Source organism: Pseudoalteromonas umbrosa, assembly GCF_030125375.1.
Lineage (GTDB): Bacteria > Pseudomonadota > Gammaproteobacteria > Enterobacterales > Alteromonadaceae > Pseudoalteromonas > Pseudoalteromonas umbrosa.
In genome coordinates this window covers 115029-172699 of sequence record NZ_JASJUU010000006.1, presented here as the reverse complement: position 1 = coordinate 172699, position 57671 = coordinate 115029, and the positions used below count along the sequence as shown (strand labels likewise).

The 57671-nt window shown below is 41.2% G+C and carries 52 protein-coding genes, 1 tRNA gene and 1 pseudogene (1 of these 54 only partly in view); 21 read left to right on the top strand and 33 right to left on the bottom strand.

The window, feature by feature from the left end; genetic code table 11:
- Positions 1–16: 16 nt before the first annotated feature.
- Positions 17–673 (top strand): 7-cyano-7-deazaguanine synthase QueC, encoded by a 657-nt coding sequence (gene queC / locus QNM16_RS19175; protein ID WP_284021947.1) that lies wholly within the window; start codon positions 17–19, stop codon positions 671–673.
- A 166-nt stretch (positions 674–839) separates the two neighbouring features.
- The gene (locus tag QNM16_RS19170) at positions 840–1070 is read left to right on the top strand and encodes a hypothetical protein (protein WP_063360638.1); all 231 of its coding nucleotides are present in this window, start codon (positions 840–842) and stop codon (positions 1068–1070) included.
- A 40-nt stretch (positions 1071–1110) separates the two neighbouring features.
- On the opposite strand, the gene QNM16_RS19165 is transcribed toward QNM16_RS19170, so the two are convergent.
- On the bottom strand, positions 1111–2280 hold the full coding sequence (locus tag QNM16_RS19165) for an acyltransferase family protein (protein WP_284021946.1): 1170 nt from the start codon (positions 2278–2280) through the stop codon (positions 1111–1113).
- A gap of 117 nt (positions 2281–2397) precedes the next feature.
- Between QNM16_RS19165 and QNM16_RS19160 the strand changes: the two genes are divergently transcribed.
- The 3 genes from QNM16_RS19160 to QNM16_RS19150 all read left to right on the top strand — a co-directional run bounded on the left by QNM16_RS19160 (position 2398) and on the right by QNM16_RS19150 (position 6438).
- On the top strand, positions 2398–3237 hold the full coding sequence (locus QNM16_RS19160; protein ID WP_284021945.1) for a LytR/AlgR family response regulator transcription factor: 840 nt from the start codon (positions 2398–2400) through the stop codon (positions 3235–3237).
- 271 nt (positions 3238–3508) lie between these two features.
- Positions 3509–6028 carry a TonB-dependent receptor plug domain-containing protein gene (locus tag QNM16_RS19155; protein ID WP_284021944.1) on the top strand — a complete coding sequence of 840 codons (2520 nt, stop codon included), beginning with the start codon at positions 3509–3511 and terminating at the stop codon, positions 6026–6028.
- Positions 6029–6252: 224 nt separating this feature from the next.
- Positions 6253–6438 carry a hypothetical protein gene (locus QNM16_RS19150; RefSeq protein WP_284021943.1) on the top strand — a complete coding sequence of 62 codons (186 nt, stop codon included), beginning with the start codon at positions 6253–6255 and terminating at the stop codon, positions 6436–6438.
- Between the two features lie 231 nt (positions 6439–6669).
- On the opposite strand, the gene QNM16_RS19145 is transcribed toward QNM16_RS19150, so the two are convergent.
- The 9 genes from QNM16_RS19145 to rlmE form a co-directional block, all read right to left on the bottom strand.
- Complete coding sequence (locus QNM16_RS19145) at positions 6670–8649, bottom strand: UvrD-helicase domain-containing protein (protein WP_284021942.1); 1980 nt, start codon at positions 8647–8649, stop codon at positions 6670–6672.
- A 154-nt stretch (positions 8650–8803) separates the two neighbouring features.
- Complete coding sequence (locus QNM16_RS19140; protein ID WP_284021941.1) at positions 8804–10990, bottom strand: TonB-dependent receptor; 2187 nt, start codon at positions 10988–10990, stop codon at positions 8804–8806.
- Between the two features lie 355 nt (positions 10991–11345).
- Positions 11346–11431: transfer RNA gene (locus QNM16_RS19135), tRNA-Leu, on the bottom strand.
- 8 nt (positions 11432–11439) lie between these two features.
- Positions 11440–11778, bottom strand: a complete 339-nt coding sequence (gene secG, locus QNM16_RS19130; protein WP_284021940.1) for a preprotein translocase subunit SecG — start codon at positions 11776–11778, stop codon at positions 11440–11442.
- A gap of 4 nt (positions 11779–11782) precedes the next feature.
- On the bottom strand, positions 11783–12526 hold the full coding sequence (tpiA, locus tag QNM16_RS19125; RefSeq protein ID WP_284021939.1) for a triose-phosphate isomerase: 744 nt from the start codon (positions 12524–12526) through the stop codon (positions 11783–11785).
- A 79-nt stretch (positions 12527–12605) separates the two neighbouring features.
- Positions 12606–13946 (bottom strand): phosphoglucosamine mutase, encoded by a 1341-nt coding sequence (gene glmM, locus QNM16_RS19120; RefSeq protein WP_284021938.1) that lies wholly within the window; start codon positions 13944–13946, stop codon positions 12606–12608.
- On the bottom strand, positions 13943–14788 hold the full coding sequence (folP, locus tag QNM16_RS19115) for a dihydropteroate synthase (protein WP_284021937.1): 846 nt from the start codon (positions 14786–14788) through the stop codon (positions 13943–13945). The genes glmM and folP overlap by 4 nt, the downstream gene beginning before the upstream one ends.
- A 178-nt stretch (positions 14789–14966) precedes the next feature.
- Entirely contained in the window at positions 14967–16904 is a 1938-nt protein-coding gene (gene ftsH / locus QNM16_RS19110; RefSeq protein WP_284021936.1) for an ATP-dependent zinc metalloprotease FtsH, read from the bottom strand.
- Positions 16905–16971: 67 nt separating this feature from the next.
- Positions 16972–17601 (bottom strand): 23S rRNA (uridine(2552)-2'-O)-methyltransferase RlmE, encoded by a 630-nt coding sequence (gene rlmE, locus QNM16_RS19105; RefSeq protein ID WP_063360652.1) that lies wholly within the window; start codon positions 17599–17601, stop codon positions 16972–16974.
- Positions 17602–17685: 84 nt separating this feature from the next.
- Here rlmE and yhbY point away from each other — a divergent pair, with 84 nt between their 5' ends.
- Positions 17686–17982: a ribosome assembly RNA-binding protein YhbY gene (gene yhbY / locus QNM16_RS19100; RefSeq protein WP_284021935.1), complete on the top strand. Its 297-nt coding sequence runs from the start codon at positions 17686–17688 to the stop codon at positions 17980–17982.
- A gap of 19 nt (positions 17983–18001) precedes the next feature.
- Here yhbY and QNM16_RS19095 read toward each other — a convergent pair whose 3' ends face one another.
- Positions 18002–19156, bottom strand: coding sequence for a serine hydrolase domain-containing protein (locus QNM16_RS19095; protein WP_417710265.1), 1155 nt, complete (start codon positions 19154–19156; stop codon positions 18002–18004).
- 225 nt (positions 19157–19381) lie between these two features.
- On the opposite strand from QNM16_RS19095, the gene QNM16_RS19090 reads away from it, so the two are divergent.
- The 4 genes from QNM16_RS19090 (at position 19382) to QNM16_RS19075 (ending at position 23996) form a co-directional block, all read left to right on the top strand.
- On the top strand, positions 19382–20185 hold the full coding sequence (locus QNM16_RS19090) for a hypothetical protein (protein ID WP_284021934.1): 804 nt from the start codon (positions 19382–19384) through the stop codon (positions 20183–20185).
- Between the two features lie 143 nt (positions 20186–20328).
- Positions 20329–21036, top strand: coding sequence for a response regulator transcription factor (locus QNM16_RS19085; RefSeq protein WP_284021933.1), 708 nt, complete (start codon positions 20329–20331; stop codon positions 21034–21036).
- Between the two features lie 98 nt (positions 21037–21134).
- The gene (locus tag QNM16_RS19080) at positions 21135–22448 is read left to right on the top strand and encodes a sensor histidine kinase (RefSeq protein WP_284021932.1); all 1314 of its coding nucleotides are present in this window, start codon (positions 21135–21137) and stop codon (positions 22446–22448) included.
- Between the two features lie 201 nt (positions 22449–22649).
- Positions 22650–23996 carry a sodium-dependent transporter gene (locus QNM16_RS19075; protein WP_284021931.1) on the top strand — a complete coding sequence of 449 codons (1347 nt, stop codon included), beginning with the start codon at positions 22650–22652 and terminating at the stop codon, positions 23994–23996.
- 46 nt (positions 23997–24042) lie between these two features.
- Here the strand turns inward: QNM16_RS19075 and QNM16_RS19070 are convergent, their stop codons facing one another.
- Together QNM16_RS19070 and QNM16_RS19065 are read right to left on the bottom strand one after the other, a co-directional pair.
- On the bottom strand, positions 24043–24489 hold the full coding sequence (locus tag QNM16_RS19070; RefSeq protein WP_284021930.1) for a GNAT family N-acetyltransferase: 447 nt from the start codon (positions 24487–24489) through the stop codon (positions 24043–24045).
- 20 nt (positions 24490–24509) lie between these two features.
- On the bottom strand, positions 24510–25253 hold the full coding sequence (locus QNM16_RS19065; protein ID WP_284021999.1) for a sporulation protein: 744 nt from the start codon (positions 25251–25253) through the stop codon (positions 24510–24512).
- 201 nt (positions 25254–25454) lie between these two features.
- Between QNM16_RS19065 and QNM16_RS19060 the strand changes: the two genes are divergently transcribed.
- Positions 25455–27023 (top strand): cation:proton antiporter domain-containing protein, encoded by a 1569-nt coding sequence (locus QNM16_RS19060; RefSeq protein WP_284021929.1) that lies wholly within the window; start codon positions 25455–25457, stop codon positions 27021–27023.
- Between the two features lie 289 nt (positions 27024–27312).
- Complete coding sequence (locus QNM16_RS19055) at positions 27313–27597, top strand: hypothetical protein (RefSeq protein ID WP_284021928.1); 285 nt, start codon at positions 27313–27315, stop codon at positions 27595–27597.
- 73 nt (positions 27598–27670) lie between these two features.
- Here QNM16_RS19055 and QNM16_RS19050 read toward each other — a convergent pair whose 3' ends face one another.
- From QNM16_RS19050 to ilvY, 6 genes are all read right to left on the bottom strand, one after another.
- Positions 27671–28648, bottom strand: coding sequence for a sterol desaturase family protein (locus QNM16_RS19050; protein ID WP_284021927.1), 978 nt, complete (start codon positions 28646–28648; stop codon positions 27671–27673).
- A gap of 83 nt (positions 28649–28731) precedes the next feature.
- Positions 28732–30951 (bottom strand): TonB-dependent receptor family protein, encoded by a 2220-nt coding sequence (locus tag QNM16_RS19045; RefSeq protein WP_284021926.1) that lies wholly within the window; start codon positions 30949–30951, stop codon positions 28732–28734.
- Positions 30944–32242, bottom strand: a complete 1299-nt coding sequence (locus QNM16_RS19040; RefSeq protein WP_284021925.1) for an imelysin family protein — start codon at positions 32240–32242, stop codon at positions 30944–30946. The genes QNM16_RS19045 and QNM16_RS19040 overlap by 8 nt, the downstream gene beginning before the upstream one ends.
- An 87-nt stretch (positions 32243–32329) precedes the next feature.
- A complete protein-coding gene (locus QNM16_RS19035) occupies positions 32330–34138 on the bottom strand; it encodes a DUF4856 domain-containing protein (protein WP_284021924.1) in 1809 nt (602 codons plus the stop codon).
- 297 nt (positions 34139–34435) lie between these two features.
- Positions 34436–35143, bottom strand: a complete 708-nt coding sequence (locus QNM16_RS19030; protein ID WP_284021923.1) for a winged helix-turn-helix domain-containing protein — start codon at positions 35141–35143, stop codon at positions 34436–34438.
- Between the two features lie 64 nt (positions 35144–35207).
- Entirely contained in the window at positions 35208–36101 is an 894-nt protein-coding gene (gene ilvY / locus QNM16_RS19025) for an HTH-type transcriptional activator IlvY (RefSeq protein WP_284021922.1), read from the bottom strand.
- Positions 36102–36229: 128 nt separating this feature from the next.
- Here ilvY and ilvC point away from each other — a divergent pair, with 128 nt between their 5' ends.
- The 4 genes from ilvC (at position 36230) to QNM16_RS19005 (ending at position 41958) form a co-directional block, all read left to right on the top strand.
- Positions 36230–37702 carry a ketol-acid reductoisomerase gene (gene ilvC, locus QNM16_RS19020; RefSeq protein ID WP_284021921.1) on the top strand — a complete coding sequence of 491 codons (1473 nt, stop codon included), beginning with the start codon at positions 36230–36232 and terminating at the stop codon, positions 37700–37702.
- Positions 37703–37884: 182 nt separating this feature from the next.
- Positions 37885–39789 carry a methyl-accepting chemotaxis protein gene (locus QNM16_RS19015; RefSeq protein ID WP_284021920.1) on the top strand — a complete coding sequence of 635 codons (1905 nt, stop codon included), beginning with the start codon at positions 37885–37887 and terminating at the stop codon, positions 39787–39789.
- Positions 39790–39890: 101 nt separating this feature from the next.
- Positions 39891–41078: a tetratricopeptide repeat protein gene (locus QNM16_RS19010; protein WP_284021919.1), complete on the top strand. Its 1188-nt coding sequence runs from the start codon at positions 39891–39893 to the stop codon at positions 41076–41078.
- Entirely contained in the window at positions 41059–41958 is a 900-nt protein-coding gene (locus QNM16_RS19005) for a M20/M25/M40 family metallo-hydrolase (RefSeq protein WP_284021918.1), read from the top strand. The genes QNM16_RS19010 and QNM16_RS19005 overlap by 20 nt, the downstream gene beginning before the upstream one ends.
- A gap of 11 nt (positions 41959–41969) precedes the next feature.
- Here the strand turns inward: QNM16_RS19005 and QNM16_RS19000 are convergent.
- Positions 41970–42170 (bottom strand): annotated as a pseudogene (locus QNM16_RS19000) (GIY-YIG nuclease family protein); the annotation flags it as partial.
- A gap of 155 nt (positions 42171–42325) precedes the next feature.
- Here QNM16_RS19000 and QNM16_RS18995 point away from each other — a divergent pair.
- On the top strand, positions 42326–42685 hold the full coding sequence (locus QNM16_RS18995; protein ID WP_284021917.1) for an outer membrane protein assembly factor BamE: 360 nt from the start codon (positions 42326–42328) through the stop codon (positions 42683–42685).
- 59 nt (positions 42686–42744) lie between these two features.
- On the opposite strand, the gene QNM16_RS18990 is transcribed toward QNM16_RS18995, so the two are convergent.
- On the bottom strand, positions 42745–44079 hold the full coding sequence (locus QNM16_RS18990; RefSeq protein WP_284021916.1) for an ankyrin repeat domain-containing protein: 1335 nt from the start codon (positions 44077–44079) through the stop codon (positions 42745–42747).
- 272 nt (positions 44080–44351) lie between these two features.
- On the opposite strand from QNM16_RS18990, the gene QNM16_RS18985 reads away from it, so the two are divergent.
- Entirely contained in the window at positions 44352–44543 is a 192-nt protein-coding gene (locus QNM16_RS18985) for a DUF2897 family protein (RefSeq protein ID WP_284021915.1), read from the top strand.
- A 39-nt stretch (positions 44544–44582) separates the two neighbouring features.
- On the opposite strand, the gene QNM16_RS18980 is transcribed toward QNM16_RS18985, so the two are convergent.
- Complete coding sequence (locus tag QNM16_RS18980; protein ID WP_284021998.1) at positions 44583–45953, bottom strand: YjiH family protein; 1371 nt, start codon at positions 45951–45953, stop codon at positions 44583–44585.
- A gap of 66 nt (positions 45954–46019) precedes the next feature.
- Complete coding sequence (bamC, locus tag QNM16_RS18975; RefSeq protein WP_284021914.1) at positions 46020–47081, bottom strand: outer membrane protein assembly factor BamC; 1062 nt, start codon at positions 47079–47081, stop codon at positions 46020–46022.
- A 310-nt stretch (positions 47082–47391) separates the two neighbouring features.
- Between bamC and QNM16_RS18970 the strand changes: the two genes are divergently transcribed.
- Together QNM16_RS18970 and bcp are read left to right on the top strand one after the other, a co-directional pair.
- Positions 47392–47925, top strand: a complete 534-nt coding sequence (locus QNM16_RS18970; protein ID WP_284021913.1) for a glycine cleavage system transcriptional repressor — start codon at positions 47392–47394, stop codon at positions 47923–47925.
- Between the two features lie 9 nt (positions 47926–47934).
- Positions 47935–48405, top strand: coding sequence for a thioredoxin-dependent thiol peroxidase (bcp, locus tag QNM16_RS18965; protein ID WP_284021912.1), 471 nt, complete (start codon positions 47935–47937; stop codon positions 48403–48405).
- A gap of 54 nt (positions 48406–48459) precedes the next feature.
- Here the strand turns inward: bcp and pdxJ are convergent, their stop codons facing one another.
- The 10 genes from pdxJ to rpoE all read right to left on the bottom strand — a co-directional run bounded on the left by pdxJ (position 48460) and on the right by rpoE (position 56911).
- Positions 48460–49194 carry a pyridoxine 5'-phosphate synthase gene (gene pdxJ, locus QNM16_RS18960; RefSeq protein WP_284021911.1) on the bottom strand — a complete coding sequence of 245 codons (735 nt, stop codon included), beginning with the start codon at positions 49192–49194 and terminating at the stop codon, positions 48460–48462.
- A 4-nt stretch (positions 49195–49198) separates the two neighbouring features.
- The gene (gene recO, locus QNM16_RS18955) at positions 49199–49945 is read right to left on the bottom strand and encodes a DNA repair protein RecO (protein ID WP_284021910.1); all 747 of its coding nucleotides are present in this window, start codon (positions 49943–49945) and stop codon (positions 49199–49201) included.
- The gene (era, locus tag QNM16_RS18950; protein ID WP_284021909.1) at positions 49946–50845 is read right to left on the bottom strand and encodes a GTPase Era; all 900 of its coding nucleotides are present in this window, start codon (positions 50843–50845) and stop codon (positions 49946–49948) included.
- Positions 50835–51512, bottom strand: coding sequence for a ribonuclease III (gene rnc, locus QNM16_RS18945; RefSeq protein ID WP_063360680.1), 678 nt, complete (start codon positions 51510–51512; stop codon positions 50835–50837). Before rnc ends, era begins: the two co-directional genes overlap by 11 nt.
- 2 nt (positions 51513–51514) lie before the next feature.
- On the bottom strand, positions 51515–52450 hold the full coding sequence (lepB, locus tag QNM16_RS18940) for a signal peptidase I (protein WP_063360681.1): 936 nt from the start codon (positions 52448–52450) through the stop codon (positions 51515–51517).
- Between the two features lie 15 nt (positions 52451–52465).
- Positions 52466–54253 carry a translation elongation factor 4 gene (gene lepA, locus QNM16_RS18935; protein WP_039608712.1) on the bottom strand — a complete coding sequence of 596 codons (1788 nt, stop codon included), beginning with the start codon at positions 54251–54253 and terminating at the stop codon, positions 52466–52468.
- A gap of 67 nt (positions 54254–54320) precedes the next feature.
- Positions 54321–54770, bottom strand: a complete 450-nt coding sequence (locus QNM16_RS18930) for a SoxR reducing system RseC family protein (RefSeq protein WP_284021908.1) — start codon at positions 54768–54770, stop codon at positions 54321–54323.
- The gene (locus QNM16_RS18925; RefSeq protein WP_417710288.1) at positions 54767–55690 is read right to left on the bottom strand and encodes a MucB/RseB C-terminal domain-containing protein; all 924 of its coding nucleotides are present in this window, start codon (positions 55688–55690) and stop codon (positions 54767–54769) included. Before QNM16_RS18925 ends, QNM16_RS18930 begins: the two co-directional genes overlap by 4 nt.
- Positions 55691–55723: 33 nt before the next feature.
- Positions 55724–56329, bottom strand: coding sequence for a sigma-E factor negative regulatory protein (locus QNM16_RS18920; protein WP_284021907.1), 606 nt, complete (start codon positions 56327–56329; stop codon positions 55724–55726).
- Entirely contained in the window at positions 56330–56911 is a 582-nt protein-coding gene (gene rpoE / locus QNM16_RS18915) for an RNA polymerase sigma factor RpoE (protein ID WP_284021906.1), read from the bottom strand.
- A gap of 247 nt (positions 56912–57158) precedes the next feature.
- Here rpoE and nadB point away from each other — a divergent pair, with 247 nt between their 5' ends.
- Positions 57159–57671, top strand: the 5' end (the start) of a protein-coding gene (gene nadB / locus QNM16_RS18910; protein WP_284021905.1) for an L-aspartate oxidase. 1083 nt of this gene lie beyond the right edge of the window; the window shows 513 of its 1596 coding nt (coding positions 1–513); the start codon lies at positions 57159–57161; the stop codon falls past the right edge of the window.

Below are 57671 nucleotides of genomic sequence, written 5' to 3'. Positions count from 1 at the left end.
ATCCGAGGTATCTCTTATGAGCGAAAAAGTCGTTGTTATCTATTCTGGTGGTATGGATTCTTACACCGTGCTAAACAAAGCCCTACAAGAGGGTCATGAAGTCTATGCGCTGTCTTTTAATTATGGACAACGACATGTCAAAGAGCTTGAAGTCGCTAAAAATGTCTGTGACAGTTTAAACGTAGCACATAAAATTGTTGATATATCTGCAATCAACCAACTTCTTGCAGGGTCATCGCTAACCGATGACATCGAAGTGCCAGAAGGTCACTACGAAGAAGAAAGTATGAAAAGCACAATAGTGCCTAATCGCAATATGATCTTACTGTCTTTGGCAGTGGGCTATGCGGTATCTTTAAAAGCTAATAAAGTTTTTTATGGTGCTCATTCAGGCGACCACGCCATCTATCCAGACTGTAGACCGGAATTTGTGAAAAAGATGGATGATGTGTGCCGTATTGCAAACTACGATGAAGTGGAAATCGTTTGCCCATATTTAAACAACACTAAAATTGATATCTTAACTGATGGCTTAAACATGGGATTAGACTATAGCAATACATGGACCTGTTACAATGGCCGTGAAAAAGCTTGTGGTAAATGCGGTGCATGCCAAGAACGCTTAGAAGCATTTGAGCTCAATAATGCCACAGATCCGCTCTCTTACGAGTAAAGCATACTGATTTTGCTATGCCCTAAATACGCAGGGTATAGCAAAGCCTCCCATTTCCCTCGCTTCAACCTTTCATTTTCTCTTACATTTAATCTGACACTTGTCACTATACTCAACACAAATATCGGCTATGATTAAGACAATTCAAGTTAAGGAGATTGGGCTTATGTCTGGTACAACTATGGTGTTTTTAATCGTGCTTGTTAGTGTCGGATTTGGCGTGATAAGCGACCTATACGGCAAGTACTTACAAGCTAAAAAACAAAGCGGGATTAACAAACAAGAGAGCGATCAGCTCAAAACTGAACTCGCACATTTAAAAGATCGTGTTGCTGTCCTTGAAAGGATCGTAACGGACGAAGGCTACCAAGTAGACAAAAAAATCAAAAGCTTATGAATTTGCATATCGCCAGCAATGTCACTGGCGATATGAAAATCTATTTAGATAAACTCGGTAGACCAAAAAGTAGTTTAACTGGACCTGAGCGCTTAATTATCTCATATCCCACATAGCACCCCGTCACAGTGAACAAAACAACCAATATTCCTTCCCAAAGGATTGATATACCATAGGGCTTAAGCCAAGCAGCAACAACCATAATCAGCGTTTGATGTAATATATACCAAGGTAAAATAGCCCCAGTTGCATACTCCAGCTTATTGCTAGACTTATCCAAATGCTTGGCCCCATAGCCAATCAACATCAATATCCAAGCCCAGTCATTGATACTGAATATCACGCCATACAAGCTCTTTACCCATATGCTCGTATCGAAGTGTTGCGCGAGTCCATATAAAACCCCGTGCTTATCCATAATAATAAAGCTATATCCCACTATGGCGAGTATCAATAAAGTATGGCGCTGCGCAATCACGCTCGCTTTAAATCGTGGCAATAACGCAAAGCAATACCCAGAAAAGAAGGCGAAAAAGTACTTGCTATGGTTATACCAGTCATCAACCAATGCATGTGTTGAAGGGTAATTAGCTCGCAAACTGAACCAGACATAAAAAATAAAGCTGACTGCAAGCACAAATGCAAACGCTGGCGATAATCGTTTCAGACATGAATGAAATACATGGTGAACGGGAAGCAGTTTAAAGATCAGCAACAAACAGACACAATATGTCCACAAATAAGCTAAAAACCACAGGTGATTCCATGTTAATAATCCGATGATAGATTGATATTCAGGTAACAGCATCGTATTGGGATTGATATAAGCGAACCAAAATTCAATGAATGTCATGTCTATCAGGCCCTTGCCAGACGCTTCTAGATACAGTTGCGGCGCAACCACGATATACATGGAAAATACCAGCGGTATAAACAAGCGGAAAAATTTCGCCTTAAAAAGAGCCCATGCCGACATCTTCCGTTCGCAGTAAGCAAATACAACCCCCGAAATAAAAAACAATAAAGACATACGCCAAGGGTTAGTTAACAACATCAAATCTTGTAACAACACTGAAGTGTCCGCGCTTTTAATATGAAACGCCCACCCTTCTACATAGTACATCCCGACGTGATATAAAATGAGTATTGCAAACGCCCATACTCTTACCCAATCTAGATACCACTGCCGAGAAAAATTCGACTCAATCACACATCCTCCGATTACATTAAGGTGTTTATATGTTTAAATAATGCCCCAAGTAAATCACCTAGCTTATTGAAATACATGAATATAGTGATGAGCGGTGGAAATTAGGGATAAGTTGAGATGTGGATAACAAAAATCATAAAGCAACATACAACTTGGTGTGGCTATGCAGCCATTGTGCTCTACGTTTTGATTAATAACACCATCAATGCATTTTCAACTTGGACAGAACACAATAGAAGTGGAACACCAGTCATCCAACTTTGGGAGCCCTTTGTATGGCAATATTCAAGCGCCCTATCTTTATTCTTGTTACTGCCTGCTCTATTTATTGTTTTTAAGCGATTTCCGCCTCGTGCGACTGGGATTTTGAAGCAGATCACTATTCACATCAGTGCCTCTTTTTTGTTTTCTATCTGTCATGTGCTGCTTATGGTCTTATGCCGACACGGCGTATACACCTTGATTGGAAGAAGCTATGACTTTGGAAATTACTCCACTGAATTTATTTATGAGTGGCGTAAGGATGTACTTACTTACATTAGTATCCTTGCCTGCTACCACTGCGCAAAGTGGATAATTAGCACACAACTCAAAGCGCTTGAACACCAAGAATCCCCTGCCCCAATCACGCAATTTATTGTTAAAAAACAAGGTAGCGAATACCAAGTCAAAGTAGCCGACATCCAGTGGTATGAAGCATGTGGTAACTACGTTAATTTACATAGCCGAGGCCGAGTTTACCCATTGAGACACACACTAAACCGACTATGCTCTGAATTAGAACATAGTCATGTGACGCGTGTTCATCGCAGTTTCGCCATCAATGACCAAGCCATAAGGTCAGTGCGCTATACATCGAGTGGCGATGGCGTGATCACCTTAACTTCAGGGGATGAAATTAATTTATCAAGGCGATATAAAGAAGACTTTAGAAAAATATACAAAGCATCTCTGTAGAGAAAATAATATGGTATTCCAAATATAAACAAGATTGTAAATGTTAAAATTAACCACAAAACACGCCAAACCATTTAATTTTATTAATTATTTGCAACCAGGTAGTAGCACTATCTTTCTAATAAAATAGCCAAAAGTTAGAAGTTATAAACTATAACAAAAATGAATTTAACGACGCATAAATTACTCTTTAGTATCCCCTCCTCTATAAAGAATTAGTCTCATTCATTGAGCTTCTCAGAATACCGAAATCAACTCGCTAGGATATACAATGTTAAAACCAAGCTTCTTGGCAGCGTCAGTCAGCCTGATATTAGCTTCTGCACCTGCTTTCACATTTAAGGCACACGCATCATCAAGCCAGTCTCCTGAGCTAAAACCAGAAGTCATCGAAGTCACAGGTACCAGACGAAGCTTACGCAGCATAGCTGAAAGCACGGTACCCGTAGATATCATCAGCTTAGATGAAATTAACAGCTCTGGTCAGCTTGAATTAAGCCAAGTATTGACCACACTTATTCCTAGCTTTAACTTCCCTAATTCACAACTAGCAGATGGCACAGATCATGCCCGCCCAGCTGTTTTAAGAGGTTTGGCACCAGATCACACCCTCGTACTAGTTAATGGTAAGCGTCGTCACTCAAGTGCCCTGTTAAATTTAAATGGTACTGTGGGCCGAGGCTCCTCTGCTGTTGATTTAAATATGATCCCAACTGCGGCGATTAAAAGAATTGAAGTACTGAGAGATGGCGCAGCAGCACAATATGGCTCAGATGCGATTGCCGGTGTCATTAATATAGTCTTAAAAGATGCTGACGAAGGCGGTTCACTCAACTTTACCTATGGTAAATATGACACCCAAATGGCAGGGGCAAAACAGTTAGAGCGCGTATATCAAGGTGATGATGGCGAGCTAGCATTCGAGCTTGGTGAAGATCGCCGCATCAGCGACGGTAATACAGGTACCTTAAGTGGAAATGTCGGCCTGCCTCTTGGTAATAATGGATTTGTCCATTTAAGTGCTGAGATGCGTAACAAAGCGCCTTCTAACCGTTCAGGATTTGACCCACGAGCACAATATGCCAAAGACGATGCGGGTAATTTTGACCCTAGAGAATTTGATGCCGAGCGATATAACCACAGGTTTGGTAAAGCGGATATAGAAGATGTCGCTTTCTTTTATAACGCAGGATATGACCTTAGCGATACATTATCGCTATACTCTTTTGGTAGCTACTCAGAACGTGAAGGTAACTCAGGCGGCTTCTTCCGTCGCCCACAAGATGGCAGAAACGTTGTTGAAATATACCCTAATGGATTTTTACCACAGATCACTACGCAAGTAGACGACTTTGCTGTTGCAGCGGGTATCACATCTCATACCGCAGGTTGGGACTTAGACAGTAGTTTTAACTACGGCCGTAGCCAATTTAGCTTTGGTGTCACTAACAGCTTAAATACATCAATGGGTGCAAAAAGCCCAACAGACTTTGACAATGGTGACTTAGTCTATGATCAATTAACGCTGAACTTTGATGCTAAAAACAGTATTGATTTAGGTTTATATGAGGAAGTATTCATTACTGTCGGTGCTGAATATCGCAATGAGTCATACCAAATTAAAGTCGGTGAAGAGGCCTCTTACCTCACTGTTTTAGATGCGCAAGGTATCCCTGTTGCCGCAGGCGGCGCACAAGTTATGGCCGGCTTTTCACCAGCCAGTGCGGTTGATGAATCTCGTCACAACATTGCTGTATTCACAGAGCTAGATACCTATTTAACGGCAAAATGGAACCTTGTTGCTGCAGCACGCTTCGAAGATTACAGCGATTTTGGCTCTACATTGACTGGTAAACTTGCCACGCGTTATGAGTTTAATGACGCCTTGTCATTTAGAGGTGCGATTAGCACAGGATTTAGAGCCCCATCACTTGCGCAATCAACATATAAGTCCGTCAGTACTGTATTCGAAAATGGCATACCAAATGAAGTGGGCCTATTTCCTGTAGACACACCAGCTGCGCAAGCACTGGGGGCAAAAGCACTCGATGCAGAAGAGTCAATCAATTTCACAGCTGGTTTTATTTATACTCATGATGCTTTCAGCTTTACTGTCGATGCATATCGAATTGATATTGACGACCGCATTGTATTATCAGAAAACTTAAGCGGTGATGCTGTTGAAGACATTTTGAAAAGTGCGGGTGAGCATAATGTGCAGCGTGTAAGATACTTTACAAATGCCATTGATTCCCGCACACAAGGTGTCGACATTGTAGCAACTTATAGCTTTGACTTAAGTACCTTAGGTGAACTGAGCTTAAGTGCGGCTTTGAATCTTAACGATACAGAAGTGACGCATGTTAAAGACAACCCTGCTGAACTTGCTGCATTGGGTGATGAGTACCAGTATTTCGCTCGCAGAGAAATTGCACGCTTCGAAGATGGTACGCCAAAAGATAAGCTCAACCTCGTAGTCACGTGGCAATACCAAGATTGGACAGCTACTTTAAAGGCAACCCGCTATGGTGAAACAACAGATTCATCAAGTACGGTAGAAAAAGATGAAGTGCTAGATGCAAAATGGATAACAGACTTAGAAGTCGCTTATCAAATGACCCAGCAATGGCGTATTGCTGTTGGTGCGAATAACTTATTTGACCAATACCCGCAAGATACTGTTGGCAACATTGGTTTTAGTAACTTCAACCAAATTTTCCCATATTCAGCGTTTTCTGCGTACAACACCGATGGTCGATTTGTATACGCAAAAGCATCATTTAATTTTTAATATGCTTTTTGTCGCCAGTATCACCTGCTGGCGACAAATCACCAACCCAGTATAATAACTTCCCCCAAAGTTTCTAGTCACCACACCAGTACTTTGTCTAAAAATCATACTTGATTTTTCTGTTTAAAATATGTTATCAAAATATTGGGGTAAATTTTTACCTATGGAAGTCTGTTCTACCCCACAAACCATAAAAATTTAAATAATATAGAAGGAAACTAATCGTGAACTTAAAATTAAATAAGAAGAGTATTAAAAAGCTCACTTCAGATATCAATACGCTACCAAAAGCTGCAACACCTAAAGTAGGCGCAGGTTTTGGCGATACAGACTTATGCAATACTGTTGGCGTGTGCTGGACACAACGAGGTCCAGGCAGACCTTGTGAAATTTACTCTCACGACTGCTAAATTTAAATATGTTTAATTACGTGCACTAATTGAACTCTACTGTGCAACATAACTAAAAACCGCGGAAAGCGCGGTTTTTTAATTACCTAAAAAAATCACTTACTGTCTATAATTAATAAATGCGCTTAAATATTAAATAAGTACTGAGTATTTTATAAAGGCTTAAAGAGTAAAACGTCACCGCTTATGTGTTTTATACCTTGCAAATAAATACGGAGTTTAAGCGAAGTTTTAAAATTGAGATTCCAACTCTTTAATAAAAACGCTCGGTTCACTAGGAGACATAATATAGGCTTGGCGTTTTGCACGGGTTAAAGCCACATAAAATAAACGTCGCTCCTCAGCATTTGGGTAGGCCTCTAGCATGGGAAGAAATGCTTCAATAATTTGGTCCTTTTGACGCACTGCTGGCACAGAGCTTTTATCTAATCCTGTTAGAATGGTAAAGTCAGCTTCTTTGCCCTTCGCCGCATGAAATGTCATGGCAATAATATCAAGCTGTGCATACTGATCATTTAACAACATAAGCTCTTCTTTAGAAGGAAGCTGCTTATGGTAGCGAGCAAGGATCATGACCGATGTATGCCCCGAATGCCGCATTGCTATTTGCTTAATCACTAAAGTATAAGCGTTCGCCGACATTTCTGGTGTGATCACCACAGAAGGCACATCGGGAACACTCTGCGCACGGACTTGTTTGACAATTTGCTGCGGGTTTTGGCACACAAAATGACTGGCCAAATCGAGTAAGTCTTGACCGTAGCGAAACGTTTTATCCAATTGCATGACTGTAGAAGAGCCAAAGTGATGCGTAAAGTTTGTAGTCAGCCCAAGATCTGCTCCATTGAAACGATAAATCGACTGCCAGTCATCTCCAACAGCAAATAAATGACTTCGTGTATGCTGTCCTAACAACGCCTTGACCAACTCAGCCCTGACTAAAGAAATATCCTGAAATTCATCGACCAAGATATGCACCCAAGGACTCTTGAAACGTCCCTCTTTGACATATTTAGTCGCACGATTAATCATGTCATCATAATCAATCGTCTGTTCATTATTAAGATACAGTTGATATTCCGTGATAACAGGGCGAAATACACTGAGCAAATCTTCAAATTCTGTTTCTAAATTTTGTAGGCTGCCAAGGCTAGAAGCCTGCTTATACAAACTTATAAGATCACTAAACTGCTTAACCAGTCGCACCACAGAGCTTGCAGAAAAATCCACCTCGCTCTCATTTTTCTTATATTCAAAGTGCGCCCTCAATAACTGCAATAATCGTTGCTTATAAGCGCGGTCTTGGCAAAGAGACACCAATGTATCGTGGATAAATTGCAGCTTCTTTTTTTCGTTATGACACAACTGAGAAAGGGTCGGCGGCTTTCCTTCCACTTTACCTAAAATATACGTTCCTAGACTGTGAAACGTGCGGCAAGTAGCAGAAAAATAGGCATTTTTAAGCCTTTGCTGCATTTCATCGGCTGCGTCTTTGCCATAAGCGAGCATTAATATTTGTTCGCTGTTAGCCAGTTTAGCGTTCAGTAAATAACCCACTTTTGCGATCATCACACTGGTTTTTCCCGTACCAGCACCAGCGAGTAACAACTGTCTTTCATCAACAACCACACACGCTCTGCGCTGAGCCATGGTCAATGGCTTGGATGCGACTGAATCAAAGTAGCCTTCATAATCACGCAGCTGCTTTTTTATATAGGCTTCTCTAAACTCATCTATATCTTGCTGCTGCCATGTGTGTACTTCTTCTAAAGTGAAGCGAGTTTGAGCGAGATGTCTTTCAAAACGTTTGTCTAGCGACCAATTCAACCAGTAACCTGCCAACTCTGATGTCATTTTTTGCGCTGTAAGCAATAAGCCGTGAGACAAATAACGTTTTTCCAATAACGACTCAAGTTTAGCGATGCTTTGCGTCAACTTATTAACGTGAGAGCTTAACCAGAGTTTTTGTAATTCAAATTGTGCTGCATCTAAATCACATCCTTGGATCCGTATTTTAAAGCTAGACTCTGGTGTAAAAACTTGAATTTTAGGTGTAATTTTACCGAGCAAAATAGCTGGAGGCTGAGATTGAATTTGCCAAGTGTACAGTTTTTTTACCGATTTAGTCTCAATCACGATGCCTTTGGTGGAAATCGACATGGCACTGATCCCATCCATGAGTCGTGATAATGTATGAACTGTAAACTGCATTAAATCTACTGAAGAAGCTGAATATAAGTCAGAGTTTAGGGGAATCTAAGAGGACTGTCATTGATTATTCAATGCCATTGAACAAATAAAGAGTAACACCGCACTTTTGCCCAAACAGCAAAAGGCCAGCAGAAGCTGGCCTCTTATAAGTTCCTTAATCTAGCCAAAAGTCTTTTCTAAACTTAAGACCAAACTCGCTGCGGTCATTACTGCGCATAACGCCAACGAAGCCAGCTTGTTGTAAACGACCAACGTCATAGACTTCGTTGAATACGTTTTCCCCGTATAAAGTAACTTCTGTATCACCTTCGCTATTGGCATAAGAGATGTTAAACCCAAACAGCTCGCGAGACTCAATGAATTCATTTGGATTATTCACTGATTGACCTTGCATATCTGAACGGTAAGAGTAACTAGCGTTAACAGCTACTGTTGCACCTGAGTCAAGGTCCATAAAGTAGGAAGGCGCAACCATAACAGTCCAACGCGGAGTCAATGCAGGTGCGTTCCCCACTGTAATACCTTGAACACCATCATCAACGTGCGTGATTTCTGAGTCCAGATAACCCACTGAACTGCGAATACTGAAATCATCTGTTACAGCCACTGTTGTCTCTAGCTCAATACCTTGCGCACGTGATTCACCCGCATTTTCAATATATGTGTTGAACCCATTTGACGGATCGTTAAATGGCAATGCCAAGTCAGTGTAATCAGTGACAAATAGAGCAACCATCATAGACACACGATCATGCACCTGACCTTTAAAACCAACTTCGTAGTTAAGTGCCTTAGTCTCATCGAATGAAACAAATGCATCAGCCCCACCAAATGGACGCGGCGGGAAGCCACCACTTTGGTAACCTTTTTGAATTTGTGCGTATACGTTCATATCACGATTTAATTGATATGCCGCATTCACGTCCCATGTCACTTCATCAAATTCAGCTTCTGCATTTTTTGCGAAGTACGTAAAATCAGCTTTTGCCTCTTTAGAGTCCTCAGAATACCTCAAACCACCACCTAAGCTTAATCGCTCAGTAATATCAAAGCTTGCGTTAAAATAAGCGGCATAAGAATCTGTTTCTTGCTCAATACGGAAAGAACCCGGTGCTGACGGTGTATTGAACGGGCTATAAACATAAGGTGCCGATGCTGTGAAACCATCTTCATTGAAGTAGTACAAACCAGATACAAAGTCCCAAGAATCAAATGTACCATTTAACTGAAACTCAACTGAGAACTGATCGGCACCGCCTTCTTCAGGGAATTCAGATAAATGCAGTGGCGTACCATCATCATCAAGGCCACCCGTATAATCAGAGCTACGCTGACTGGTGATAAATTTAACCGCATATTCGTCATTAACTTGCCAATCAGCAATGACCGAAGCGCCCCAGCCTGAGTAATCTGTGCTTTCAATACCTTCTACCGTTGAACCTAAATCATCAGGGTTCTCAGGTAACATGCTTGCCTTTAACAAAGGAAAATCACCATTATTCGGGTCATTCGGATCAAGGCCACCAGTTACTTCAATAGTATAAGGTGATTGACCTGATTCATTCTCTACCGCGTCAAGGGCAACATTCAGACTAAAGTCACTGCTTGGCTGCCACTTCACAGCTAAACGGCCACTCATTTCTTGCTCTTCACCGATTTCTTTTTCAGGGTTTGCTAGATTAACAGCATGACCAACACCATCTCGCTCTTTGTAAGATGCATTAGCTGCAAAGCTCCACTCATCATTAAGCGTTTGGTTGGTATAAATATCACCACCAAGTCTGCCACGAGAGCCTACTTTTGACTCAACGCGCACAATGTCTTCACTACCCGGCTTTTTCGTAATGATATTAACCGCGCCACCCAGCGTATTGCGACCATACAAAGTACCTTGAGGTCCACGTAATACCTCAACACGTTCAATGTTCGGTAAAGATAAGTTCGATCCCATTTGACGACCTAAGTACACACCGTCAACATATACACCCACGCCTGGATCTGTCGTAATAACATGGTCTTGAAGACCTATTCCGCGGATAAATACGGATGCATGGGCTGCGTTACCCACACCGTAACGGGTAATATTCAGGTTAGGAACAAATTTACCAATATCATCTAGATTACTCATATTGCCTTTTTCAATAGCATCCGAGCCGATCGAGGTGATCGCTGTTGGTGTTTCAAACAGGCTTTCAGTACGTTTACGTGCTGTTACCTCTATTTTTTCAAAGGTCGTATTTTTAGCCTGAGTTTCTTCAGCTGCAAAGGAAGGTAAGCTCACTGCTGTTAAAATTGCAGCGCTTAGCGCAGATAGACCAACGCGTGGTAAAACTGTTGTCATAAAATCTCCAAAGGAATCGCCGTGTGTGTTCAGCCTGAGGGAGGCTGTTCGCTCATATCTGCGTAAAAAGCAGACATAAAAAAAGATGCGTAATACGCACCTCTTTCCTCTGGAAGGTCATTATACTCATTTAATGTATAAAACGAAATAAAAACTTCATAAATATATTAATATGCAAATTTATTACCATTTAAAAACCAGGTATTTACAAAGCAATAAAAAACTAACGAACTTATAGCAAGACTGAAAATAATAATTTGAAAATGCGCGACAAGACAGAATTAAACGGTAAGAAAAAGTAAATTTGAAGCGCTGGAAACAAAAAACCCGCAGCATAAGCTACGGGTTTATTATTTGGTGCGAATGGGGGGACTTGAACCCCCACGAGCATAGCTCACCACCCCCTCAAGATGGCGTGTCTACCAATTCCACCACATTCGCAAATCTTTTTAGTTTGGTACGTCCGAGTCTTCGTTAGAAGCTGGTACGTCGGTCGCTGCTGGGGCAGTAGTTGCCGCAGGAGCCTCAAGGTTTTCCCATTGGTCAGTTTGTTTAATTTGACCTGCTGTAAGATTACCCAGAGCAATACTTAACACGAAAAACACGGTTGCAAGTACTGTCGTTGTTTTTGTCATAAAGTTGCCTGCACCAGACGAACCAAAAACGGTTGCTGAAGCACCTGCTCCAAATGAAGAGCCCATGTCGGCACCTTTACCTTGTTGAATCAAAATCATTCCAACTAACGCTAAAGCAACGACTAAGTAGACAACCAAAAGAATTTCGTACATTTACTTATCCTTTTGCACTCTCACAGATACATGTAAATGAGTCAGGTTTAAGGCTCGCGCCTCCAATTAAACCACCATCAATATCTGTTTGTGCGAACAATAATTCACTATTACTTTCATTAACGCTACCACCATACAGTATCTGTAGCGTTTGTGAAACTTCAGCGTCATACTTTGACACTAAATCTCTTATAAACTTGTGTACCGCTTGAGCTTGCTCTGGGGTTGCTGTTTTACCAGTCCCGATAGCCCAAACAGGCTCGTATGCTATCACAGACTTAACCAGTGAAGCTATACCTAATTTGTCTATGACAGCAATTATTTGTGCTGCTACGACTTCTTCAGTCTGCCCTTGTTCTCTTTGGCTTTCTGTCTCACCAACGCATAATATTGGTGTTAATTCATTTGCCTGAGCTTGAGCAAACTTATTGGCTACATCTTCATTTGACTCACCAAAAATACTTCTTCTTTCAGAGTGACCAACTAGTGTGTACTTCGCACCTAGTGACTTAACCAAAGAAGCTTGAGCTTCACCAGTGTAAGCACCTTTATCATACTCTGAAACAGTCTGCACACCAGCGACCACGCCTGACGCGACCACATTACTTAATAGTGCAGTTGGTGGAATAACAACAATTTCAACATCTTGATTATTGACGTTTTGAACTGCGTTTGCAATTGACTGAACTAGTTCTACTGAACCATTCATTTTCCAATTGCCCGCCACTATAGGCTTTCTTTTCAACATTCGATACTCCGCGTCAGAAAGCGGGTGAGATACTAACGTTACTCACCCAAAGTTACAAGAAAAATTTTACTTTTTTGGTTTAATTGCTTACAGATTCAACAACTTCTGCAATTTGCTGAGAGAAATCCATCACTTGCTTCTCTTGCTCAGCCTCAACCATGACACGTACTACCGGCTCTGTACCTGACTTACGGAGTAGCACTCTTCCCTTACCATCAAGTTTAGCTTCTACATCTTTTACAGCAGCTTGTACTGCTTCATTACTAACAGGGTCTGTGCCCTTGGCATAACGTACATTGATCATATTCATTGGATACTTGGTAAAACCAGCGCCCAAATCTTTAAGTGTTTTATTTTGGGCAACCATAGCTGCCAGCACTTGCAAGCTAGAAATAATGCCATCACCGGTGGCTATCAAATCAAGATTTAATACATGACCAGAGCTTTCACCACCAATGTTCCAGCCTTCTTGAATAAGCAGCTCTAGCACATAGCGGTCACCAACTTTACTGCGTAAGAAAGGAATATCTTGCGCTTTAAGGGCATTTTCCAAGCCCATATTAGACATAACAGTCCCGACAACTCCACCTTTAAGCGTGTCGTTAAACTTGGCTTGTAGTGCTGCAATATACACAATATCGTCGCCGTCAAAAACACGCCCGTTATGATCAACCATCATCACGCGGTCACCATCACCGTCATACGCAATGCCCACATCAGCTTTGTGTTCCAGTACTTGGCGCTTAAGCGCATCTACGTGTGTTGCACCACACTGCGCATTAATATTTGTGCCGTCAGGTTCACATGCTGTCGCAATAACTTCTGCACCTAGTTCTTGCATGACCGAAGGCGCTATATGATACGTAGCACCATTGGCACAATCCAAAACTATTTTTAACCCCTCTAAAGAGTACTCTTTAGGGAATTGGCTCTTACAAAATTCAATGTATCTGCCACTTGCACTATCCAAGCGACGTGCCTTACCGAGTTGTTCAGAAGGTACACACGTCATCGGCTCATCAAGCATGGCTTCAATTTCAAGCTCTACAGCATCATCTAATTTTTTGCCATTACCGCCAAAAAATTTAATTCCATTATCGTGATAAGGGTTATGTGATGCGCTAATAACAATACCTGCCTCAGCTCTGAAAGTTTGCGTTAAATACGCAACAGCTGGTGTTGGCATCGGGCCAAGTAAAACCACATCAATACCAGCCGCAATTAATCCCGCTTCTAGAGAAGTTTCTAATAAATAGCCAGAAATTCTCGTATCTTTGCCGATGATTACTTTTTTCGTGCCCGACTTAGATAAAACTTTGCCCGCAGCCCAACCTAACTTTAAGGCAAACTCTGGTGTAATAGGAAACTCACCTACAAGTCCTCTCACGCCATCTGTGCCAAAATACTTTCTTGTTGTCATTTAATTACTCCATGCTTTGCTGCAGACCACACCTGCAGCACATCATTGGTTTCTTTTACATCGTGAACGCGAAGAATATGTGCGCCCTGCTGTGCACACAATAAAGCACCAGCTAAACTTGCCGGCAAGCGCTCACTTGTATCCCGATTTAATAAATTCCCGAACATTGATTTACGCGACAACCCCGCCAACACAGGCAAATTAAAATCTGCAAATTTATGAAACTTACCAAGTAACTCGAAGTTGTGTTGAAGCGATTTTCCAAAGCCAAAACCTGGGTCGAGTATTAATCTAGAACGATCGATCCCAGCCTCTACACAGGCATCAATACGCTTATGAAAAAAGTCTTTAATATCATTTATAAGATGCCCATATTTAGGTGCTTGCTGCATCGTTCTAGGCTGACCCTGCATATGCATCAGGCAAATGGGTGCATCTGGAAATTGCGAAGCGACAGATAAACACCCTTCTTCGCGTAAAGCGCGAACATCATTAATAATATCTGCACCAGCCAATAACGCTTGGCGCATCACTTCAGCTTTGCTGGTATCTATCGAAATAACACAATCTGACTGCGCTCTTATTCGTTCAATAACAGGAATAACGCGCTCAAGCTCCTCGTCTAACGTAACATCAGACGCGCCAGGTCTAGTGGACTCTCCACCAATATCAAGAATAGTTGCGCCCTCTTCGAGCAATGAAAGCGAATTTATGACAGCGCTATCATTTTTGTAGTTCTTGCCGCCATCAGAAAATGAATCTGGAGTTGTATTTACGATGCCCATTATATGCGGGCTAGAAAGGTCTAAAGTGCGACCTCGGGGTAATGAAAGTTGAAACATGTGTTACCTTCCTGCTAATTGTATCTAAGCATACTTTAACTGGCCCTTCCAGATTATTGATTAGATTCACTAAAAATAAAGTTAGCTAGAAATAAACAGGTGTAAAGTAAATAAAAGATACAAAAAGGCCCCGAGAAAGCTCGAGGCCTGAATTCCTACAGTGCTATTTTACCTTTGATTAAGGCTTATCATCAAGCTCTGTATTTGATTGAGATGGAATTTCTGCACTAGATTCTTCAACTTGAGTTGCTGAAGCACCACCATTCAAACCACTATCTTGGTCTGGCTTACGGTCATGTGCATCTCTTGGTGGACGTACCTCTTTACGCTCCATCAAGTCGTCAATTTGTCCTGCATCAATCGTTTCATACTTCATTAGCGCATCTTTCATTGCATGGAGTATGTCCATATTGTCTTTGAGGATTTGTTCCGCTCTATCATAGTTGTTGGTTACAAATTTCTTGATTTCAGCATCAATCAATTTTGCTGTCTCATCAGACACACCAGCCAATCTTGAGCTACCACCACCCATATACATTTCGCCTTGCTCTTCCATGTACATTTGTGGCCCTAGTACAGGGCTAAGACCCCACTGTGTTACCATCTTACGGGCAATATCAGTTGCACGTTCAATATCATTACTTGCGCCGGTCGTTACTTTATCATCACCATAGATAATGGCTTCAGCTATACGACCACCATACAAGCTAGATAACATCGACTCTAAGTGTTCTTTTGAATGACTAACGCGATCTTGCTCAGGCAAGTACATAGTCACCCCAAGTGCACGTCCGCGAGGGATTATAGATACTTTATAAACAGGATCATGCTCTGGAACTAAGCGTCCAACAATTGCGTGACCTGCTTCGTGGTATGCCGTCATTTCTTTTTCTTTCTCAGACATCACCATTGATTTGCGCTCTGCGCCCATCATAATTTTGTCTTTTGCAGCATCAAATTCAGCCATGCTCACTTTGCGTTTGTTTCCGCGCGCAGCGAACAATGCAGCTTCATTTACCAAGTTAGCAAGGTCTGCACCTGAAAAGCCTGGTGTTCCACGCGCTATCAAAGATGCCTCAACATTTGAGTCTAATGGCACTTTACGCATATGAACGTTAAGAATTTGCTCACGGCCTCTAACATCTGGCAAGCCTACAACAACTTGACGGTCAAAACGTCCAGGTCTCAATAGAGCTGGGTCTAAAACGTCAGGTCTGTTTGTCGCGGCAATCACGATAATACCTTCATTGCCTTCAAAACCATCCATCTCGACCAACATTTGGTTTAGTGTCTGCTCACGTTCATCGTGACCACCACCCATACCAGCTCCACGCTTGCGTCCAACGGCATCAATTTCATCGATAAAGATTATGCATGGCGCTGCCTTTTTAGCTTGCTCAAACATATCTCTAACACGCGATGCACCAACACCAACAAACATCTCTACAAAGTCTGAACCAGAAATTGTAAAGAAAGGCACTTTTGCTTCACCAGCAACTGCCTTCGCAAGTAGCGTTTTACCTGTACCAGGAGGACCTACCATTAATACCCCTTTAGGGATATTACCGCCAAGCTTCTGAAATTTTGACGGGTCACGTAGAAAATCAACAAGCTCTGTTACATCTTCTTTTGCTTCATCACAGCCAGCTACATCGGCAAACGTCGTTTTGACTTGGTCTTCACTCATCAAACGAGCTTTACTTTTACCAAACGACATTGCGCCTTTACCACCACCGCCTTGCATCTGACGCATGAAGAAAATCCATACACCGATTAACAGCAACATTGGGAACCATGAAATGAACACATTCGCCAAGAACGATTGCTCTTCTGGTGCAACGCCTTTCACGTTTACATCATTTTTTAGCAAATCATTAATTAGGTCTTCATCATATAATGGCATGATTGTTTGAAAACGTTCACCATTACTTTTTGTCCCTGAAATAGTACCAGCCGTACGATCAATATTTGCTTCTCTGATCGCCCCACTGCGTACTTCTTTTACAAACTGAGTGTAACTTGTTTGACGATCAATTTGCTCGCCACCATTGAAACTCTGAAACACAGTCATAAGCACTACTGCAATGACTAACCAGAGAATTAAGTTCTTCGCCATATCGCTCAAGGGGTTAACCTCTTGTATCCAATTTATTTAAAATCATCTTTAATGCACCTCAACTGTACTACAGTTTGTATCCTGTCGCCACTATATATACTTCACGTGATCTAGGTCGAGACGCTTTTGGTTTACGGATCTTTACAACTTTAAATGCATTACGTACTTCTTGTACAAATTGATCAAACCCTTCCCCTTGGAAAACTTTGACTGCAAAAGCACCATTAGATTTCAGCACTTGATGACACATATCTAAAGCTAGCTCAACCAAATACATACTACCAGCTTGGTCTATCACATTGTTTCCACTCATGTTTGGTGCCATATCTGAAAAAACTACATCAATATTTTTTCCACCAATACGATCTAACAATGCCTCAAGTACGCTCTCTTCACGGAAATCGCCTTGTAAAAATGCAACACCCGGCAACGAGTCCATTGGGAGAATATCACATGCGATAACCTCTCCTTTATCACCAACTTGCTCAGCCAAATACTGCGACCAACTTCCTGGTGCAGCTCCCAAATCCACAACATGCATACCTGGGCGGATTAATTTGTCTCGCTGTTGTATCTCTTCAAGCTTAAATACAGCCCGTGAGCGATAACCACGCTTTTGTGCTTCATGAACAAAAGGGTCATCTACATGCTCTTTTAACCAGCGTTTAGAACTCGCTGAATGTTTTTTATTTGCCATATTCACTGTAACTCATTAGTAATCTTCTTTAGATGGCGTTAGAATAACGAGAATTCAAGCCTTAATTTAGTAAATTGTACCAATATGACTTTATCAAATAAACAAAAGCAGCACCTGAAAGGGTTAGCTCACGCTCTTAAACCTGTCGTTTTACTCGGTGGTAACGGCTTAACAGAGGGCGTATTGTTAGAAATTGAACAATGTTTAGAAATCCATGAATTGATCAAAGTTAAAGTCCCTACTAATGACCGTGAAACCAAGCAACTGATTTTCGATGCCATTATCCGCGAAACTGGCGCGCATAAAGTTCAATCGATCGGTCATATTTTAGTACTTTATCGTCAGAGCGATGAGAAGAAAATTATTCTTCCTCGCAACTAATCATTATTTAATAGAGCCGCTAACGCGGCTCTGCTCCCCTAGCGACTGCAATTGCGTCACGAATAAAGTTTGTAGTTAGCTGATTAATAACACCACTCTCTGCGTTAAGCAGTAAGCTAAACCCAATTCCCAAATATGGGATCACAACGACGTCTGTTCTATAACCTTGTACCCAGCCACTATGGTAATATAACGTTTCGCCTTCAAAATCATATATCCGCCACCCCAACCCGTAGTGTGCATGATCAACATACTTGCGCCATACTCTGCGCTTGAGCTCACGTTTTGTTCGAGTGAATGGGCGAGATTGAATCGTTAAAGCATCTAGCGATAAAACACTCGGGTATGCGCCCAGTTGTGCCTTCAACCAAGTGACCATATCTTCGGCGCTTGCATTAACACCAGCCGCAGGCGCGACTTTGTAATAATGCTTTTTAAGTCTTGCAGTATGCCAGTTCTTTCTCCCTTTAACATGCGGCAATGCATAGTTATCATTGCTCGTCATGTGTTCAAACCCAAGGCCAGCATCTTTCATACCCAGTGGCTTAAACATAAATTCATTTAGCCAGGTTTCATAACTCAAACCAGTAGCTTGTTCAATGACATTACCGACTAAACTGAACATAACATTTTGATAGCCATAACAAATACCCGGCTTACAAAGGCTCTCAACTTTCAATAGCCTAGGGTAAATGTCCTGGTAGGACATTCGCGATTCAATAAGATTGTCATAGGCATTGGGTACTAAACCACTCGAATGGCTTAATAAGTGATAAACTCGCAATGTGGAGTATTGACTATCTAAGAAGATTGGCAGGTAGTCAGCAACATACTTATCCAAATCTACACGGTTTTCAGCTGCCAATTTAGCCGTCAGAGATCCTGCAAATGTTTTCGAAACCGATGCTAATCGAAAACGAGTTCTGCCATTAACTTTCTTCCCGTTTTTGACTTTAGTGCGCCCGTAACCTTTGGCTAAGTCGCCAAACTCCATATGGGTGATACTCAAAGCTGCACCCGGTACCGATTTTTCTTTTAGTTTTCGCTGTACTTGCTTAGAATAGTCGTTTACAAAATGCTCCCACGCTTTGGCTCTGTCTATCTCATTACTTTTTACAGGCTGAGATAAAACCATCAACATTAAGCATTTTGAAAATATAAATAGTGACTTCATAATGACTCAGTTCATTAACACGCGATGTTATGGTATCACGTAAGTCGCTGTCTCACGACACAGATTGATTTAAACCGCTAATCTTTTTGTAGAATAAAAGTTACATAATATAACTAGTTACAATCTTGAACATTTTTAGACTATATGTGACTCATGATTACAAGGTAGAATTTAGCACGGTGACTTTACATGATAATAAAGAAAAGTAATTTGAGGTATTTAATAATGCGAGTAATCATAGGCGCTATTGCTTTAACAGGGCTTACAGGTTGTATGCTTTCACAACCACTTGCACCTAAGCTGCGTATGCCTCCAAAACCACTATTACAAAAGTCTATATTCCAAATAAGCTACAGCAGTGAATTAGAATCTGCCCGTATAAAATCGGTTCAATTGCCTGCACATCCCGTCAAAAAATTAGATTCCGTATACATAGATACAAATAAAGTCACAATCACGGATGAGCTCCACGATGCGCTAGTTAATATTTTAAGCGATAAGGGGCTAATTGTTGACAATCACGAAAACACAGATTATCGCCTGATCATTCAGCAAGTCGATCTTACCTTTGGTAAAGATAAAATTTATGTTTTTAACAAACCAACCAGCGACCATCCATACATTACGAAAATATCTCAGACCATGCCGACAAAACAATGTAGCAATATAGTTGTTTCTTTGAGCATGCGATTGACGCACAACCAATCATCGGATGTTGTTTGGTTTGCTAAATCCTCTGTGGATAGCGCTGGATTTCAAGGCATACCCATGCAGTATACATTCACTGAAACACAACGTATCACTAACGAAAAAGATATTATTGAATTTATTGCAGAACAAAATACTGATAAAGCTAGGCAACAAAGGTATCAGACAGCAATTAATATCCCAAAGTACATCGTGAAACCGACGCAAACACCACTTATCAAGGTCGCTGGAGCATGTGAGAAAGACGAAGTCAGCGCACTCACTACTAAAATGCAACTGAAACTAACGAAGGGCCTTATTGATAAGTTAAACGTGCAATAATCAACAAACTCATACACTTCATTACATTTTTCGCGCCGACAATAATTATAATTGGCGCTGTTGAAATATAAAGTTAGTATGATTGTATCAAAAGTAAGCGCTACATTTGGGTCTGCGCTTATGCGATTTAAAGGAGCTTGTTTATGGAGCAATACGGAACTATTTTACTGGTAGAGGATGATGAGTCTCTCGCACAATGGGTTGCCGATTATTTAAATAATCAAGGTTATAAGACACAATGCTGTCATCGAGGCGATGAAGTTGTGGCGATGGTTAAGCAATTCAACCCAGACTTGGTTTTACTTGATATCATGCTGCCGGGACAAGATGGTATAAGCGTATGCAGGGAATTAAGGCAGTTTTACAACAAGCCTATTATCATGCTTACAGCAAAAGATGAAGAAATGGATGAAGTCATTGGCCTTGAAGTAGGTGCAAGTGACTATGTAATAAAACCAGTGAGGCCAAGGGCACTCTTAGCAAGAATAAAAGCTAATGCTCGCGCAGCGCAAGATTCAAGCAATGTAGAGCAAAAAAATAGTGCGCTGTTGTCTGTCGGCAACCTTAAAATTGACACACAATCACGAAAGGTGATGGTATCTGATAAGGAAGTGGTTATCTCAAGTGCTGAATACTTACTGCTTCATTTCTTAGCCTCTAATGCCGGCGAAGTCGTCTCAAGAGATGCTGTATTTAAAGCAACTAAAGGTCGCGAATATGACGGCCTTGACCGGAGTGTAGACGTCCTAATTTCAGCTTTGCGTAAGAAATTTGATGACGACCCACAGAACCCTGAAAAAATTAAAACAATTTGGGGCAAAGGATATTTATTGGTGCCATCTGCTTGGTAGTATTGAGTAGCTTAGTATCATAGCTAGGCTACAACGATCCCAGATACTTGATATCTCTGTTTAATGCAGCTCTACGTTACTCTCATTGGAGCTAAATAATGAGAAAGCTATACCTTTCATTACTAACCGGTGTGATCATCTCTATTATTCTTTTAGGATGGCTCATCGATACGTTCAGTGAGCAAACCACACCTGACGAAGACAATTTTTTTTGGCAAGCTAAGTTACTTGTTGGTATTGCGAACCAAGCTGGAAATACTCCCACTTCAGAGCGTACGAACTTTATTAAGCAAGCGGGTGAAGACTTTGATCTTAAAATCGAATATCACTCAGGAACCTCTTTGGCACTGCCTTCTGAACTCACAGAGCAAATGCATCGACCTCAGGGCCTACTGATAGATTCTGACGAAGGGTACTTTTACTTACTAAAATCTACACCCGCGATCAAACCCGATTACATAGAATTACAATTAGAAAAACCACCAGAAAGCAATAGTTATGATGTACTACTTACCTTAGCTTTTTATTCCGGTGTTTGTGCATTTATGTGGTTTGTACTGGCACCACTCGCAAAAAGACTATCAGTACTTACTCACGCAGCAAAACAGTTTGCAAGTGGAAATTTAGACACAAGAATCGAAGTCAATCACTTTACTTACATTAAAGATGTTGAACTCACGTTTAACCGAATGGCTAATCAAATTGAAAAGCTGCTTGCCGAAAACAAGCTAATGGCCTCTAGCCTGTCACATGATATAAGGACCCCAGTTGCCTGTTTAAGATTTGGATTCGATGCTGCACTAGAAGAAGATGATATTGATGAGATACACCATTTGCTTGAGCGCATGGAAAAAGATTTAGATCAAATGGAAGATATGCTTTCCAGCTATCTATCGTTCGCTACCTTGGAACAAAAATCTCACCTATTGAAGTTTGAGCCCATTACGTTAAAAGGTTACATCTCGGACATTGTCGCCCAAATGCATCCTAAAATGTCAAAAAACGGACTTACAGCAAATACCTCAGTGCAGCCTGACCTCATAATGGAAGCGGATCTACATTGGCTAGCTCGTGCTGTTTCCAACCTCCTCAGTAATGCCTGTGATTTTGCTCACATGCAATTATTTATCAGCGCAAAATTACACGACCATGAAATAGAAATTACCGTAGAAGACGATGGGCCGGGTATAGAGCCTGAAAACTGGAGTAAAGTTTTTAATCCATTTTTTCAAGAACAAGGTCACCGTAACAGAGCCGGAAAAAGTTATGGCTTGGGTCTTGCAATTGTTTTGAAAGTTGTCGACTGGCATCATGGTAAAGCTTCTGTAAGCCGCTCTGAGCTACTCGGAGGCGCAAAATTTACATTAATTCTCCCCTGTAAAGCAGTCTCTCAAACTGTACAGAGTGACTGACAATAACCATTAGACAATCGAAAATAGTGCAAATAAAACAGACAGTTGAGAAGGCTTTTAATAAGAAATAATGGATACTGAACTCTACGCTACTTTTTCCACCAAAAACTTGTGCCAGATCAGTGCAGATAAACCTTTTTATTTCGCCTCAATTACAGTAGATTGTTGCGGCCGTCTTCAAAAAAAGAGAAAGATAAAAACATGAGCAGTATTCGAGGAGAGTTTAGTTCTCGGTTTGGATTTATAATGGCTGCTGCAGGATCTGCAGTAGGTCTAGGCAATATTTGGGGGTTTCCCACACAAACGGCAAGTAATGGTGGAGCTGCGTTTGTACTAGCCTATTTAGTGCTAGCTTTTTGCCTTGCATATCCGGCTTTGATGGCTGAACTAGTGATTGGCCGTCATGGTCAAGCAAATGCAGTAGCCTCTTTACAAAAACTGGCAAATAACTCGGCACAAAAACGCTTTGCGTTTATCGTTGGTTTCGGTGGTATTATTTGTTCAGGCTTAATTCTAAGCTTTTACGCAATCGTAGCAGGTTGGATGTTCAGTGCAACTCTGGAGCCTATCGCAGTAATTAGCGGTAGTGAATCGGCCACCTCATGGCTTAGTGAGCAGTCATTATCAAGGAACCTGATTTTTACAGCCGTATTTATTCTTCTCACTGTCGCCATTATTAGTAAAGGTGTTGAAAACGGTATAGAAAAATGGTCAAAACGCCTTATGCCTGCGCTATTATTCATCCTGTTTGCATTAATTGGGTATGTATTAACTCAAGACGGTGCAATGGAAGGAATGAAGGCGTATTTAGTACCAGATTTCAGTTCAATCTTAGATCCAAACTTATTAGTTAGTGCGCTTGGACAAGCATTTTTCTCATTATCACTAGGTACCAGCGTGATGATCATTTACGGTTCTTACATCAGTAAACAAGAAAATTTAGTTTCTCTTGGCGCTTATGTTACGCTTATTGATGTATTCATTGCATTTGTTGCAGGCATGCTGATCATACCAGCCATGTACGTTGCACAGGCGCAAGGTGTCGAAATATTCTCACAAACAGGTGAGCTACTTTCTGAAGATACGCTTGTTTTCCAAGTGCTTCCTGCTTTGTTTGACAGTATGGGCGGCATCGGTATTTTTATTGGCTTTGCTTTCTTCGCACTGATGAGCATCGCTGCACTCACCAGCTCTATTTCAATGTTAGAAGCACCGGTTTCCTATGTAGTTGAGAAATTCGCTCTTGCACGAGTTCATGCGACAAGGCTAATAGGTGTGATTGTCAGTGTAGTAAGCGTCACTATCATATTAAACTTCAACAGCTTGTTTGGCTTTGTAGTGCAAGTAACAACACAATTTTCTCAACCGTTAATCGGCATGCTGTGCTGTATCTTCGCAGGTTGGATCTGGCACAGAGGAAAACTGCTCAATGCCATAAAAGAAGGTAATGAGTCTGTAGAAAGCAGCTTCTTTTGGAAGATTTGGCCTTGGTATATTAAGTTTGTCTGTCCGCTGGCAATCGCCATAGTCTTTATTAATTCACTATAAGAAAGGCGCATATGCGCCTTTCTTAATTATCTTATTAAGCTAAATATTACTGAGTGTATTGCATATCAATGTGCTCAATACCATCTTCTAGATAAGCTGCACCTACACTCTTAAATCCAAGTTTTTGGTAGAAAGCTTGCAGGTAAGTCTGGGCAGATATTTCTATCTTTTTATCTGGGTAGTGAGACTGGCAAGTCTCGATAGACTTTTGCATCAAGGCATATGCGATACCATCGCCTCTTGATGCTGGTGAGATTAAAACGCGTCCGATTGCAGCTGCACCATTACATTTCAAATAACACCGAGCGTAAGCTTTAACTTCTGCATCATCACACAACAAAATATGCTGTGTAGATGACACTCGATCTATTTCATCAATTTCTGGGTAAGGGCATTGCTGCTCAACAACAAAAATATCAACGCGTAGCTTAAAGACAAGAAAGAGCTCATCATGACTGAGCTCATAGAATGATTTGGTTTTAAACTCTGTCATTGGCGACATTGTGCTTTAAATTAAGCAAATAATCGTTCTAACTGGTCACAAATACGCGACAAGTTGACTTGATCATGTTCAATCGTTAAATCTACATAACCATCACTTCGAAAAGCACGGTCCAGCTCAATTAGTACATGAGTTTTATGAGCTTCAGGTACAAAGGATAATTCAACTTCTTGTAATCCAAATACCGAACGACTGCTTGGACGGTATTCAATTTCTTGGTAGCAACCCGAAATTGACTGGAAGCTTGAAGCACGCAAATACCCTTTTTCAACATCTGCTTTAACCAATTGAAAACCAAGTTTATCCATTGCACTCAACACTGCTTTCACCGCTTCATTAGGATAGACATGCAGTGCATCTTTATCTGATGGGTCAAGCGCTAGATCTATATCTAAGCCAGTTTCAAGCCAAACATGACAATGATTGTATGGCGCATTAATTTGCGTTATTGGTGTTTCAGAGTGCAGGCGCGCTTCAAAAGGAATTACTTTTTGCTCACCAGGAGAGATTGTGAACTCTTCTGGAAGACGCCACTTTTCAATAACATGGTTTGTGAAATACTCGCCATCATCATTCTCAACCTTTACCTTGGTCATTAAGGCGAGCTCTAAACCTGAAATTTCTTGTTCTACATCACCGCCCATCACGATAATTTGTGCTTGAAACTTTTGACCAGGGTGTAAATGTTCCGTTTCTAATACAGTATCTACTTTTGCTGCACCTACTCCGACAGATGCTAAGAGTTTTTTAAACATCATTACTCCTCTCGAGGATGTTCCGTTAAGGCATCTTAAACACATTTATTACAGCTTGTCAGTGAAAATCTGTCTATTTTTGATAAATATAGCCTTGTTGAATACATCAAGTACATCATGCTGCACACTTTTGTCCAATATAGATTCATAAACTAGCTCGATTTGATAGAATCGATTCACCAAACACTACCAGCGTAACTTATGGAACTACTTTATTTTGCAATTGCTTTCGCGTGTGGTTTTTCAATTTATCAATTAAAGCTACCACCTCTGATAGGATTCTTGATGGCTGGGTTTATTCTCAACCTGATGGGCCAACAAACAACACCTCTGCTCTCTCAATTGGCTGACCTAGGTGTCACAATACTGTTATTCAGTATCGGGTTAAAATTGCGAGTGAAAAACTTGGTAAAGCCGCAAGTATGGGCCCCTGCAACTTTGCATATTGTTTTAAGTAGTGCCTTTTTTGCCTCTCTATTACTGCTTTTATGTGTCTTCAATTTACCTCTATTCAACGAACTTGACTGGCAAAGTGCTTTACTGGTTGGCTTTGCTTTTAGTTTCTCCAGTACTGTTTTTGCTGTAAAAGTGCTTGAAGAGCGTGGTGAAATGGCAAGCTTACACGGTAAGATAGCCATTGGTATCTTGGTTATGCAAGACATATTTGCAGTCGTCTTTTTGGCGATCAGTACCGGAAAAATGCCAAATATTTGGGCACTTGGGTTAATCGCTGGTTTATTTGTGTTTAGAAAAGTAATGTTTTGGGTGCTTAGTCGTTCCAAACACGGGGAGCTCTTGCCTCTATTTGGCTTTTTCTTTGCATTGGTCGTCGGCTATCATGCCTTTGAATTTGCAGGCCTAAAAGGCGATCTAGGCGCATTGATCATCGGTATGATATTCGCACCACATAAAAAAGCCAGTGAGCTTGCAAAATCCCTACTGAACCTTAAAAACGTGTTGCTTGTCGGGTTTTTCTTAAATATCGGTTTAAATGCCAGTATTTCGTTAAACGCCTTCCTCATTGGCTTGCTGCTCGTATTGGTATTGCCTGTAAAAGTCATGCTCTACTACGTATTGACGAATATGTTCAGACTGCGCGCACGTACTTCACTACTCAGCGCCTTTACACTCTCAAATTACAGTGAATTTGGCCTTATCGTCTGTGCTGTGGCTGCAAGCTCTGGCTTGATTGCACCTGATTGGCTTGCTGTTGTCGCCATCGCAGTGTCAATTACGTTTATTCTGGCCTCACCATTGAATAAACGCGCCAATGAAATATACGTCAAATTTGAGCATATATTGCAAAAATTTGAGAGCCCGAAGCGCCTTGAAGAAGAGCTACCCGTTAATTTGACCGACACACGGATCGTCATTTTTGGTATGGGCAGAATTGGTACGGGTGCTTATGAAACGATCCACTGCTCTCATCCTAATTCGGTTGCAGGGATAGACATCAAACCCGAAGTGGTCAACAAACATATCAAGCGAGGCCGTAGAGTGTTACTCGCTGACGCAACAGATCCAGACTTTTGGCAACGTGTAAATCACTCTAGTGTCGAAATGGTTATGCTGGCCATGCCAAAGCATATGCAAAACATTTACGCATTAGAGCAGCTTCAAGCGTCTGGATATACGGGACAAGTAACTGCCATTGCCAACTATCCGGACCAACAAAAGGAACTGGAAGACATGGGTGTGCATTCAACTTATAACTTCTATCTTGAAGCTGGTAGTGGTTTTGCAGAGCACGTAAAAGAAAAATTATTCTAAATCCCCTAAATAGTTCTTAGAACCCTTAAAAGGTACTAAGAACTATTTTTATTTCCCTGTCATATAGTTACATCTAGACGTCCAAAATCTTCCTCGTTTTTTAGCGCTTTTTGTAATAGTGCGATTTACAAAACTTTACATCGAAGTTAGTAATTAGACATCGAAACAGAGTACACTGGCTGTGTCAGTTAGAGAGAGCATCTCTAATTTTTTGTACTTAAATCTGATACTTAGTATCCTCTTTTGGGAACATTCGAGGATTCTAGCAAGAATATTTATGAGGGTTTGCATGAGCAAGAATAAGTTAAATTCGCACTTTCCAGCAGCAGTTGATGACGTCAATGCAGGCCCGTTTGCCGATATACAAAAACGCTTAGATGATATCCAAGACTCGGGTATGACAGCGCTGGCAATTCGTAATATTTTATTTCAGAAAATGTTAGATTTACATGCTGTGCCTGACGATCACTTTTTACGTAGTGAATCGACACCAGAACGTTTAGATGACCCAAGCCTGATTGCAAAACTCAATGATCTCGGGTTTTATCGCGCATCTACACGCGTCATGCACTAAGCAACCGCTTTTTGGAGAGCCTACTCTCTCCTAAAATAGGCTGGCCATGCCCGTCGCCAGCCTACCTTCTTTCCTACTGATTATCTTGCTTTTTCCGAATAAACCACTTTGGTAGAAGTACCTTAAATGCCTCAACCACAGGCTTATAATAAATCGCCCACAAAGAATCATGACCAGCGTCATATTTACCAACACCAATAGAAATACCTTTAGCCTCTGAAGCGCGTATTAAACTCCCAGCCATACGGTCCCATATAGCAAGTGCTGAGCCAATATTTGTATCAAAATGCTTAGGATTGTCACTGTGGTGAATTTGATGCTGTGCAGGGCTAATCACCCACCCTTCCAGTTTATCACCCCAACTAAACCAAATATGTGAGTGACGGAGATTCGAGCCACAAATGTTAAACACAAAAACAAATACATTTGCGCCCAAAATATCAAACATACTAAGCGCTGAACCAAAAAAGAAATAACCAAGCCCCACCACAATTCCCTGTGTAAGTGCCATACGGCAGGCGTAAAAATAACTTTCTACAGGATGAGAACGATAAATAGTAAATGGGGTAAGCACCTTAGCCGAATGGTGTACTTTATGAATTTCCCATAAAAAAGGGATTTTATGTAATGCCAAATGAAGTAAATAGCGAGTCAAATCATCAACAATAAATAGCATCAATGTAAATACACCAACCACAATAAACGGAGGCCATTGCAGATGGAGGGACGGACCAAATAATGTTTCAAGCGCATCAGAAATACCAATAGCTACTGGCACCATCGTCAGCACAATAGGCGTAAAAGTCAGTGCTTTAATGATTCGATTAATAACAAACAATCCATAATCTTGCTTGGCGCTATTGTGAAGCCAAACCGACCGAGGAAACAAAAAGTGCCAAAACCCCTTAAGAGAACGTGACTGGTTAGTTGCATAATAAACGAAAGACGCCATCACCACAGCCGATGCTAAGTACAGCCAAAAAATACGCTTATTGGCATCAACTAAATATCCTGGCAAGGTAGATACACTTTGCCAAATCGTCTCTATCATTAAACTTACTCACTCCAATTTTATTCAAAAAAGGCCACGTAACGCGGCCTTAATAGTGTTAAAACTGTTTACTACAATATCAATTAAAACTGATATTTGTACCCTACTGTAAGCTGTCTAGGCTTACCTGGGCGCGCACCGTATGGTCTACGGCTCACAATTTTATCTTCATCAAGCAGGTTATCTACTTTTAAGTATACTTGACCGTAGTTATCGAAGTCGTAGCTTGCTGATAAGTCAACTGTTGTCGAAGATGGTACTTCTTGCCCTTCTAGGTAAAGAGTAAACTCTTGCGTCCCCTCAGTCCAACTTCGGCCCGCAGCTTCTGGCATAGCGCCAATGTACTTAACTGCCAAAGATGTACGCCACTTCTCCGCGCTCAAGCCAATATTAAAGCTCACCTGATGCTCAGGTAAATATGGCAGTGGATCGCCATTTCTTACCTCACCCCATTGGGCGAAGGTTGTACGGCGATCATTTTTAAACTCACCTTTGGTATAGGTGTACACCAAGCTGTAAGGTATATCTAATTGTAAGTTTAAAGGATAACGCTGAGAGAACTGCGCTTCAAGACCATATACATGGGCTGCGCCACCATTAAACTCTGCATCTTGTTGCGTGCTATCTCCGCAGTTAGACTGACCACAGCTTTCTTTTAAATTGCTATAGTCGTTGAAAAAGCTCACCACTTCAAATTCAGTTACGCCATCGTTAAATCGGCCGCCAAATTCATAGTTTGTGCTTTTTTCAATTTCAATTTCTGAAGATTGTGCTGGCGATGCTGGTGAAAAACCACGGTGAATACCAAACAATAAACCTGCATCTTCACTCAGCTGATAGAAACCACTTAAGCCTGGTAGCCAGATACGAGTTGTTTTATCAAGCCAATCATTTGCATTATTATTATTTTGGTAATGCATGTCCATAAGCTCACCACGCACACCCACACCTAAAGTTAAAGCGTCAAACTTCACTTTATCTTCAACATACACAGATAAAGCTTCTGTGTGTTCAGTGTTAAGAGTTGTAAAGCGCTTACTGTTTTCAACCAAGGTTGAAACGCCAGATTTCATCTCATAGCTTTCTTCAAAGTGCTTACGTTCAATCTCATCTTCGTGGAGTCTCACACCAAACGACAACTCATGAGCAAAATCAAATAGTTTGAATGTAAAGTCACCATCAATTTGCAAGCCTTGAGAGTAGTATTCTCTATCGTTTGTACCCATGGTTAAAAAGTTTGCTGCACCAGGTACGATTGAGTCTTGCTCACCTTTTAGGATCTCAAACAAACGGAGATTATCTTCTGCCTCTGGATTTAACAAAATTTCCTGAGGTGATTTACCTTCAATGCTATTTAACTTCAGCCACGCGCGTTCGTAATCGTTGCGATACAAACGTGTAGTTAAGCTCAAGTTGTCACTACTCATACTATGCGTAAACATCACCTGTTGATGTTCAGTGTCCATTTCAGCAGGTGCTGTTGCAGCGTAACGACGATAAGGGTTTTCTGCAAAATCAGCTTCTGTTAAACCCAAGTATGTTTCGTCAGATACTTCGTCTGCATAGCTCAATTTCAGACCAAAATTATGCTCAAAGTCTCCTTGTTGTAACCGATAGTTAAACTTGGCTAAGAAGTCATTTTTATCAAACCCCGTATCACCACCACCATCAAGCTCTTTAAAGCCATCCGCTTGAACGTTAACAGCTTCAAATAAAAAGCCAACGTTGTTCACTACTGAGCCAAAATAACCGTGCGCCTTAGTATAACCATCACCACCAGCAGCAATATCAATTGCACCTTCAGTAAACTCAGGCACTGAACGCGTCACAAGATTAAGTGCACCCGCGATGGTTTGTGGACCATGCTTGATAGCAGCTGGCCCTTTAAAGACTTCAACTGCTGTCATGCGGGTTGTTTGTGGGAAGTAATAGGCCGCTGGCGCAGAATAAGGTGCAGGGCCAATTAAAACGCCATCTTCCATAATCGTAATTTTTTTACTGCGCTCTGGCGTCACACCACGAAAACCAATATTCGGACGAAGCCCATAACCGTCTTCTTCACGAATATTCACACCAGGTACAGAAGAAAGTACGCGATGTATATCATCATACTCGTACTCGCCTAACTGCTCTTCTGTAAGTAGTGTCGCAGAGCCAGCTTCTGTTCTTAGCTTGTCATAGTGACTGATGATTTGAATGTGTTCAATATCATCTTTCGCTGCTTCTTCAGCGTAAGCATTTGGTAATGCAACAGCAACTGCCATTGCCAGTAATGATTTATTCATACGAGTGTACTTAGTCATTATCACCTGCCGATGTTTGAGGTAGTTCTAAGGCTAGCTTATTGATGAAGTCGTTTTTAAGCTCATCGGTCACATCTTTGACCTTGTCATGTACGTTCGTTACAGAAGCCGTATCGTTTTCAACCGCGTCTTTTAAAGAACCATCGATTGCCAATAATGCAGCTTCCGCTTCATCTAACCCAGTCAACATACGTTGTTTCACATCAGAGCCTTGCTCTGCATCTAAGAAGTCGTCAAAGCCGAGAGTATTATCCGCGTTACTGCCTTCTCCGGTAAAAATCTGTCTAAATGCGCGGATATTAGCAAGTAAGTTTTCTTTTGAATGCTCAGAGATGTCAGACTCCACATCCTGTGGACAAATATTAGAACCACAACTGTTCGTAAATAAACCCAGTGGCTCACCTAACTTTTGATCTTTCAGCTCTTTGGTCATATAAAATAAGGCTTTTGAAATTTCATTCAATGCAGTATGTGCTGAGTCAAATTGTGAACCTGAATTGCCCGCATTAATCAATTGACTTGCAAAGCCACTGTCGCCTTGCCAACGAGATAAGATTTCAGCACTGTTATCTACAATGTCGCCAGCAACCGTGCTAGCAAACTCACAACGTGCAACTTTTCTCTCATTAATGGTTTTTCCGTTCCACGGCGTTAGTGCATCATTAACAGTCGTACAGTTATGATCGTAATTGGTATTAAATAACGCATGTTCAATCGCGATCAGACCTTTGCGGTCAGTGGTACGGTTTTTAATATTATACGGATTATTTGCATTGCCATTAATGACACCATCGTCATGATAAACAATATCTAAGTCAATATTACAAAGTGCCCCACCTGCAGGCCATGAGTAAATATTGCCCTTTAGCTCCTTACCGTTAGTTAAGATTGGGCCAACCTGCATCATTTCAACGTATTGCCAACTGGCCATCGCTGCTCGCCAACTGTCTTTCGCTTTTTCATGTAAATCAGCAGACTCTGTGCTTTGCGCTTTTTCAGCTACACAGTACTGACCTATTTGCGTTTTCTGTGCTTTGGCAAATTCATCAAATTGAACAAGTGCTGGTGTGAGGACATTATTTACCAAATTAGACACTAACGCGGCTTCATCAAAAGTCGTTGGTGTCGTTGGTGTTGTTGGTGTGGTTGGTGTGGTTGGCGTCGTCGGCCCATTTGAACCATTAGCACCAGCAAACTCCGAACCTGCAGTGCTCGAACTACTCTCACCACAGCCACTTAAAAGCAATGTGACAGCAACAGCCACCGCACTTAAAGGGGATAAGACTCTCATTATGTCTCTCTTAATTGATACCTATAAATACAACAAAAGGTTAGCTACATACGTAACTAACCTTTCTTTCATTAACGAAGTAAGTTATTACCACTCAGCAACATTTTGCTCATCAAAACTGTAAGCTTCAGCAATAATAGCACGTGCTTTTTCTAGATCCTTGATGTAATCAGGCACGTCAGCAGCAGCTAGCTTAGGCGCATCACCCATAAGAGTGTGAATTTCAGCAAATTGTGCAGGTGTCACTGGTGAATGAGGGTTGAATTGGAAGTTCAATGCAAAGCCTTTCATCTCACCCCAGTATTTTGCAAGCTTCTCGAAGTTACCTGCATCAAAATCACCAGATGCAATCTGCGTTAGGTTGCCATCTTCTTTAGCAATCGTGTAGTTGATGTAGTGAATAACCGTTGCAGCAATTGATTTTTCCCAGTTAAGAAGCGCTTGGTCACGGTACATCTCAATCTTCTCTTGATCTTCAGGTGACCAATCTGCAACATTCTTTTCAAAGTTGTCGGTAATTAATTTACGACCTTGGATGAATGCAAGTTGTGCAGCACCAGAGAAATCAGTTGGGTTAGCGTTGCCTGCAGTACCTTTATCACGCTTAGAGGCATTTGTAGAGTTACCGAAGTTGTACTCTGTTAGAAGGTCAATAGTGCCGTTTTCATTTGTGTCGTGGAAAGCAGCACTTGAGATCTGCTCATCACTGTACTCTAAATAGTGAGTTGCAGCACCGAAGTAACCATAACCTTCATCAAATTTGTGCTCAAGCTCAGTATAAGACTTACCGTCAGCAAGTTTTGTATTGTCTGCAGACTTTTCACCGATTAGTAGCTCATCAAGATAGTCATCTGCACCTTGCGAAAGCGCCACAGCACCATTTAAATGCTTTTGTACTAATTGAACAAGGTCTAAACCTTCTGGCGTGATATATAGAGAGCTCAAGTTGATCGTTGTGCCATTATGTGTTGCTGATAACTGCTCACCATTTGCAAACTTTTCAATTTGTGCATCAATTAAATCTAAATAATGAAGTACTAGACCCTCAGGTGTTGACGCTTGCTTACCAAAGTCAGTCCAACCAACCAATGAGCCGTCGTCTTGCCACGCCTTGTTCATGTAAGTTGTATCGCGACCTGCAATTTTACCGCCTTCACCAAGTACTTTCTTCACTGAAGAAATTAAACCTAACGTCGTTTGCTCCGCAGTGTCTGGAAGGAAATCCAGTTTGTTATCTAAAAATGCAACGTCACCGTCTTGAGGGTTAAGTAGTACACGTGCTTTTGCTACGATATCTCTTAGCTCTTGTGCATCATTGATACCATCAGTGCCCGTTTTAAGCGTACCTAAAAGCTTTTTAACTTCTAAAATGGTTGCTTGACGAGAAACTTGGCCTGAATATGCAACAGATGAGTCACCCGCTGTGTTTTTAAACTCATATACGTTTACACCAGCAACAGCATCGATATCTGAGATAGATACAGTGATCTCTTGCTCGACTTTCTCATCAGCTGAATCTGTAGCTGACACTGTTAATGTCACTTTTTGTTCAGCTTCTTGCTCGAAGTTTAAAGTATTAGCAGCTTTAAGTTTTAGCTTACCTTCAACAATTTCAAAACGACCGTCACTAACAGTGTAAGTTAATGCACTTGCTTCATCGCTGTCATCTTCAAAAACAACACCTGTAACTTCAGCGCCTAATGTATCTTCAACAATTGATGCGCTTTCAGCAGTAATCGTTGGCGCTTTATTTGAAGGCGTAGTTGGAGTTGTTGGTGTTGTAGGTGTTTCTGGAGTTGTTACTGTGTTGTTATCGCTACTAGAGCCACCACAACCGGTTAAACCAACTGTTGCTGCTAAAACTGCAGTTGCAAGCAGAGACTTTCTTAATGCCATTAGACGTCTTCCTATGAAAATTATTTGTATTTGCATTTTCTTAACGGGACAAAGTATACACTTACCTAAATAGCAATCAATATTATTTGCGTTGTCAAAAGTATACAAATTGACAGGTAGAGTTAAGACTAAATATAGAAGAGAAAATGAGAGTCAATAGCATTAAATCTGAAATATTTTGTAACAAACTGTTTTAAAAGGGATTTAATAAATAAAATACAAATTATAGAATATTTTGTTATATATTTTTCACAGGGTTTGGTTGATTTATAGTTCGAAAAATTCGAACTATAAAAATTACCATGCTTCTTTTACAAAGAGATATCCTTGACGCCAAACAGTTTTTATCTTTTGTGGGCTAGTAGCATTATCTCCAAGCTTTTTACGAAGACAAGAAACTCGTACATCTATAGTCCGGCTGTTGGCTTGATAATCTTGCCCGATGATCTTCTCATAAATTTCCTCGCGACTAACTACTTTAGGGGCTTTAGACGCCAATAACCAAATTAGATCAAATTCGTGCGTTGTCAAACTCACACGCTGATCCCCAAGCAACACTGTTCGCTCTTCTCCCTTTATGGTCAATTCGCCAAATGACAGATCTTTGCCATTAATGCAATTATGCTGCAATTTAAAGAGTTTGTACTTTCTGAGCATAGCATCAAGACGCGCGCGCCAAAGCCGAGGTTTGGCATGAGTCGCAATCACATCATCAGCACCGAGTTCAAGCAGTAAGCTCTGAATATCATCATTGTTGTCTTCTACAGATACCAAAACCGGTACTTGATAATAACTTTTTAAAGTATTTATGGTGTCGAATTTTGCGCTGGTAGCGATAGTCTGATCAATCACAATACTAGTTACCATTCCTTTACGACTTTTTTGATTAACATGGTCTAAATTTTCTAAAACCATCGTTTGCACATCAAATCCTTGATCTTGAAGTGCAGCTTGTGGCACAGCCAAACTGTTACTTTTACTCTCTGCGATCAGTACGGTATGCACTACCTACCCCTGTTCAATACACCTTATTTTTTGCGAGTCTACTCCTCTTACCTGAACATCAGCTTTACGAATTAAATATTCCTAAAGATACTGAAAACAATTTATTTATTACCGGATCTTGAAGTCGTTTTTTCTTTGTCACTAAGCCAATATCTATTTCTTCAGATTGCAAATTTAATTGCTGAACTTGGTTTTTAAATGGACTTTGTGACAAAACGATCTCTGGAATATATGCTACACCAAAACCCAAACTGGCCATTGCAACCATGGCTTCATGCCCAGATATATGCGCATACACTTGAGGCTGGATCGACATACGTTTAAAAAAATTGTCGATTCTCTCCTTAAGCACTCCTTGCTCTGGTACTATGAAAGGCAACTCTCCCCATGGCAAGTCACTTTTATTATGCTTATCCAACAACTCCGTTAAGGGGCATGCCATTGTTGGAGCAATAAAAACCAGCCTAGAACGGCCTATCGATTGATACTCAAGCCCTTGAGGGAGTGAGGCAGGTTTAACCGCCACAGCAACATCTGCCAAATCACCTTGTACTTGAGAAAGAGAGTAAGCTGGATCGCCCGTCATCAAATTTAATTCTACTTGAGGAAACTCCTTACGGTAACGCGCAAAAAGATCATAGATAAAGCTATATGATGCTGTAACAGAGCAGTATAGACTAAGCTCTCCCGTTAATGGTTGAGAGTCATCTTGACATTCACTTTTAAATTGACGCCAACTTGCTAATGTTGCTTGCGCATAATGAACGAATGCCTTGCCTTGAGGTGTTAAAGAAACACTACGGTTATCTCTAATAAAAAGCGGTGCGCCTACCTCATTTTCTAACTGCTTAATTTGACGACTTAATGTCGGTGGGCTTATGTAGCAGCGCTCACTTGCACGTGAGAAATGCAACGTGTCTGCCAAAGCCAAGAAGTAGTTAAGTTGTTTATGATCCATCTATGGGTTCTACATTTCAAAATATGAAATACAATAGTTTAAATATATCATTTTACGCAAGTACTAGATCTCACTATCTTAGTTTTAACACAAACAAATCACATTAAGACGACAAAGCAGGATCTGACATGGCGAATTATTTCAACTCTTTACCATTACGTGAGCAACTGGCTCAATTGGCACAATGTAAGTTTATGGACCCCTCAGAGTTCAATGACGGTGTAGACGCATTAAAAGGCAAAAAGTTGGTGATTGTAGGTTGTGGCGCGCAAGGGCTAAACCAAGGCCTTAACCTGAGAGATTCTGGGTTGGATGTATCTTATGCTCTTAGACAATCTGCAATAGATGAAAAAAGACAATCATTTCTTAATGCCAGTGATAATGGCTTTGTTGTTGGTAACTACGAAGACCTCATTCCAGCCGCGGATTTAGTACTCAACTTAACGCCAGACAAACAACACTCAGCCGTTGTAACAGCAGTGATGCCCATGATGAAACAAGGTGCAACACTGGCTTATTCACACGGCTTTAATATTGTTGAAGAAGGTATGCAAGTTCGAGAAGACATTACAGTAATCATGGTTGCGCCTAAGTGCCCAGGTACTGAAGTAAGAGAAGAATATAAACGTGGTTTTGGTGTACCAACCCTCATTGCTGTTCACCCAGAAAATGATCCCGAAGGCAAAGGTTTAGCACAAGCAAAAGCCTATGCAGCTGGCACAGGTGGACATAGAGCGGGTGTGCTTCATTCATCTTTCATCGCCGAAGTGAAGTCTGATTTAATGGGCGAGCAAACTATTTTGTGTGGTATGTTACAAACCGGTTCACTTCTGTGCTTTGATAAGATGGTTGAACAAGGCATCGCGCCAGACTATGCGTCTAAATTAATTCAATATGGCTGGGAAGTGATCACCGAAGCGCTCAAGCATGGTGGCATTACAAATATGATGGATAGACTGTCTAACCCTGCAAAAATCAAAGCGTTTGAACTCAGTGAAGAGCTCAAAACGATTATGGCACCACTTTATAACAAGCATATGGATGACATCATCAGTGGTGAATTTTCCAGTGGCATGATGGCTGATTGGGCAGAGGATGATGCGAAGTTACTTACATGGCGTGCTGAAACAGCTGAAACCGCTTTTGAAAAACAAGCTAATACTGAACAGCATATATCAGAGCAAACGTTTTTCGATAAAGGTATTTTAATGGTTGCTATGGTCAAAGCGGGCGTTGAGCTGGCTTTTGAGACTATGACCGCTGCGGGGATCATCGAAGAGTCAGCTTACTACGAGTCTTTACACGAAACGCCACTTATTGCTAACACAATTGCACGTAAAAAACTTTTCGAAATGAATAGAACCATCTCTGATACCGCCGAATATGGGTGCTACCTGTACAACCATGCTTGCCTACCACTGCTGAAGCCATTCATGGAGAATATTAGCAGTGACGTAATCGGTGCAGGTTTAAGCAATACTGACAACTATGTTGATAATCAGAAACTTATAGCTGTAAACAGCGCAGTTCGGAACCACCCTGTTGAGGTTGTTGGTACAGAATTGCGAGGCTACATGTCTGCCATGAAACGAATTGTATAAACCAGTTCGCTTGTTAGAACCAAGGCCCAACAGTGAAAACTTTGGGCTTTTTTTCATACATTTAAATGAGAAATACAATAAACTACCCATAAATTTATACGACATAACGAATAAATCTATATGTGTTAATTATTGACCATGTTAGAATTATCGCCACGCGGTAATCAGTTTCTGTAGGTTAAATGAGTAACACAAGCTTTACAATCACTCAAAAAATCACCATCCTAGGTAGTGCAACAGCAATATTAGTTGCAAGTTTAATTGGCTTTATTTCGATTTATCAATCCAAATCTATGGTTGAATCTAGAATGCTCGGCTCTGAGCTGCCAAGTAAAGTCGAAAGTATCACAAAGTCTCTTGAGCAAGAAATTGTCGTATTAAAAAATGCGGCAGAGCAACTTTCTAGTAATCGATTCATACTTGAATCAGCTCAAAATGGTCAGTTAAACGAAGATCTGTTACTTAACGAACTAAAGAGACTTCAGCAACAATATGGCTTAGCTACAGCGTCTTGGGCAAATAGACAAAACAACAAATACTGGAACCAAGACGGCTTCTTACGCGTACTAAATATGCAACAAGATGGATGGTTTTTTGCTTTTACTCAAAGCAGAAATGCCTATTCAATTAGTATTTTTCAAGAGTCGCCTGGCGATGTGAAAATGTTTGTTAATCATCAGCAGACCAATGGTATTGGCCTTGCAGGCCTTGCCAAAAGCATTGATGATATGCAGCAAAAGCTTGCTAACATGCGTATTGAGCAAACTGGGTTTGTCTTTGTGGTCAATCAAGAAGGCCAAGTACAACTCCATCCTGATGCCAGCTTAGTCGCGAAATCGACACTTTCTGATTTTTATGGCGCACGATCAGCAAGCGAACTTCTGAATAACTCACGATTAAATATCTTGAAACTAACCGCAAATGAGCAAGCAGTACTCGTTGCAGCCCACCGTATTCCAGAAACAGACTTATACGTCATTGCACAGGTGCCTCAGCAGGAAGTATTCGCTCAAGTCACAGAGCTACAATGGCAAATAGTCACTTTCGCGCTCATCATTGCCTTCGTAGCGAGCGTGTTTAGTGTATTGCTAGCACGAACTTTAAGCGCGCCATTGTTAAAAATGGCAGACGTATTCAAGCAATTAGGCAGTGGTGATGCAAACCTAAACTATCGCGTACCACGCTCTGAGCAACCTGAACTGGCTGCACTTGGCGATGGTTTTAATCAATTTATTGGCAAAATAGATACTGCAATAAGCAAGGTTGCGACAGAAAGTAGAGATATTCGCGCAGCCAGTGAATTGGTTTTTGAACAAACACAACGTAACTCTCAATCACTAGACGAGCAAAAGAATCAAACCATTTCGGTCGCAGCTGCGATTAATGAAATGGCAGCAACGGTTCAAGAGATTGCAGGCAGTGCAAACAACACAGCCAAGCTGACGCTGGCAAGTAAAGAAAGCTCTCTAGAGGGTCATCATTGCGTGCAAACCAGCCAAGAAACCTTAATGGAGCTGGCAACAGATATTCAAAACATGGCTACACAAGTAGAAACGCTGGCAAGCAAAACACAATCTATTGCCAATATCCTAGATGTGATCAGAGCCATATCAGAGCAAACAAACCTATTGGCGTTGAATGCTGCCATCGAGTCTGCCAGAGCTGGTGAGCATGGCAGAGGGTTTGCAGTGGTTGCGGATGAAGTACGCGCACTAGCTAGCCGAACATCTCAATCAACAGATGAGATCCAAGCAACAATAACCGAGCTAACTGCGGCTTCTGACTCAATCGTAGAACAAATTGCGCTGTCATCACAACAAGCTGAACAAAGTGTCTCTCAAATGCAAACATCTGTTCAATTGATGGATAAGATCACTGAAACGGCTAACCAAATCAATGATATGACGACACTAATTGCAACTGCAACAGAGCAACAAAGTAATGTTGTTGTCGATGTAGGTAGAAGCATAGAACAGATCAGCGTGATCAGTGATGAAGTAATGAATGATCAGCTCAGCACGGAACAAGCTATCCAGCAGCTAGCTGATTCTGCCAAGGCATTAGACAAACTGGCTGCGAGTTTTTAGAATAAAAGCTCAATAGTTGAGCAACGCTTTGTAACAATTTTTCCTTTATTTACTCCCAGGGTTCGCTAGTCTTGTAAGAAAGGGCTGTGGGAGTAACTATCATGAAAATACAATTTCAAAGCGTTGTTTTAACTTTGTCATTAGCAATATCCGGCATCATGCTAAGTGGTTGTCAGACTACCACTTCAGTCAACCCCGATAATCTCTCTTTATTGAACAATGCCCCATTTGAGACATTAGAAGTTGAATCACAAGCGGATATTTTTGTCTTAGATGAACAAATTATTCGCTCTCTCAAAAGTCACTTTCGGCAAGATGACCAGCATGAGCTAAAACATGCACAGCTCCTCATGCAGTTTTTACTAGAAAATGGCGACGCGTCACTTTCATATATGAGCGATGCCAACCTTACTGCATCTCAAACTTATCAAAATCTAAACGCCAATTGTTTATCGTTATCGATTTTAGCGTATAGCTTATCAGAGTTTCTAAATCTACAGGCTGAATTTCAAAAAGTGCATGTTCCAGAGTATTGGGCGACAAGCCGAGGTTACAATTTTCTCAGTGGTCATATTAATTTAAAAATCCACGAAGACAGAGTACGGTATTACACTAAGCAAGTACTTCATACAGCTCCGAGAACACTCACGATTGACTTCGACCCAAATAGTCGCCGCCAAGCTTTTAAGACGACCCCTATTAGCAAAGAGCGTGTCACAGCAATGTTTTATAACAATAAAGGCGCGCTCAATATGGTTGATGGGAATCATGACCTCGCCTTCAGTTACTTTCAAGCTGCAATAAAATTGGACCAAAACTATACGAGCGCTTGGGCAAATCTAGCAATACTTTACCGCATTGCCGGAGAGTTCGACACCGCTGAATCTTTCTATAATCAAGCCATATCATTGGATCCAAATAACAACACAGCAAAAGGTAATTTGGCTGTTCTATACGATTTGACTAACCGAAACAAACAAGCTCAAGAAATACGAGCTGCCCTGCATCAATATAGAAAAAATAACCCCTATTATATCTTAACGCTTGGCAATCAAGCGATGGAAGAAGGCAAGCTCAATAAAGCAATAAGGCACTATAGGAACGCGCTTAAAATTAACAGTCAATTACATGAGGGCCATTTTGCGCTAGCCAAAGCTTACTTCGCAAAAGGCGACTTAGTACAAACAAAACGTCATATGAAACGTGCACTAGATCATGCGGAATTCGAACATAATCAAAAACAATATAAGGGTAAACTGGAGTGGTTAGATGCAGTGGCTAAAAATTAGCCTTATTACAATATTATTGTTTGGACCTCAAGCGAATTCACTTGAGCGAGATATGCGGGTATTAACGAGTTCTGAGTTTGAAGGAAGACCATCTGGCAGTGAGAAGCCGCATCGCAGTGCCTACTACATTACGCGTCAATTTGAAAAATTTGATTTAGAAGTTCACTTTCAAACCTTTAAATTTGAATATGGCTTTTTCGATATAGCTGTAGGGCATAATGTCGTTGCAATACAACCGTGTAATCGCACACCTTGCCAACTACCTATTGTGATTACTGCTCATTATGATCACTTAGGTAAGCGCGGTAACAGGCATTATCCCGGCGCAAATGATAATGCTTCAGGTGTTGCTGTCATGATAGACATTGCTAGGCGATTACAGGGAATGGATATTGTCAGAGATATTATTTATGTTGCAACGGATGCTGAAGAAAAAGGGCTCCATGGTGCGAAAGCATTTGTACAAAAGCTTGGTGAGCAACAAGTTTATATGAATATCAATCTAGATATGCTCGACTTGCAGAAAAAAAACCAACTGTATGCGCTCGCCTCTCGAACACTCAAGCCCTTAGAAGCACAAATTGAAAAAACATTTATGGAGACGCCCGTTAAATTTAAATTGTTTTTCTCAGCCAAAATCATGGCGAGAAGATTGGCAGCCCCCCAAGTTGACTGGCTCAGAGCGAGTGACCACTACCCTTTTTACAGAGCAAATATTCCATTTATTTACTTCGGTTCAGGTATGGATAAAAACCATCACTCTGTCAAAGACTCATTGGACAAAATCAATTTCGAAAAGCTTACACAAGTCTCAAGTGCGATCACTAAGTTTGTACTTACGCTGGTATCTGAGTCTGACATAGCCGCCAAAACTAATTGACGCTTTTTCGCTTTTGTCAGCTGCTTTATTTTCCATTCAAGCTTGGCAGCTTCTACTTTTGTTAAATTTGATATGGCAATAACAAACGAAACTGGGCCTTTTCCGCGTAAGCTTTTAGCACCAGTGCCATTATTATGCTGATTTATTCTACGCTCTAAATCGTTGGTGATCCCGGTATACCAATGGCCCAGCTTATTTTCCACGATATACAAATACCAAGTTTTACAAGTATGTTTACTTTCATTCAATTTAAATTTCTCAACTCTAGAAACTTTTAACAATTTGCGCAGTCGAAATGCACAATCTACTTTACCTTCTTAGTGCAATCTGTATCATTCGTAATAACCTAAAATAAGGATACACATACATGCAGTACAATAAACCCCTTTTGACTTGGCTAGTCGCCGCCACAATGACTATATTTTTGTCCGGTTGTTCAAGCTGGGTTTATAGGATTAATGTGCCTCAAGGCAACTTTTTAGAGCAGTCCGATGTAGACAAGCTTCGAGTAAACATGACTAAAGAGCAAGTTATGTTCGTCTTAGGGACACCTGTTGCAAAAGATGCATTTGACTCTTCAAAATGGCACTATAAATATGTGTTTAACATAGATAGAGAGTCTGAAGTTCGTAAAAGTTTAGTGGTGCACTTTGAGAATGATAAACTACTAAAACTCACTGGTGATTTTGAAATACCTTCAGAGTTTAATACACCATTAGATAATTAACACATCACTTGAGATGGCAGGCATTACCTGCCATCAGCACAATCTATACCGTCTTGCGACTAAATAGTGACCACAGCTAAGCCCATTACAACGGTAAAAATAGCTTGAATAAATAAACTAACCCAACTTAATGCCCCCAAAAAGCGTAAGCTTAGTGGCAACTTAGCTGTTGGGAAAAGTCGACGGCTCTTTAATAGCCGCGCTATGGCAAAGATGAATAGAGTGCAACTTGAAAGTAATAGCACCATAGAGAGCTTATTATCACGCCCTACATCCAGAAAAAGTACTAATTGCAAAGGTAGTAACAAGACAGTCAATGCTTTTAGCGTATAGACCCTAAAAATCCGCTGATATTTAGCTTGTTCACTTAATTCAATAATACCGCGCTTTTCTAAATACTTCTTTGAATTGACTGATTGATTCTCTGTTGCTAATCGATATGGCGTACAACCTGATGCATCTGCAAGACGAGGGTCGACTCCCATATCCTCAACTAACTCAAGCATTGGGCGAGAATTTGACAGGACCGCATAATGCATGAGGTTTCTGCCTAAATCATCCAAGGAGATCCCACAATGGAACTCCTTGAGTGCTTTTGCTGCACTAACAAACCCCTTTTCAACGATCCACATCATCGCTGATTTTCCTGTACTATCAGCACCGAGCCCTCTCGCCCCTTTCTCAATTAACGACAACATATTTGATTGCTTTGCTGCACCTGACATTACTTGCTCTAATAGTGCGTTATCAAGTATCTGTAATCGTTCTTCTTCATTGCACAACAGAGTCAACAAGCCTTCGCAATCATGTCCTTCATTTAGGTTCTTAACAGCCTCAGCTTGAGTAAGTGCCATATTTTCCAACACATCTTTATAGCAAGCTTTCAAACAATCACGGCTATCTTGCCCACCCAAAAGCCATAGCTCGCATGTCTGTGAAGGAGAAAGTACAAACCCATTAGGGAGTAGCCAGCATAAAGTTTTAAACTGCTTATACTTCAATAACAAATCGACAAAAGATATCTTGTTTTGAATTTTAGCCTGTGATGCAATACTGGAGTACTGAGATAAACAACCAAGCAACTTAACGGTGAGCTCATCTCGACTTATACCTGCTTGTTCAATATGGTTAAGAAGTTGCGTCACGTAATGGTGTTGCTCAGCATCATAGTCATCAATATGTTGAAAGAAACAAGACTCAAATGGATCTAAAGGTTTTAACCAGGCCACATAAAAAATGGGCGGCAATACTTGAGAAATAACGCCTTGCTCATCTTTCACCACTTCACATTCAGGCCAAGCTTCTAGCGCATCGAGAATAAACGCGCCATTATCTTCAACAAGACCTTTTAGCAAAAGAGGAAACTGAGAGGGCCAAATTAAAACTTGCTCCATGGGTGCACAAACCATTTAATTAGTAATATCAAAATAAAATGTATCAAAGGCCACATTTGCCACAGCCCCAGACTGCAGAATGATACCAAGTGTAAACATAAAAAGCTGCGAATATCTCACACTATTTACAACTATCCTCTTGCAGCCAGCAGCGACGGTATAAACTCGTACAATAGCAATGATTTTAGTAGACTATGGTAATCAATAAAAAGATACGTGTTAGCCTATGGATATCAGATTTATCTAAGCTGAACACAACAAGTGGAGCCATTATGGAAAAGCTAGAAACTTGGAAAGTCATTCTGATCATTGTCGCCGTGCTAGGCTATATCATAGGTAATATTATGTTGCTCAAATACGCCAATAAGTTTGACGTAAAGGGGAAAATCGACAAGCAACTCAAATCAAATGAATTGGAAGACAATAAAAAAGGCCAAGCCGAAGACACTGATGACCCGAAGTAAGCAGTGAGTACCACAATGTACTCACTGCAAATAGCTAAGCTAGCCTACAAGCCAATGCGCCATCAATGCAATGACAGGTAAAGTCACTAAAGTTCTTAAGATAAATACCGCAAAAAGTTCAAAGATGTTAACTGGAATTTTGCTGCCCAATAGCAACGCACCCACTTCAGACATATAAATCAATTGCGTTACGCTCAGTGCAGCAATGATAAAGCGCGTTACATCACTTTCAATATTACTCGCTGCTAATATTGATGGAATAAACATGTCAGCAAAGCCGACCACTATAGTTTCTGCAGCTTTGGCAGCTTCAGGCACTTGCAACAGCTCTAAGTATGGAATAAATGGCTGACCTAAAAACTGAAAGATTGGTGTTTCTTCTGCAATGATAAGTGCAAATGTGCCCACAGCCATGACAACAGGTAATACAGCAAACAACATATCCAAAGCATTTGATACGCCTTCTTTCACGGTGCCTTTTACACCCGGTGCATTATGTGCTTTTTGCAGTGCAACATCGAGAGCATGACCAAATAATGTTTTCCCTTCTGGCACAGCTTCAGAATCTTGGTTATGTGTTGAGCCATCGACATAGATATCTTTTTTAAAGCTTAGAGGCGGAAGCCTTGGCACAATGATCGCGGCCACCACACCAGCCGCACAAACGGTTAAATAAAATGGTGCAAATAGATGCTCTAACTTGACCTGACCAATTACCACCAAGCAGAAAGTAATTGAAACTGCAGAAAACGTGGTGCCAATGATGGCAGCTTCTCTTTGTGTATAGTGTTTGTCTTCATACTGACGCGACGTCATTAAAATACCGACACTGCCATCACCTAACCATGATGCCACACAGTTAACGGCACTGCGCCCAGGCACACCAAATAATGGTCTCATTACTTTTGTAAGCAACGTACCGACCAGCTCCAATAGACCAAAGTTAAGCAATAAAGGTAATAGGAGGCCAGCAAACACGAAGACAGAGAATAATACCGGTAATAAATCGTTTAAAACTAACGCCCCAGTTCCACTGGAGTGAATTAGCTCAGGACCAACTTTAAAAAATGTCATTAAGATAAATAACATGCCAAAAAGTCTGGTGACAACCCAAATCCAGCTCACATCAAATAAATGCCTGATAAGGTCATTCTTTATTAAAATTGTTGGCTTAAATAGCTTAACAACGACACTGAGAACCCCGGTTATACATACGATGCTGACTATCAGTGCATGTATAAAGGGACTCGTTAAGCTTTGCAATTCTTTTGCTAGTACAGCAATTGGAATTGTCATCGCATCCCCTATTGCGACAGGGGTCATAAACAGGAATACACCCACGAGTGACGGCACTATAAAAGCAAACCAAGTTCGCCAATTTACCGAAGATGCTTGCGTTGTATCTGACATCATTTCTAAATCCCAAAAAAAAGAAAAGAGCTGTCGCTCTTTTCTGAACTACTTTGCGGTTTGTAATTATATACTTAGTCCGCGACTGCGCAGAGCTTCTACCAGCCCTTGTTGAAGTGCTTCCATAGTTGCAGCATCAAGTACATTGCCTTGTGCGTCAAACCATGTCAGTGAAGTTTGCTCATCATCTGTGACACCTACTTTAATAGTGTAATCACCATCTTCGAGTGTCAGTGTCGTCTCTTCTTCACCCCAAATAGAGTCCCAAACACTGTTTTCGGGCGCTTGGTATCTCACTAATACTTCATTTGAGTCTTCTTCTATACGAATAACTGTAAAGTTTACTCGCTCAAGGAAGTTTGACAAACGCTCCATCACAGACACTCTGTCTGCAAGAGTTATCAGAGCTGCGTTACCTTTGTTGTCAAAACCGGAGTCAAGTGACAATACCCCTTGCTGTTTACGCAGCTCTACTTCTAATAAACGATATCTATAATCAAACTCAGCAACTACCGCATTCAATGCACGCACTTCTAGTTGCTGTTGTAATAAAGGATCTAATGCGACTTTATCACTTTGATAGTCTAATAACCTTGCCTCAAGTGATGCTGTACGCTGATGCTCTTCTTGCGACAAAGTAAACTCAAAGCGCTGCTTTGATACCTCAGTGACAGTTTCCCAAAACCAGCCTTCTTCCGCCTTAATAATTGAATACCAACCAGTCGCAATCTTACCGTTCGCACGGTCATCTACACTGATAGAAGTTTGGTTATTTTGAAGTACACCTTCAACAGCTTCCCAAATGAAAATATCAAGCGCTTCAATACCATCATTTTTATCAAAATAGATACGTGCGATATCTTCTTTATCTTCGGCCCAACTACCTTTAGCAAGTGTAAGTACTTGCTGAGGCGGTCGAAAGCTGAGGGGGTCAGCATCATTTTCATAAACAGCAACATTCATTTGAAATTCTTTATCTTGAAAAGGTTGCTCGAGATCTGCTGGAACTTGCACAGCCTCGTGGACACGATAGTTTTTCTTATGATGCGTGTCATTGGTGAAAACACTACAACCTGATAAACCGAGTATAACGCCGAACGTTAGCGCTTTAGGGACCCAATACTGCACTAATAAAACTCCTTAGCAAACCCACTATATAATTATTCTTTCACTTAAGATTGAGGAATGCTGAAATGGTTCACTATCAGCCATACTAATTTTCTAGAGAGCTGACAATTAAATTTCAAAAAATCCGCACTATGTTACTTGGCAAACTCAGCAAACACAAGAAACACGCGCTTGAATTGTCTGATCCATAAAACACTACAAACGTAGTGTCATGTAGGACTGGCATTTAATCTATGATAATATGCGCCGCTATATAATTTTAATATAGCCTCTATGACTCACTTTGGCGCAAGCTAACTAGGACGTCGGTATGACTACTTTTACTTCACATCAACTTGTTTTAACTGCAATAGGGGAAGATAGATCTGGTATTGTCAGTGAACTTACTCAGCTAGTCAGTGAGTGCAACTGCAATATCATTGACAGCCGTATCGCCATTTTAGGCAATGAGTTTACATTTACTATGTTGCTCTCAGGGGACATCGCCGCGATCAGCAGAGTTGAGCACACCCTGCCATCTAAAAGCATGGAACTAGGCTTACTCACCATGATGAAACGTACCTCTAGCCACACAGAAAACAACTTCAGTGCGGGTTATACGTTGGAATATACCGGCATTGATACACAAGGTACATTGAGCAGAGTAACACGCTTTTTCGCTGAGCAAAATATCAGCATCTGCTCGCTCAAATCCGATACCTTTGAGGAAGACAACGAGCTACGCATGCGCTGCGAGCTGGAATTTAATACCCCCTCAGAATTAGATTTTGAACAATTTAAAGTAAAGTTTGAAGAACTATCTAGTATTTCAAACGTACATTATGTTTTCAGACGCATTCGCTAAGGATCATTAATGAATACATTACAAGCAGGTGATAATGCACCTAGTTTTACATTAGAAAACCAAAATGGTGAAACTGTTGCACTGAGCGCACTGCTCGAGGCAAATCAGGTTTTAGTTTATTTTTACCCAAAAGCACTTACTCCAGGTTGTACGGTCCAAGCTGAACAGCTTCGAGACCACAAAGCGCAGCTTGCTGAGCTTAATACTGTTGCAGTTGGTATTAGTCCTGATCCGGTTAAAAAACTTAAAAATTTTGAGACTAAAAAAGAACTGAACTTTGACCTTTTATCTGATGAAGACCACGCCATCGCAGATGCATTTGGTGTTTGGGGCCTGAAAAAGTTTATGGGTAAAGAATATGATGGTATTCACCGTATTAGTTTCTTAATTGGACAAGACGGTGTAATCAAGCACGTATTTAATAAGTTCAAAACAAAAGAGCATCATCAAGTGGTTATTGACCACCTGTCAGCTCAATAATTAAAAAAACCCAGCTTAGAGCTGGGTTTTTTATCGCTATCGCTTTGGGACATGTTAAGCTTGTCTCGCCTCAAGCATAATGCGTTTCATATCTCTAACAGCCTTTTCTAAGCCGTCTATCGCTGCACGCGCAATAATTGCGTGGCCAATATTTAGCTCATAAATTTCAGGCATCTGAGCAATTGGTTTTACGTTATGGTAATGCAAACCATGTCCAGCATTGACGATAATGCCAATAGAGTCTGCATATTGCACACCTTCACGAATGCGCTCAAGTTCTGCACTCTGCTCACCGTCTGATTCAGCATCAGCGTAAGCACCTGTGTGAATTTCAATGTAAGGTGCTTTTGTCGCTTTAGCAGCATCAATTTGTGCTTTATCAGCGTCAATGAACAGTGAAACTTTGATGCCCGCTGCACTTAGCTTTTCAACTGCATTACTTACTTTTTCGAAATTTCCAGCGACATCCAAGCCGCCTTCTGTGGTCAACTCTTCACGCTTTTCTGGGACAAGGCAGACGTATTCAGGCTTTACTTCGCACGCAATGTCCAGCATTTCATCTGTAACGGCGATTTCAAGATTCATTCGCGTTTGAATCGTCTTCGCCATAACATACACGTCACGGTCTTGAATGTGTCGACGATCTTCTCTTAAATGAATGGTGATACCATCTGCACCGGCATGCTCTGCAACGGCCGCAGCATGTGCTGGATCAGGGTAACTTGTACCACGAGCTTGTCTTAACGTCGCAATATGGTCGACATTTACACCTAATAAAATATCTTTCATTACTCTACCTTGGTTGAAAAAGTTCTCTGCTTTTAAGTGGCTTATTACCAAGCAAAGGTTTTAATAAATAACGGCTTAATGCCTTAGCCTGCCGCCGCGATACCAAGGAGCTATATTCTCCATGGGCGATAGCAAGCAGGGTTTGTCCAGAAAAGCTGCGCTGGATATCATCACTGGGACAAAAGCCAACTTCTCTGACAAATTGATAATAATTTGCTTCCTCAATGGGGGCACCAAACGCATCGTAATCAAATTCAATGCCAACCCCGAGCTCATGTAAAAGCTGAAACTCATAACTACGCAATATTCCTTCAATTTGTTCACTATTTTCAGCTTTTTTTAGCTGCTCTTCATGCGAAACAATTGCCAAAGTATTACCAATATCATAGAGCTGCTTAAGATGCTCTCGATACAAGCAAAATACATGATCAAGGGGTTCATTTACAGGGATAATGCGATGGGACAATTCGTTAAGATAAAAAGCACAGTATAAATCTGTGCCTTTGAACATCATAGGTGGAGACTGGATCTCAAAATCATTTAAATACTTTAAATCATACTTGCCTGCGTAACGTACCAGCAAACAAGTAAAAGGCTGCAAAGACGCATTTTGACGTAATGCACGTTTACCTTTGATCCTAGCCAACATAGACAGTTGACCGACGCCTTCAACGAGCATATTTAACATCACTTGCGAATCTCTATAAGGTCGCCGGTGGAGCAAATATGCTTGCCGAAAGTCACTATCCAATCAGTCTTCTCCGTAACCTAAGCTGCGAAGTGCACGTTCATCATCAGCCCAGCCAGATTTAACTTTTACCCAAAGTTCTAAAAATACTTTGTTATCAAGCATGTCTTCCAAATCACGACGCGCTTCGCGACCGATAACTTTAAGCTTCTCGCCTTTATTACCAATCACCATACGCTTTTGAGATTCCCGCTCAACCAAGATCAACGCATTGATCTGCCAAACGCCATTGTCTTGCCATTTAAATTGCTCGATTTCAACGGTTACTGAGTATGGAAGTTCGTCACCCATAAAACGCATTAACTTTTCACGGACAATTTCCGCAGCCAAAAAGCGCATTGAGCGATCTGTAACATAGTCATCTGGAAAATAGAACTCACACTCTGGAAGACGATTTCTAACCTCTTCCTTAACCATATCGATATTTTTACCAATCTTCGCTGAAACTGGCACAATACCAACAAATTCGTGCTGCTCACTGAGCCACTGCATATGATGCAATATCTCTTCTTTTTCTTTAACTTGGTCACTTTTATTCATCACGACCAAAACAGGACGGCCACTGTCTTTTACCTTTTTAAGAACCATTTCATCATCTTGGTTCCAAAGGGTGCCTTCTACCACAAAGATAATTAGCTCAACGTCACCAATCGAACTGCTCGCTGCGCGGTTCATTAAACGGTTAATGGCTCGCTTTTCATCAATGTGCAGACCTGGTGTATCCACGTAGACTGCTTGATAATTGTCTTCAGTATGAATACCCATAATTCTATGGCGTGTCGTTTGCGGTTTGCGAGATGTGATACTAACCTTTTGCTCAACAATTTTGTTAAGCAAAGTGGATTTACCTACATTTGGGCGGCCAACAATCGCAATCATGCCGCAGTGGGTGTTAGGATTCATCTTTTAAAATCTTCAATGCTTGCTCTGCGGCTTTCTGTTCAGCTTTACGGCGTGAACTACCCACAGAAATAATACTATCCATACCCTGTACAGTACACTCAACCGTGAATGTCTGATTGTGTGCTTGCCCTTTTGTATCAATTACCTGATAGGCAGGTAAAGGTAGTTTTCTCGCTTGCAAATACTCTTGCAACAACGTTTTAGGGTCTTTCTGGTTGTGGCCTGGAGAGATAGCCTCTAAACGGCTTTGATACCACTTAAGTACAAGCGTCTTACAGGTCTCGATGTCTGAATCAAGAAACACCGCGCCAATAATCGCTTCTACCGCATCAGCCAAAGTCGACTCTCTGCGATAGCCACCACTTTTAAGTTCACCAGGACCAAGCCTTAGGTAATCTCCTAAACCAAATTCAACACCAAACTCTGCGAGTGTTTGACCACGGACTAAAGTTGAACGCATACGGCTTAAATCGCCTTCACGTGCTTTAGGAAACTTATGGTACAAAGCATCTGCAATAACAAAGCTTAAAATAGAATCGCCTAGAAATTCTAGGCGTTCGTTATGCTGACCTTTATGACTACGATGCGTCATTGCCTGTTCAAGCAATGCTTGCTCAGCAAAATCGTAGCCAATCTTTTTATATAATTCTGTGACGTTCTTTTTCATTGTTACTGAATGTTACCTAGGCGTTCAAAACGAACCCCTGTTGGAACCCAGCCTGGCAATAAGCTATCTGGACCGTTTTCAAAATCAAAACTCATCCAGATGAATACAGCTTTTCCAACTAAGTTTTCTTTAGGAACAAAGCCCCATACGCGGCTGTCCTGACTATTGTTACGGTTATCGCCGACAGCAAAATAGCTGTCTTCTGGAACGACCCACTCATCTCGGCGAGTACCAGGTTGCTGGTAATAACGCTCCGACAGTTCCAGTGCTTTCGGGTTAATTAAAATATCATGTTCAACATTAGGTAGAGATTCTGTCAAACGTACTAGTGGCATAGAGCCTTGTTTGAATTCATCACGATTAACAATTTCAACGTCAATCTTATTGAACTCTCCACACGCTAGTCCATTTCGGCTTTGCTCGCCCTCTTCACATTTTGGATGAATGAACAGCTGACGATTGCGATAAACAATACGATCGCCAGGCAAACCGACAATACGCTTGATAAAGTCAATACGCTCGTCCAACGGGAATTTGAATACAGCAATATCACCGCGCTCTGGGTCACCAACATCAACGAGTTGAGAACGCCAAACCGGGTCTTTAATGCCGTACGCATATTTTTGTACCAAAATAAAGTCTCCATCCAACAATGTTGGCATCATTGAACCCGACGGAATTTGAAAAGGTTCAAAAATAAATGATCGAAACACTGTAATTGCCGCAATCATTGGAAAGATAGACTTTGCACTATCAGTTATGGCAGGCACTGGTGCTATCTGGTCAATCACCTCTTGATCAAGAGGCTGCTCCGATGCGCCTTGAGCAAGCGCAATACGTTCCTTACGTTTTGGTGCATACACTAAATGATCTATCAACCAGATCAGGCCCGATCCCAAAGTTAACAGCACGAGAAAGACCGAAAAATAACCTGCCATAAATAATAATTCCTGTTACTTACCTACTTTTAATATTGCAAGGAACGCATCTTGCGGTACTTCAACGTTACCTAATTGCTTCATGCGTTTCTTACCTTCTTTTTGCTTTTGTAATAGCTTCTTCTTACGACTCACGTCACCACCGTAACACTTCGCGATTACGTTTTTACGTAACTGCTTAACAGTAGTACGGGCGATAACATGGTTACCAATTGCAGCCTGAATCGCAATATCGAACATCTGCCTTGGAATAAGCTCTCTCAATGCATCAGCAAGTTGACGGCCTCGGCTTTGTGCGTTGTCGCGGTGTACAATGATCGCAAGTGCATCCACTCTATCACCATTAATCAAAATATCACAGCGAACCATGTCAGATACTTGGAAACGCTTGAAGTTGTAATCTAATGATGCAAAACCACGGCTAGTCGATTTCAATTTATCAAAGAAATCCATGACCACTTCAGCCATAGGTAATTCATAAGTCACTGCAACCTGATTACCGTGGTAACTCATCTTAGTTTGTACACCACGTTTCTCAATACACAAGGTAATCACATTACCTAAGTATTCTTGTGGCACTAAGATGTTGGCTTCTACAATCGGCTCTCTGATTTCTAAGATGTCATTAACCGGTGGTAAATCAGACGGGTTATCGATTTGAATAACACCATCTTTGGTTTCAACTTCATAGACCACGGTAGGCGCAGTGGTGATAAGGTCCATGTCATATTCACGCTCTAGACGCTCTTGGATGATTTCCATGTGTAGCATACCTAAGAAGCCACAGCGGAAACCAAAGCCTAGTGCCGTAGAGTTTTCAGGCTCGAAGAACAAAGAAGCGTCATTCAAGCTCAATTTATTCAGTGCATCACGGAAGTTTTCATAATCATCTGAAGAAATTGGGAACATACCTGCATAGACTTGCGGCTTCACTTTCTGGAAGCCCGGCAGTGTTTCTTCTGCTGGCGTTTTTGCAAGGGTTATCGTATCACCAACTGGTGCACCATGAATGTCTTTAATACCGGCGATGATAAAGCCCACTTCACCACTCGTTAGCACACCTGTCTCGGTTTGCTTAGGCGTGAAAATACCAATTTTATCTACGATATGAACTTGATCCGTAGACATAATTTTGATTTTTTCACCTTTACGTAGTTGGCCATGCTTAATACGTACAAGTGATACAACCCCTTGGTAAGGGTCAAACCATGAGTCAATGATCAGCGCTTGTAATGGCTTATTCACATCGCCTTCAGGTGGTGGGATTTCCTTTACAATCTCTTCAAGAACGGCATCGATACCAATACCGGTCTTCGCACTACACTGCACAGCTTCTAGCGCATCAATACCTACAATTTCTTCGATTTCTTCTGCAACGCGCAGAGGGTCGGCCTGAGGTAAATCAATCTTATTCAGAATTGGAACGACTTCTAAGTCCATTTCAATTGCTGTGTAACAGTTAGCAAGCGTCTGTGCCTCTACACCTTGACCTGCATCGACAACTAATAATGCACCTTCACAGGCAGCCAAAGAACGTGATACTTCATAGGTGAAGTCAACGTGTCCTGGTGTGTCGATAAAGTTTAACTGATAGGTTTCGCCATCTTGTGCTGTATAGTTCAAGGTAACACTTTGCGCTTTAATCGTAATACCGCGCTCACGCTCGAGTTCCATTGAATCCAGTACTTGCTGCTGCATTTCGCGGTCTGACAAGCCACCGCATACCTGGATTAAGCGGTCCGAAAGTGTCGATTTTCCATGATCTATATGGGCTATAATTGAAAAGTTACGGATATGCTTCATATACTGGATTCTAAACTTCTGTTATTCACAAATAGAGATTAAACGCCGATTTTACAATTTATTTGACTTAATCACCATCTATTTGCGTGACTGGAAGGCTAATTGGATAAATTTTTATCACTTTCACCTCATGTTTAAGGGTTTGTCCCTTAATTTTCGCTATCCAAAACCCAAAAATCGCAAAACCAGCTGCAAACCCGATTTGGCCGAGTTCCGAAAGTGAGAATATCAGTAGCGCACTAAACATACCTATAAATGCCATGATCAATGGCAACAGATAAATCCAAAGCGCATGCTGGACAACTTTGCTGTCATCGAGTGCGAGCTTTACTTTCTGCCCAACACGCAGTTTTTGAGAGATGGAAATGGGAAATGCTTTTTTATGGGTACCAAAAAGCTTACTAAATACTTGAGAGCCGCACTTACCATTGCAGCCCTCACAGGCGGGTTTTTGTTCTGAGATAAGCCAAGCAGTGTTCCCTTTAAGCTCAGACACGGTAAGTGTTTGCTCAATCATAGGGAACGCTTTACTGATTCCGCAATAGACTTGGCGGTTTCTACAGGCACTTTACCAACAACAGAGACATCAAATGCACCTGCATTGTGAACATATACTGTCGTTGCACCTGAAGTCAGCGCCCCACTTGCACGTTGACCGGTCAATGGTCTCTGCACAAACACAGATACTTCCACTAATCCATCAGAATACAGAAAATAGTCTGCTAGCTCATTATTCAAGTTTAATTTATGTCTGTCTGATTTAAGTAACTTAAAGCCATTCGGTAACCAGCCAATCTGCCAATTATTCTGGAGCTTGGAGTGTCCATCATCTGCTATGGCTGAGACAGGGACCGGTAATGTTTTGCTTTTCAACTCTAGCAACTGACCAGCAGGTTTTTCAGTCACTGAAATATGCGTCAATTGTAACTGCTCAAGCACTTCTGCACGCTGGTTTACGTATGCTGCTTTAAGTAACAACGCAGATTGTAAATCAACCCAGAGCCAATAGTTATACTTACTTTCATCTTTGGCGACTAATCGAACAAGCTGAGCCGGTCGCCCTGCAATACGCTCTTTACCACCTAATACAAAATCATAACTTGCGTCAAGCGCACTGATGTCACGCAACAATGCCTCAGGGATAGGCCCGTCAATCACATCTGTGCTTAGTGAATATGGTTCAGTTTGTGGCTCAAAATAAGTAACCACATCATCGACTCTGACAACCTCAAGCCCTGCACCATTTAACAAGGTCAAAATTTCTAAATCAGTTTGTTCTACCTGACCATGCAACCATCTATATGGTTCCATGCCTTTACCTTTGACAACAACAAACGATGCATCAAAGTTTCGCTCTTGTACAGCCAAAGACATATCTTTAAGTAACTGCCTTGGGCTTATATTTTCATTGGCGTATACCTGAGTAGCCAGCAACATACTCAGTACAACCGAGAGCCATTTAATCAAGGTTTAATTTTCCTCTTGTTTATCCTTTTCAGCTTGGTTGGTATTTTTTGATAAAGCATGCGCCATTCTTGACTGACGTTGATGCTCTAATACCAAAGCGCCTATTCGTTGCTTTTGCAGCTCTCTCACGCCTCGTTCAGCAGACTGCATTGCAGGCTCAGAAGACAAGCTTACCGGTGCAACAGTGCCCGTTAGTGGAATAGATTGTAACACAGGGGCCTGTGCATCAATGCTGTTTTGTGGCATAAAATTATTCACACCAACTACAGTACATAAAGCAACGCTAGCCGCAATGGCAACTTGGGACAACGGACGACGCCAAAACGACATCTGTACGACATTACTCTCGTGCTTCTGCTGCTGTGAAGTCGTTTTTTCTTCAGTCATATTGTAAACAGGTTCATCAGCAATCGCAGCTGCAACACTTGCTGTAATATCTATGCAAGGCGCTGCCTGTTCTTTTTGTCTCATTACATCACCGATCAGTGCGTAACGAGCAAACTTTTCTGCGTCTAGCTGAGCTTGGTTCCCTAAATTGAGTTCACGCTCTGCATCTAATATCTCAGACGTCATTTGCTCATTGTTTACATCAAACTTTGACTGCGTCATTTAATCTTTACCTATGAGTGGGTTAATATTTTTATCTATGGCTTCACGTGCCCTAAAAATTCGTGACCTGACTGTACCGACAGGACACTCCATTACCACAGCGATTTCTTCATAACTCATTCCTTCGATTTCCCTTAAAGTAATCGCTGTTTTCAAGTCATCGGGCAACTCTTCTATTGTTTTAAAGATAACCGCTTTAATTTCATCACTTAAAAGTAAGCTTTCCGGTGACGCATTAGATCTTAATTGATCAGCACCATCATAAGCTTCGGCTTCTTCAGCATCGATATCACTAGCGGGTGCTTTACGACCCTGTGATACCAAATAATTCTTAGAACAATTCACCGCAATTCTGTATAACCAAGTATAAAACGCGCTGTCGCCACGAAAATTAGGTAATGCCCTATACGCTTTGATAAAGGCTTCTTGAGCCACATCAGCTACGTCACCTGAGTTAGACACATAACGAGATATCAACGCTGCCACCTTATTTTGATATTTGGCAACCAGAAGGTTAAAAGCGTTTTTATCTCCTTGCTGAACTTTTCTAACTAGTTCTAAATCCAAATCCTGCTCGTTCATTCGAGCCGGTACTCCTCTTTGTTATTACTTATATTCGCGCAGTGTTGCCATCATTTTACAGCTAGTCTGACTGTACCATGAATAAAAAGTTCTGTTTTTTTAATATTTTTTTTAAAATACTTCGTATTACTTCGTCTCAGACGAGACACAACTACAAATTTTATTTCGTACCTGTGTCCTTTATTGATATATGATAGACGCTATCTTTGTAGTTGTAATAAAACTTTAAAAGCTAAGAACCACTAACATGAAGAAAAAAATGCAGCATCAGACAGATGTGATTATTGTCGGTAGCGGCGCCGCCGGACTCAGCCTTGCTCTTTCTTTGGCAAATCACTGCCAAGTTACTGTCATCAGTAAGGGGGATTTAAAGGAAGGGTCAACATTGTACGCCCAAGGTGGAATCGCTGCAGTATTTGATAAAAAGAACGACAGCATTGAGTCTCATGTAGAAGATACACTCAAAGCAGGTGGTGGATTGTGTGACAGAGAAGCCGTTCACTACACTGCATCCAATGCAAAAAAATGTTTAAAATGGCTCATCGAACAAGGTGTGCCGTTTGACATGGAATTTGATAGCAAAGGAAAAGAACGCTATCACTTAACTAGAGAAGGTGGACATAGTCACAGGCGTATTTTACATGCTGCCGATGCAACGGGAAAAGCTGTACAAACTACGTTAGTCGAGCGCGTACTTGAACACGAAAATATTGCCGTACTGGAGCAATACAATGCTATCGATCTCATTACTAACAAGACT

What these genes read in the sequence shown, in the direction of transcription:
- queC (WP_284021947.1), top strand. Translation starts at nt 17, where the DNA reads ATGAGCGAAAAAGTCGTTGTTATCTATTCTGGTGGTATGGATTCTTAC.
- QNM16_RS19170 (WP_063360638.1), top strand. Translation starts at nt 840, where the DNA reads ATGTCTGGTACAACTATGGTGTTTTTAATCGTGCTTGTTAGTGTCGGA.
- QNM16_RS19160 (WP_284021945.1), top strand. Translation starts at nt 2,398, where the DNA reads ATGTGGATAACAAAAATCATAAAGCAACATACAACTTGGTGTGGCTAT.
- QNM16_RS19155 (WP_284021944.1), top strand. Translation starts at nt 3,509, where the DNA reads ATGTTAAAACCAAGCTTCTTGGCAGCGTCAGTCAGCCTGATATTAGCT.
- QNM16_RS19145 (WP_284021942.1), bottom strand. Translation starts at nt 8,649, where the DNA reads ATGCAGTTTACAGTTCATACATTATCACGACTCATGGATGGGATCAGT.
- QNM16_RS19140 (WP_284021941.1), bottom strand. Translation starts at nt 10,990, where the DNA reads ATGACAACAGTTTTACCACGCGTTGGTCTATCTGCGCTAAGCGCTGCA.
- secG (WP_284021940.1), bottom strand. Translation starts at nt 11,778, where the DNA reads ATGTACGAAATTCTTTTGGTTGTCTACTTAGTCGTTGCTTTAGCGTTA.
- tpiA (WP_284021939.1), bottom strand. Translation starts at nt 12,526, where the DNA reads ATGTTGAAAAGAAAGCCTATAGTGGCGGGCAATTGGAAAATGAATGGT.
- glmM (WP_284021938.1), bottom strand. Translation starts at nt 13,946, where the DNA reads ATGACAACAAGAAAGTATTTTGGCACAGATGGCGTGAGAGGACTTGTA.
- folP (WP_284021937.1), bottom strand. Translation starts at nt 14,788, where the DNA reads ATGTTTCAACTTTCATTACCCCGAGGTCGCACTTTAGACCTTTCTAGC.
- ftsH (WP_284021936.1), bottom strand. Translation starts at nt 16,904, where the DNA reads ATGGCGAAGAACTTAATTCTCTGGTTAGTCATTGCAGTAGTGCTTATG.
- rlmE (WP_063360652.1), bottom strand. Translation starts at nt 17,601, where the DNA reads ATGGCAAATAAAAAACATTCAGCGAGTTCTAAACGCTGGTTAAAAGAG.
- yhbY (WP_284021935.1), top strand. Translation starts at nt 17,686, where the DNA reads ATGACTTTATCAAATAAACAAAAGCAGCACCTGAAAGGGTTAGCTCAC.
- QNM16_RS19095 (WP_417710265.1), bottom strand. Translation starts at nt 19,156, where the DNA reads ATGAAGTCACTATTTATATTTTCAAAATGCTTAATGTTGATGGTTTTA.
- QNM16_RS19090 (WP_284021934.1), top strand. Translation starts at nt 19,382, where the DNA reads ATGCGAGTAATCATAGGCGCTATTGCTTTAACAGGGCTTACAGGTTGT.
- QNM16_RS19085 (WP_284021933.1), top strand. Translation starts at nt 20,329, where the DNA reads ATGGAGCAATACGGAACTATTTTACTGGTAGAGGATGATGAGTCTCTC.
- QNM16_RS19080 (WP_284021932.1), top strand. Translation starts at nt 21,135, where the DNA reads ATGAGAAAGCTATACCTTTCATTACTAACCGGTGTGATCATCTCTATT.
- QNM16_RS19075 (WP_284021931.1), top strand. Translation starts at nt 22,650, where the DNA reads ATGAGCAGTATTCGAGGAGAGTTTAGTTCTCGGTTTGGATTTATAATG.
- QNM16_RS19070 (WP_284021930.1), bottom strand. Translation starts at nt 24,489, where the DNA reads ATGACAGAGTTTAAAACCAAATCATTCTATGAGCTCAGTCATGATGAG.
- QNM16_RS19065 (WP_284021999.1), bottom strand. Translation starts at nt 25,253, where the DNA reads ATGTTTAAAAAACTCTTAGCATCTGTCGGAGTAGGTGCAGCAAAAGTA.
- QNM16_RS19060 (WP_284021929.1), top strand. Translation starts at nt 25,455, where the DNA reads ATGGAACTACTTTATTTTGCAATTGCTTTCGCGTGTGGTTTTTCAATT.
- QNM16_RS19055 (WP_284021928.1), top strand. Translation starts at nt 27,313, where the DNA reads ATGAGCAAGAATAAGTTAAATTCGCACTTTCCAGCAGCAGTTGATGAC.
- QNM16_RS19050 (WP_284021927.1), bottom strand. Translation starts at nt 28,648, where the DNA reads ATGATAGAGACGATTTGGCAAAGTGTATCTACCTTGCCAGGATATTTA.
- QNM16_RS19045 (WP_284021926.1), bottom strand. Translation starts at nt 30,951, where the DNA reads ATGACTAAGTACACTCGTATGAATAAATCATTACTGGCAATGGCAGTT.
- QNM16_RS19040 (WP_284021925.1), bottom strand. Translation starts at nt 32,242, where the DNA reads ATGAGAGTCTTATCCCCTTTAAGTGCGGTGGCTGTTGCTGTCACATTG.
- QNM16_RS19035 (WP_284021924.1), bottom strand. Translation starts at nt 34,138, where the DNA reads ATGGCATTAAGAAAGTCTCTGCTTGCAACTGCAGTTTTAGCAGCAACA.
- ilvY (WP_284021922.1), bottom strand. Translation starts at nt 36,101, where the DNA reads ATGGATCATAAACAACTTAACTACTTCTTGGCTTTGGCAGACACGTTG.
- ilvC (WP_284021921.1), top strand. Translation starts at nt 36,230, where the DNA reads ATGGCGAATTATTTCAACTCTTTACCATTACGTGAGCAACTGGCTCAA.
- QNM16_RS19015 (WP_284021920.1), top strand. Translation starts at nt 37,885, where the DNA reads ATGAGTAACACAAGCTTTACAATCACTCAAAAAATCACCATCCTAGGT.
- QNM16_RS19010 (WP_284021919.1), top strand. Translation starts at nt 39,891, where the DNA reads ATGAAAATACAATTTCAAAGCGTTGTTTTAACTTTGTCATTAGCAATA.
- QNM16_RS19005 (WP_284021918.1), top strand. Translation starts at nt 41,059, where the DNA reads ATGCAGTGGCTAAAAATTAGCCTTATTACAATATTATTGTTTGGACCT.
- QNM16_RS18995 (WP_284021917.1), top strand. Translation starts at nt 42,326, where the DNA reads ATGCAGTACAATAAACCCCTTTTGACTTGGCTAGTCGCCGCCACAATG.
- QNM16_RS18990 (WP_284021916.1), bottom strand. Translation starts at nt 44,079, where the DNA reads ATGGAGCAAGTTTTAATTTGGCCCTCTCAGTTTCCTCTTTTGCTAAAA.
- QNM16_RS18985 (WP_284021915.1), top strand. Translation starts at nt 44,352, where the DNA reads ATGGAAAAGCTAGAAACTTGGAAAGTCATTCTGATCATTGTCGCCGTG.
- QNM16_RS18980 (WP_284021998.1), bottom strand. Translation starts at nt 45,953, where the DNA reads ATGTCAGATACAACGCAAGCATCTTCGGTAAATTGGCGAACTTGGTTT.
- QNM16_RS18970 (WP_284021913.1), top strand. Translation starts at nt 47,392, where the DNA reads ATGACTACTTTTACTTCACATCAACTTGTTTTAACTGCAATAGGGGAA.
- bcp (WP_284021912.1), top strand. Translation starts at nt 47,935, where the DNA reads ATGAATACATTACAAGCAGGTGATAATGCACCTAGTTTTACATTAGAA.
- pdxJ (WP_284021911.1), bottom strand. Translation starts at nt 49,194, where the DNA reads ATGAAAGATATTTTATTAGGTGTAAATGTCGACCATATTGCGACGTTA.
- era (WP_284021909.1), bottom strand. Translation starts at nt 50,845, where the DNA reads ATGAATCCTAACACCCACTGCGGCATGATTGCGATTGTTGGCCGCCCA.
- rnc (WP_063360680.1), bottom strand. Translation starts at nt 51,512, where the DNA reads ATGAAAAAGAACGTCACAGAATTATATAAAAAGATTGGCTACGATTTT.
- lepB (WP_063360681.1), bottom strand. Translation starts at nt 52,450, where the DNA reads ATGGCAGGTTATTTTTCGGTCTTTCTCGTGCTGTTAACTTTGGGATCG.
- lepA (WP_039608712.1), bottom strand. Translation starts at nt 54,253, where the DNA reads ATGAAGCATATCCGTAACTTTTCAATTATAGCCCATATAGATCATGGA.
- QNM16_RS18930 (WP_284021908.1), bottom strand. Translation starts at nt 54,770, where the DNA reads ATGATTGAGCAAACACTTACCGTGTCTGAGCTTAAAGGGAACACTGCT.
- QNM16_RS18925 (WP_417710288.1), bottom strand. Translation starts at nt 55,690, where the DNA reads ATGTTGCTGGCTACTCAGGTATACGCCAATGAAAATATAAGCCCAAGG.
- QNM16_RS18920 (WP_284021907.1), bottom strand. Translation starts at nt 56,329, where the DNA reads ATGACGCAGTCAAAGTTTGATGTAAACAATGAGCAAATGACGTCTGAG.
- rpoE (WP_284021906.1), bottom strand. Translation starts at nt 56,911, where the DNA reads ATGAACGAGCAGGATTTGGATTTAGAACTAGTTAGAAAAGTTCAGCAA.